Annotated in this window: 51 protein-coding genes (2 of these 51 running past the window's edge); 29 read left to right on the top strand and 22 right to left on the bottom strand. The window is 65.0% G+C overall.

Features of this window, described 5'->3' with window-relative positions:
• The 4 genes from HHL27_RS14780 to HHL27_RS14765 form a co-directional block, all read right to left on the bottom strand.
• Positions 1-262, bottom strand: the 5' end (the start) of a protein-coding gene (locus tag HHL27_RS14780; protein ID WP_338114915.1) for a DUF1552 domain-containing protein. Its footprint begins 1,076 nt before the window's first position; only the first 262 of its 1,338 coding nucleotides appear in the window; it begins with the start codon at positions 260-262; its stop codon lies beyond the left edge, outside the window.
• Positions 259-2,745: a DUF1592 domain-containing protein gene (locus HHL27_RS14775; RefSeq protein WP_240959827.1), complete on the bottom strand. Its 2,487-nt coding sequence runs from the start codon at positions 2,743-2,745 to the stop codon at positions 259-261. Before HHL27_RS14775 ends, HHL27_RS14780 begins: the two co-directional genes overlap by 4 nt.
• 166 nt (positions 2,746-2,911) lie before the next feature.
• Positions 2,912-4,060 (bottom strand): MFS transporter, encoded by a 1,149-nt coding sequence (locus HHL27_RS14770; RefSeq protein WP_169494210.1) that lies wholly within the window; start codon positions 4,058-4,060, stop codon positions 2,912-2,914.
• Positions 4,057-4,734, bottom strand: coding sequence for a TetR/AcrR family transcriptional regulator (locus HHL27_RS14765; RefSeq protein WP_169494209.1), 678 nt, complete (start codon positions 4,732-4,734; stop codon positions 4,057-4,059). The genes HHL27_RS14770 and HHL27_RS14765 overlap by 4 nt, the downstream gene beginning before the upstream one ends.
• Positions 4,735-4,878: 144 nt before the next feature.
• On the opposite strand from HHL27_RS14765, the gene HHL27_RS14760 reads away from it, so the two are divergent.
• The 6 genes from HHL27_RS14760 to HHL27_RS14735 all read left to right on the top strand — a co-directional run bounded on the left by HHL27_RS14760 (position 4,879) and on the right by HHL27_RS14735 (position 12,178).
• The gene (locus HHL27_RS14760; RefSeq protein WP_240959826.1) at positions 4,879-7,110 is read left to right on the top strand and encodes a TonB-dependent receptor; all 2,232 of its coding nucleotides are present in this window, start codon (positions 4,879-4,881) and stop codon (positions 7,108-7,110) included.
• 34 nt (positions 7,111-7,144) lie between these two features.
• Positions 7,145-8,413 (top strand): aminotransferase class III-fold pyridoxal phosphate-dependent enzyme, encoded by a 1,269-nt coding sequence (locus HHL27_RS14755; RefSeq protein WP_169494207.1) that lies wholly within the window; start codon positions 7,145-7,147, stop codon positions 8,411-8,413.
• A 10-nt stretch (positions 8,414-8,423) separates the two neighbouring features.
• Complete coding sequence (locus tag HHL27_RS14750) at positions 8,424-9,392, top strand: PfkB family carbohydrate kinase (RefSeq protein WP_206069634.1); 969 nt, start codon at positions 8,424-8,426, stop codon at positions 9,390-9,392.
• A complete protein-coding gene (locus HHL27_RS14745) occupies positions 9,385-10,035 on the top strand; it encodes a class II aldolase/adducin family protein (RefSeq protein ID WP_169494206.1) in 651 nt (216 codons plus the stop codon). The genes HHL27_RS14750 and HHL27_RS14745 overlap by 8 nt, the downstream gene beginning before the upstream one ends.
• 44 nt (positions 10,036-10,079) lie before the next feature.
• Positions 10,080-11,624, top strand: coding sequence for a N,N-dimethylformamidase beta subunit family domain-containing protein (locus HHL27_RS14740; protein WP_169494205.1), 1,545 nt, complete (start codon positions 10,080-10,082; stop codon positions 11,622-11,624).
• 296 nt (positions 11,625-11,920) lie between these two features.
• Positions 11,921-12,178, top strand: coding sequence for a hypothetical protein (locus tag HHL27_RS14735; protein ID WP_169494204.1), 258 nt, complete (start codon positions 11,921-11,923; stop codon positions 12,176-12,178).
• A gap of 84 nt (positions 12,179-12,262) precedes the next feature.
• Here HHL27_RS14735 and HHL27_RS14730 read toward each other — a convergent pair whose 3' ends face one another.
• The 3 genes from HHL27_RS14730 to thiC all read right to left on the bottom strand — a co-directional run bounded on the left by HHL27_RS14730 (position 12,263) and on the right by thiC (position 15,596).
• On the bottom strand, positions 12,263-12,733 hold the full coding sequence (locus tag HHL27_RS14730; protein ID WP_169494203.1) for a glycine zipper 2TM domain-containing protein: 471 nt from the start codon (positions 12,731-12,733) through the stop codon (positions 12,263-12,265).
• A gap of 94 nt (positions 12,734-12,827) precedes the next feature.
• On the bottom strand, positions 12,828-13,226 hold the full coding sequence (locus HHL27_RS14725; protein WP_169494202.1) for a nuclear transport factor 2 family protein: 399 nt from the start codon (positions 13,224-13,226) through the stop codon (positions 12,828-12,830).
• Between the two features lie 489 nt (positions 13,227-13,715).
• The gene (thiC, locus tag HHL27_RS14720) at positions 13,716-15,596 is read right to left on the bottom strand and encodes a phosphomethylpyrimidine synthase ThiC (RefSeq protein ID WP_169494201.1); all 1,881 of its coding nucleotides are present in this window, start codon (positions 15,594-15,596) and stop codon (positions 13,716-13,718) included.
• A 328-nt stretch (positions 15,597-15,924) separates the two neighbouring features.
• On the opposite strand from thiC, the gene HHL27_RS14715 reads away from it, so the two are divergent.
• The 4 genes from HHL27_RS14715 (at position 15,925) to HHL27_RS14700 (ending at position 21,981) form a co-directional block, all read left to right on the top strand.
• Positions 15,925-18,012 carry a TonB-dependent siderophore receptor gene (locus tag HHL27_RS14715; protein ID WP_169494200.1) on the top strand — a complete coding sequence of 696 codons (2,088 nt, stop codon included), beginning with the start codon at positions 15,925-15,927 and terminating at the stop codon, positions 18,010-18,012.
• The gene (locus HHL27_RS14710) at positions 18,012-19,277 is read left to right on the top strand and encodes a PepSY-associated TM helix domain-containing protein (protein WP_169494199.1); all 1,266 of its coding nucleotides are present in this window, start codon (positions 18,012-18,014) and stop codon (positions 19,275-19,277) included. Before HHL27_RS14715 ends, HHL27_RS14710 begins: the two co-directional genes overlap by 1 nt.
• A gap of 66 nt (positions 19,278-19,343) precedes the next feature.
• Complete coding sequence (locus HHL27_RS14705; protein ID WP_169494198.1) at positions 19,344-20,579, top strand: cytochrome P450; 1,236 nt, start codon at positions 19,344-19,346, stop codon at positions 20,577-20,579.
• Positions 20,580-20,613: 34 nt separating this feature from the next.
• A complete protein-coding gene (locus tag HHL27_RS14700; protein WP_169494197.1) occupies positions 20,614-21,981 on the top strand; it encodes a flavin-containing monooxygenase in 1,368 nt (455 codons plus the stop codon).
• A gap of 97 nt (positions 21,982-22,078) precedes the next feature.
• On the opposite strand, the gene HHL27_RS14695 is transcribed toward HHL27_RS14700, so the two are convergent.
• Together HHL27_RS14695 and HHL27_RS14690 are read right to left on the bottom strand one after the other, a co-directional pair.
• Positions 22,079-23,614 (bottom strand): flavin-containing monooxygenase, encoded by a 1,536-nt coding sequence (locus tag HHL27_RS14695; RefSeq protein ID WP_169494196.1) that lies wholly within the window; start codon positions 23,612-23,614, stop codon positions 22,079-22,081.
• Between the two features lie 140 nt (positions 23,615-23,754).
• Positions 23,755-24,357 (bottom strand): DUF2585 domain-containing protein, encoded by a 603-nt coding sequence (locus tag HHL27_RS14690; RefSeq protein ID WP_169494195.1) that lies wholly within the window; start codon positions 24,355-24,357, stop codon positions 23,755-23,757.
• 144 nt (positions 24,358-24,501) lie between these two features.
• Here HHL27_RS14690 and crtY point away from each other — a divergent pair, with 144 nt between their 5' ends.
• The 8 genes from crtY to HHL27_RS14650 all read left to right on the top strand — a co-directional run bounded on the left by crtY (position 24,502) and on the right by HHL27_RS14650 (position 31,988).
• Positions 24,502-25,701, top strand: coding sequence for a lycopene beta-cyclase CrtY (crtY, locus tag HHL27_RS14685; RefSeq protein WP_169494194.1), 1,200 nt, complete (start codon positions 24,502-24,504; stop codon positions 25,699-25,701).
• An 11-nt stretch (positions 25,702-25,712) separates the two neighbouring features.
• Complete coding sequence (locus tag HHL27_RS14680) at positions 25,713-27,191, top strand: phytoene desaturase (protein WP_169494193.1); 1,479 nt, start codon at positions 25,713-25,715, stop codon at positions 27,189-27,191.
• Positions 27,188-27,769, top strand: coding sequence for a TIGR00730 family Rossman fold protein (locus HHL27_RS14675; RefSeq protein WP_169494192.1), 582 nt, complete (start codon positions 27,188-27,190; stop codon positions 27,767-27,769). Before HHL27_RS14680 ends, HHL27_RS14675 begins: the two co-directional genes overlap by 4 nt.
• 11 nt (positions 27,770-27,780) lie before the next feature.
• Positions 27,781-28,755 (top strand): phytoene/squalene synthase family protein, encoded by a 975-nt coding sequence (locus HHL27_RS14670; protein WP_169494191.1) that lies wholly within the window; start codon positions 27,781-27,783, stop codon positions 28,753-28,755.
• Positions 28,756-28,802: 47 nt separating this feature from the next.
• Positions 28,803-29,900, top strand: a complete 1,098-nt coding sequence (gene hppD, locus HHL27_RS14665; RefSeq protein WP_169494190.1) for a 4-hydroxyphenylpyruvate dioxygenase — start codon at positions 28,803-28,805, stop codon at positions 29,898-29,900.
• The gene (locus HHL27_RS14660; protein ID WP_169494257.1) at positions 29,894-30,451 is read left to right on the top strand and encodes a VOC family protein; all 558 of its coding nucleotides are present in this window, start codon (positions 29,894-29,896) and stop codon (positions 30,449-30,451) included. The genes hppD and HHL27_RS14660 overlap by 7 nt, the downstream gene beginning before the upstream one ends.
• 65 nt (positions 30,452-30,516) lie before the next feature.
• Positions 30,517-31,242, top strand: a complete 726-nt coding sequence (locus HHL27_RS14655; protein ID WP_169494189.1) for a cytochrome b/b6 domain-containing protein — start codon at positions 30,517-30,519, stop codon at positions 31,240-31,242.
• Entirely contained in the window at positions 31,239-31,988 is a 750-nt protein-coding gene (locus tag HHL27_RS14650) for a molybdopterin-dependent oxidoreductase (RefSeq protein WP_169494188.1), read from the top strand. The genes HHL27_RS14655 and HHL27_RS14650 overlap by 4 nt, the downstream gene beginning before the upstream one ends.
• Before the next feature lie 15 nt (positions 31,989-32,003).
• Here the strand turns inward: HHL27_RS14650 and HHL27_RS14645 are convergent, their stop codons facing one another.
• The 5 genes from HHL27_RS14645 to pgi all read right to left on the bottom strand — a co-directional run bounded on the left by HHL27_RS14645 (position 32,004) and on the right by pgi (position 37,126).
• A complete protein-coding gene (locus tag HHL27_RS14645; protein WP_169494187.1) occupies positions 32,004-33,032 on the bottom strand; it encodes an SDR family oxidoreductase in 1,029 nt (342 codons plus the stop codon).
• Between the two features lie 13 nt (positions 33,033-33,045).
• Complete coding sequence (locus HHL27_RS14640; RefSeq protein WP_169494186.1) at positions 33,046-33,768, bottom strand: SDR family oxidoreductase; 723 nt, start codon at positions 33,766-33,768, stop codon at positions 33,046-33,048.
• A gap of 64 nt (positions 33,769-33,832) precedes the next feature.
• Positions 33,833-35,191, bottom strand: a complete 1,359-nt coding sequence (gene gorA, locus HHL27_RS14635) for a glutathione-disulfide reductase (protein ID WP_169494185.1) — start codon at positions 35,189-35,191, stop codon at positions 33,833-33,835.
• 77 nt (positions 35,192-35,268) lie between these two features.
• Entirely contained in the window at positions 35,269-35,601 is a 333-nt protein-coding gene (locus HHL27_RS14630) for a hypothetical protein (RefSeq protein WP_169494184.1), read from the bottom strand.
• Positions 35,602-35,605: 4 nt separating this feature from the next.
• On the bottom strand, positions 35,606-37,126 hold the full coding sequence (gene pgi / locus HHL27_RS14625) for a glucose-6-phosphate isomerase (RefSeq protein ID WP_169494183.1): 1,521 nt from the start codon (positions 37,124-37,126) through the stop codon (positions 35,606-35,608).
• Positions 37,127-37,284: 158 nt separating this feature from the next.
• On the opposite strand from pgi, the gene lepB reads away from it, so the two are divergent.
• The 6 genes from lepB to HHL27_RS14595 all read left to right on the top strand — a co-directional run bounded on the left by lepB (position 37,285) and on the right by HHL27_RS14595 (position 43,057).
• A complete protein-coding gene (gene lepB / locus HHL27_RS14620) occupies positions 37,285-38,166 on the top strand; it encodes a signal peptidase I (protein ID WP_169494182.1) in 882 nt (293 codons plus the stop codon).
• A gap of 20 nt (positions 38,167-38,186) precedes the next feature.
• Positions 38,187-38,852 (top strand): ribonuclease III, encoded by a 666-nt coding sequence (gene rnc, locus HHL27_RS14615; protein WP_420874068.1) that lies wholly within the window; start codon positions 38,187-38,189, stop codon positions 38,850-38,852.
• Positions 38,853-38,901: 49 nt separating this feature from the next.
• Entirely contained in the window at positions 38,902-39,795 is an 894-nt protein-coding gene (gene era, locus HHL27_RS14610) for a GTPase Era (protein WP_169494180.1), read from the top strand.
• The gene (locus HHL27_RS14605; RefSeq protein WP_169494179.1) at positions 39,795-40,628 is read left to right on the top strand and encodes an SGNH/GDSL hydrolase family protein; all 834 of its coding nucleotides are present in this window, start codon (positions 39,795-39,797) and stop codon (positions 40,626-40,628) included. The genes era and HHL27_RS14605 overlap by 1 nt, the downstream gene beginning before the upstream one ends.
• Before the next feature lie 50 nt (positions 40,629-40,678).
• Positions 40,679-41,443 (top strand): bestrophin-like domain, encoded by a 765-nt coding sequence (locus tag HHL27_RS14600; protein ID WP_169494178.1) that lies wholly within the window; start codon positions 40,679-40,681, stop codon positions 41,441-41,443.
• Positions 41,444-41,515: 72 nt separating this feature from the next.
• Positions 41,516-43,057: an ArnT family glycosyltransferase gene (locus tag HHL27_RS14595; protein ID WP_169494177.1), complete on the top strand. Its 1,542-nt coding sequence runs from the start codon at positions 41,516-41,518 to the stop codon at positions 43,055-43,057.
• Positions 43,058-43,086: 29 nt separating this feature from the next.
• Here HHL27_RS14595 and topA read toward each other — a convergent pair whose 3' ends face one another.
• The 4 genes from topA to plsY form a co-directional block, all read right to left on the bottom strand.
• A complete protein-coding gene (topA, locus tag HHL27_RS14590; protein WP_169494176.1) occupies positions 43,087-45,675 on the bottom strand; it encodes a type I DNA topoisomerase in 2,589 nt (862 codons plus the stop codon).
• Positions 45,676-45,741: 66 nt separating this feature from the next.
• A complete protein-coding gene (locus tag HHL27_RS14585) occupies positions 45,742-46,128 on the bottom strand; it encodes a hypothetical protein (protein WP_169494175.1) in 387 nt (128 codons plus the stop codon).
• Between the two features lie 28 nt (positions 46,129-46,156).
• Positions 46,157-47,269 (bottom strand): DNA-processing protein DprA, encoded by a 1,113-nt coding sequence (gene dprA, locus HHL27_RS14580; RefSeq protein ID WP_169494174.1) that lies wholly within the window; start codon positions 47,267-47,269, stop codon positions 46,157-46,159.
• A complete protein-coding gene (plsY, locus tag HHL27_RS14575) occupies positions 47,266-47,862 on the bottom strand; it encodes a glycerol-3-phosphate 1-O-acyltransferase PlsY (RefSeq protein ID WP_169494173.1) in 597 nt (198 codons plus the stop codon). The genes dprA and plsY overlap by 4 nt, the downstream gene beginning before the upstream one ends.
• 95 nt (positions 47,863-47,957) lie before the next feature.
• Here plsY and murI point away from each other — a divergent pair, with 95 nt between their 5' ends.
• The 3 genes from murI to hemA all read left to right on the top strand — a co-directional run bounded on the left by murI (position 47,958) and on the right by hemA (position 51,100).
• On the top strand, positions 47,958-48,797 hold the full coding sequence (murI, locus tag HHL27_RS14570; RefSeq protein WP_169494172.1) for a glutamate racemase: 840 nt from the start codon (positions 47,958-47,960) through the stop codon (positions 48,795-48,797).
• 12 nt (positions 48,798-48,809) lie between these two features.
• Positions 48,810-49,763 (top strand): MBL fold metallo-hydrolase, encoded by a 954-nt coding sequence (locus tag HHL27_RS14565; RefSeq protein ID WP_206069633.1) that lies wholly within the window; start codon positions 48,810-48,812, stop codon positions 49,761-49,763.
• A gap of 116 nt (positions 49,764-49,879) precedes the next feature.
• The gene (gene hemA / locus HHL27_RS14560; RefSeq protein ID WP_169494256.1) at positions 49,880-51,100 is read left to right on the top strand and encodes a 5-aminolevulinate synthase; all 1,221 of its coding nucleotides are present in this window, start codon (positions 49,880-49,882) and stop codon (positions 51,098-51,100) included.
• Positions 51,101-51,260: 160 nt separating this feature from the next.
• Here hemA and HHL27_RS14555 read toward each other — a convergent pair whose 3' ends face one another.
• The 4 genes from HHL27_RS14555 to HHL27_RS14540 form a co-directional block, all read right to left on the bottom strand.
• Positions 51,261-52,469, bottom strand: a complete 1,209-nt coding sequence (locus HHL27_RS14555; RefSeq protein ID WP_169494170.1) for a type III PLP-dependent enzyme — start codon at positions 52,467-52,469, stop codon at positions 51,261-51,263.
• 175 nt (positions 52,470-52,644) lie between these two features.
• A complete protein-coding gene (locus HHL27_RS14550) occupies positions 52,645-53,865 on the bottom strand; it encodes a serine hydrolase domain-containing protein (protein WP_169494169.1) in 1,221 nt (406 codons plus the stop codon).
• A gap of 42 nt (positions 53,866-53,907) precedes the next feature.
• On the bottom strand, positions 53,908-55,104 hold the full coding sequence (locus HHL27_RS14545; protein WP_169494255.1) for a carboxynorspermidine decarboxylase: 1,197 nt from the start codon (positions 55,102-55,104) through the stop codon (positions 53,908-53,910).
• Between the two features lie 4 nt (positions 55,105-55,108).
• On the bottom strand, positions 55,109-56,314 hold the full coding sequence (locus HHL27_RS14540; protein WP_169494168.1) for a saccharopine dehydrogenase family protein: 1,206 nt from the start codon (positions 56,312-56,314) through the stop codon (positions 55,109-55,111).
• 88 nt (positions 56,315-56,402) lie between these two features.
• On the opposite strand from HHL27_RS14540, the gene HHL27_RS14535 reads away from it, so the two are divergent.
• Positions 56,403-57,413 carry a threonine ammonia-lyase gene (locus tag HHL27_RS14535; protein ID WP_169494167.1) on the top strand — a complete coding sequence of 337 codons (1,011 nt, stop codon included), beginning with the start codon at positions 56,403-56,405 and terminating at the stop codon, positions 57,411-57,413.
• A 97-nt stretch (positions 57,414-57,510) separates the two neighbouring features.
• Positions 57,511-57,671: the 5' portion of a BtaA family protein gene (locus HHL27_RS14530; RefSeq protein ID WP_169494166.1), read on the top strand. The gene runs 1,075 nt beyond the window's last position; only the first 161 of its 1,236 coding nucleotides appear in the window; the start codon lies at positions 57,511-57,513; the stop codon falls past the right edge of the window.

Below are 57,671 nucleotides of genomic sequence, written 5' to 3'. Positions count from 1 at the left end.
ACACCACGACCATGCTGTCGCGATGCGGGGCGAGCGGCGCCAGCGTGGGTGGCAGCGCATAGTCGCGCCCCGTCGACGCCGGGCGATACGCGTCCATCGTCATGCCGTTGGGGGTATAGAACACCTGCAGCCGCTTCGGCCGCTGCGCCGTATCCGCCATGGCACTGTTCGGCAGCATCGCTTCGAGCAGCGGCAGCGCCATGGCCGTGCCGGCGCCGCGCAGGACGGTGCGGCGTGACAGGGGCTTGCGGATGATCCTCACTTCGCTCTCCTGCCCGATGCTGCACCCGGAGTGACGGCGACGACGCTCATCGCGGCCTTGCGCATGGTGAACCCCGGACTCGTCACGATCCCGCGCACGATGGTCTGCGCGCGATAGTCGTCGCGCGCCGCCTGCCGGGCGATGGCGCGCACCGCCGGCATGTCCTGCGGCCCCAGCCCGCGTGCCAGGGCATAGGTCATCAGCCGCTCGGTAAAAGCCTGCGCGAATTCGTCGCGCCGAGCCATCAGCACGTCGCGCAGGCCGCCGACGCCCGCGATGTTCGCGCCGGTCGGCAGCGTGGCGGTGTTGTCGATCGCCTGGCCGGCGTCGCTGGTGCGCCAGGCGCCCACCGCGTCGAAGTTTTCGAGCGCGAAGCCCAGCGGGTCCATCTTCATGTGGCAAGCGGCGCACGATGCGTTGGCGCGATGCAGTTCGAGCTGCTGGCGCGCGGTAAGCAAGCGGCCGTCATGCTCGGTCTTGAGCGCGGGAACGTCCGGCGGCGGCGGCGGCGGGGGCGATGCCAGCATGTTGTCGAGTATCCACTTGCCACGCTTCACCACAGAAGTGTGGTTGCCATACGACGTCACCGTCAGGATGCTCGCCTGCCCCAGCAGTCCGCCGCGCGGCGATGCCGGATCGAGCGCCACCTTGCGGAAGGCAGGGCCGCGCACGCCCGCAATCCCGTAGTGTTCGGCAAGCCGCTGGTTGAGGAACGTGTAGTCCGAGCGGATGAAATCGGTCACCGGCCGGTTGGCCGACAGCACGTTGGCGAAGAACATCCGCGTCTCCGTCGCCATCGCCTCGCGCAGGCGGTGATCGAATTGCGGGAACACCGTGATGTCGGGGCGCTGCTGGTCGAGATTGCGCAAGTAGAGCCACTGACCGGCGAAGTTGTCTGTCAGCGCGCCTGCCCTGGGATCGGCCAGCATCCGCGCGATCTCGCCATCGAGCACCGCGGGCGTGCGCAACCTGCCCTGCTCGGCGAGCGCAAGCAGGCGTTCATCGGGGATCGAGCTCCACAGGAACAGCGAAAGCCGCGTGGCAAGGTCTAAGTCCGAAACCGGGTAGGCCGCGCCCGCTGGCGTGCCCGGCGGCGGGCTTTCCACCACGAACAGGAAGCGCGGCGAGACCAGCAGCGCCTCGATCGCGGCCTCGATCCCGTGCCCGAAGTCCGACTGCTTGCGCTCTCCGTTATAGATGGCCAGCAGCGGCGCGACATCGGCCGGGCTGACCGGGCGTCGCCATGCGCGCCGCGCCAGCGTTGCGAGGATCTGCCGCGCGCACGGCTCTTCCTGCGCCACGGAGCGGGGCGTGCAGATGAAAATCGCCCGGCGCGAAGGCGTTTCGGCAAGGCCCTTGGCCTCGAAGGGACCGGCGACGTCCAGTTGCAGCAGATCGCGCGGGAAGTTGCGCTGCGAATAGCGCGAATGCATCCGCCACGATGGCACCATCAGCGTGCTCGCCCGCACGCCATCGACCCACACGTCGAGCGGCAGCAGCGCCGGCTTGTCGATCGGCAGCGGCACGTAGGACGTGTCGTTGCGCAGCGTCTGCACCGTCTCGTCGGGCCAGGTCTGGCGGCGGAACGCCATGCTGACCGTGTGCGGCCCGGCCTTCATCGGCACCCGCGCCACATAGCGGTCCTCGATCAGCCGGTCGCTTTCGTTGTTGGTGTTCGAATTGAGCCAGGCGGCGATGTCGTACTTGCCGTCGTAGCGCGCGTTATAGCGCACCGCGATCCCCCCGCGCGACGCGAGCGGCAGGTCCGCGCCCGCGCGCTCGTTGTAGGCGGGAATGCCCGAATTCATTACCGACCCGTCCTTCGCCACCTGGAACGTGGTGACGTAGTCGCGCTTGGCGGTCAGCCCGGTCGCCTGCCGCGCGACCTTTCCGGCAACGGCGACGTATCGCTCCATCAGCGTCGGCGAAACGCTCAACACATCGGCGATGTTGTCGAAGCCGAAGCCCGAATTGTCCGCCGGCAGCTCGCGCGCGAAATCGCCCTCTACGCCCAGCAGATCGCGCACCGCGTTGGCGTATTCGGCACGGTTGAGCCGCCGCAGCACGCTGCGCCCGGGATCGGGGTTCGCCGCGACGAAGCTTGCTCGGCTCGCATTGAGGAAATCGACGAAGGCGGCGCGCATTTGCGGATCGGGCTGGGGCTTGGAATGCGGCGGCATCTCGCCCGAGGCGACGCGGCGCAGGATCTTCTCCCACGCCTCGGCATTGCGGCCGGTGCGCAAGTCCTCGACCTTCAGATCGGCAACCGACAGCCCGGCGACATTGTCGACGTCGTTATGGCAGCGCGAACAGTATGTATCGAGCATGGGTTCGATCCGCGCGGCGGCGGCGGCCAGCATCGTGCCGTCGGTCTCTACCGCGCCCGCGCCGCGCGTGGCGACGAGGGCGGACGTCGCGGCGGTCAGCGCGCTTGCGAAAAGCAGCGCGCGACCAATAACTGCGCGGCGGACTGGCTTGATCAAAGAACTGCCCCGAACGGAAAGCCGGCGCGCATCCGCGCCTGTTACGACCCGGGTTCGGGGACTAGGACGGGGCAGCAGGAGCGTCCATTGCCATTAACACCACGTCGCGTCGCGATAATGTGCGCACTTGCAGCAAGACGCTCTCTAGAGCGCAGGCGCGCGCGGATCAGGCCGCTGCGCGCCGGTTCCCGGCCGTTGCCGCATAGACGATCAGCGACAGCAGGATGAAGATCCCGCCGCTGGAACACAGCGCGGCATCGACCGACCAGCGATCCACCAGCAGCGCCGCCGCCGAGGGAAGGAACGCCGCACCGCCCAGCTGGAACGCGGTGAGATAGAGCACGGCGCGGCGGGCTGGATCGATCTCGATCAGCCAGCCTGCGAAGAAGGGGGGCACGAACAGCCAGACGAAGCCGAAGCACACGCCCACCAGCACCAGCCCCGCGCTGCTTTCGCGCGCCAGGAAAAACCCGGCGATCAGCAACCCGGCGACAAGCGCGCCGCCGGCAATCGCCGTCCGGTAATGGACCCGCTCGCCCCAGCGCGCGGCAATGCTTGCCCCCGCGATCTGCGCGACCAGCGAAGAGGCGACGATCAGCCCCTCGAACTTTGCCGAATGCCCATACTTGGCGAGCCAAATGCCAAGATAGCTCCAGGTCGTGACGATTGCTCCCAGGAAGAGCCCCGAACAGCACAGCGCCACAAGGCTTGCAGGTGAAAGCGCGCCGCCGCTCTCGTCGGAAGCAACCGGCCGCATCGTCGATGGCACCGCCAGGGCCAGAAGCGCCGCGAGCACCGCCGCGCCGGCCAGCGCTGCGAACACATGATCCGCAGCAGACCCCGCGCCTTCGACATACGGCAGGGTAAAGGCGACAATAGCCTGCAGCAGCGTCTGCCCCGCCAGAAACAGCGCGCTTGCGCGCTCTACATGCGCGGACAGGGCAATCGCCACCAGCGCCGCCGCCACGAGCACGCCTTCGCACAGGCCGGCCGCGCCGCGCAGCAGCAGCAGCCAGGCGTCATGACCGCCCCCGATGCAGAGCAGGTCCACTGCGGCGAGACCGATTGCCGCAAGGATCGCCACGGCACGCGGATTAGCCCGCCGGAACAGCCAGACGCCGGCCAGTGAGCCGAGCGCGATCGCCAGCATCTCCACGGTGACGAGGTTGCCGATCTCCGCTTCGGAAATGCGGCGTTCGAGCACCAGCCCGCCGAGCAGCAGCGGCTGCAGCCCCAGCACCAGCAGCCCGACCGAGCCGATGGTCAGCGCCACGGTCAGCACGCCGCCGCCGATGCCGCGGACCGCACCCCTCATTCGGCGGCGTCCACCGGCGCGCGCCGCGTCAGGTATTCGGGCAGGAACGTGCGGGAATAGGCGATGCGCGCGCGTCGCGCCTGTTCCTCCATCGCGTCGGTAATCTGGCCATGGCGATGGACCGAAAGCGACCAGATAGCGTCGCTGATGACGATGACTTCCACCAGCCTGTCGCGCAGATCGGGGATTTCCGGCAGCACGAACAGCGCATCGAGCAGCTCGAGCATCCGGCCAGCGGTGACGTAATTGCTGTCGTGATCCTGGATGCCGATGTCGGGCGACCAGGCCGGCCCGCCCAACAGCACCTGCCGCGCCGCAGGATGGGCGTTGAACCAGCGCTGCGCCGATCGGAACTGCCGCGTCTGCAGGTCCTGCCAGCTTTCCACCTCGGTTGGCGGATCGGCCAGCACGGACTGCTCGAAGCGCGTCAGGTAGCGTTCGGCCAGCGCGCTGAAGACGAGCTGGGGTTCGGGAAAGAAGTGATAGATCGACGGCGGCGAGATGCCGACTTCGGCGGCAATCGCGTGAATGCTGAGCGCCGCGGTCGGCACCTTTTCCAGCAGGCGCTCGGCCCCGTCGAGGATCGCCTCGAAACGCGCCTTGCTGCGCTTCTGCGCCGGGCGGCGGATGTCGGCGCGGGTCGATCCCCGCTCTGCGGTGCGTCCTTCGGTCATGGTGCCACGATCTTACGGGACCGCGCGAAAATCAATCATCTGTCCGAAAAAATTATCTCGCCAATTTTCAAACTTGACACATTTCGAGATTCGGTCACTCCTAATGCGACAAATGTCGAAAACGGCAATGAGGGAATGACGATGATGCGCGTTGCTGCCCTGCTATCGGTTTCGTTGCTGGCTCTAACCCCTCTCGCCGCACAGGCGCAGGAAGCCGCTCCCCCTGAAGGCGCCCCCAAAAAAAGCGAGGGCCTCGGCGAAATCGTCGTCACCGCCCAGCGGCGTGCCCAGAACGTGCAGGATGTGCCGATCAGCATCGCGGCCATCAGCGGCGAGGCCCTGTCGCAGGCCGGCATCCGCGATCCGCGCGACCTGTCGCTGCTGGTTCCCGGGCTTTCCTCGCAGGCGGGCACGGCGGCCACCACCACATCGCTGTTCCTGCGCGGTGTCGGCATCGGCGATTTCAACTCGAACACCACCGGCGCGGTCGGCGTCTATGTTGACGACGTGTTCCTCGGCGCGAATGCCGGCAAGCTGTTCAACGTCTTCGACAGCGATGGCATCGAAGTGCTGAAAGGGCCGCAGGGCACGCTCTATGGCCGCAACACCACCGCAGGCGCGATCCGCTTCACATCGCGCAAGCCGACCGACACCTTCACCGCCAACGGTTCGGCCTCCTATGGCCGCTACAACGAGATCCAGCTCGAAGGCGGCATGGGCGGCCCGATCGCGGGCGATGTGCTCAAGGCCCGCGTTTCGGGCACCTATCTCAAACGTGATGGCTGGCTGCTCAACCGCGTGACCGGTCACAAGCTCAACGATCTCGACATGTGGGCGGGCCGCGCCATCGTCGATTTCACCCCGAACAGCGACGTGCTGGTCCGCGCCATCGTGCATGGCGGCCAGAACCGGGGCGGCGCGCGGCAATTCCAGCATCGCGGCCAGGGCGTCGATTTCGCCGGCAACCCCAACTTCAGCGCCAGCGGCGTGCCGCTCGACGGGCTCGGCTATGCCGATACCGACAACAACCTGAACGCAGGCGACTACGACGTCGAGGGCAAGGAACGGGTGGACGTGTTCGGTGCCTCGCTCACCGCCAGCGTCCAGTTCGACAAGGTCTCGCTCACGTCGATCAGCGCCTATGAACAAGTCCGCCGCAAGACGCTGGAGGATACCGACGCCAGCCCCAACAATGTCCTGACCGCCACGTACATCGACCGGCCGGACCAGTTCAGCCAGGAAATCCGCCTGCAATCGCGCGACAGCACCAAGGTCAACTGGATTGTCGGCGGCTACTACTTCCACGACAACCTCGTGACGAAAAGCTCGTACGACATCCTGCGCGTGTTCCGCGATCCCAACGACCTGCTGGGCACGTTCGATCCAGTCAACTCGATCGGCAACTTCGCCTTCCCCTACACGCAGAAGACCGAGAGCTGGGCTGCCTTCGCGCAGGCCGACGTCAAGCTCACCGACAAGCTGACCGTCACCGGCGGCTTGCGCTATTCAACCGACAAGATCGACTTCGATTTCCATTCGGCGTTCGACGACGTGATCTTCGTCCCCGTGCTCGATTTCACGGGGTCGAAGACGTTTCACGACCTGTCGTGGCGCGGTGCGGTGTCCTACCAGGCGAGCCGCGACGTGCTGCTCTATGCCAGCGCATCGAAGGGCTACAACAGCGGCGGTTTCGCGGGCGGGTCCTCGTCCGATCCGGCCCAGTTGAAGCCGTTCCGTTCGGAAAAGCTCTATGCCTACGAAGCCGGCTTCAAGAGCGAGCTGCTCGGCCGCACGCTGCGCTTCAACGCTGCCGGGTTCTACTATAATTACAAGGACCTGCAGGTCTTCGTGTTCGATACTTCGGGCACCATCCCGGTGCAGCGCAAGCTGAATGCCGGCAATGCCGAGATCTATGGCGTGGAAGCCGAACTGCAGGCGCAGCCGAGCCGCAACTTCAACGCCTTCGTCAACCTCAGCCTGCTGCACGCGCGCTACAAGACGTTCACCGCGTTGAGCGCGGCCGACTATTCGGGCAACCAGCTGGTCAACGCGCCGTCGGTCGCCGTGTCGGCCGGGTTCACCGTCACCCAACCCCTGCCCGGCGACAGTGCGCTGCGCCTGCGCATGGACGGCAGCTTCCAGTCCGAAACGTTCCTCGCGCCCGACAACCTCGCCAGCAACCGCGTCGCGCCCTATGCGCTCGCCAACGCGCGCCTCTCGTGGCTTTCCCGCGACGAGAAGCTGGAGCTGGCGCTGTGGGCCAAGAACATCACCAACACGCGCTTCACCACTTATGTCTCGCCGGTGATCACGATGGACGAGGTCAACTACAACGATCCGGCCACCTACGGCGTGCAGGTCTCGTTCAAGTTCTGATGTCCCCCTTCAACGATCGAAGAGCACCCCATCCATGAACCGCTCCGCTGACGAGGCGCTACGCGCCCGCGCCCTCAAGGTCATCCCCAACGGGATGTACGGCCACGAATCCACCCGCCTGCTGCCCGCGCTCTATCCGCAATTCTTCAGCAAGGCCGAAGGCGCCTATATCTGGGACGCGGATGGCAACCGCTATCTCGATTTCATGTGCGCCTACGGCCCCAGCCTGCTCGGCTATCGCGACGAACGCGTCGAAGCCGCCGCCCGCGCGCAAACGGCGCTGGGCGATACGCTGACCGGTCCCTCCCCCCTGCTGGTCGATCTGGCCGAAACGCTGGTCGAAATGGTCGATCACGCCGACTGGGCGATCTTCTGCAAGAACGGCACCGATGCCACGACCATGGCGATGAGCGTCGCCCGTGCGCAGACCGGGCGCAAGGTCGTGCTGCTCGCCGCCGGCGCCTACCACGGCGCGGCGCCGTGGTGCACCCCGATCCCGGCCGGCGTGGTGCCCGAAGATCGCGCGCACCTGCGCTATTACACCTACAACGACGTCGAAAGCCTGGAAAAGGCCGTGACCGAAGCGGGTGACGACCTTGCCGCGATCTTTGCCTCGCCCTTCAAGCACGATGCCTTCATCGATCAGGAACTGCCCGATCCGGCCTATGCCCGCCGCGCGCGCGAACTGTGCGATGCTGCCGGCGCCAAGCTGATCGTCGATGAAGTGCGTGCGGGCTTCCGCCTTGCGCGCGGCAGCAGCTGGACAAGCCTTGGCGTGCAGCCAGACCTGTCCGCCTGGGGCAAGTGCTTTGCCAACGGGCACCCGATTTCGGCCCTGCTGGGCAACGATTCCTGCCGCGATGGTGCGGGCCAGATCTACGCCACTGGATCGTTCTGGCTGTCCGCCGTGCCGATGGCGGCGGCCATCGAAACGCTGCGGATCATCCGCGAAACCGACTACCTCGAACACACCGTCCACCTCGGCAATCGCTGGCGCGAAGGGCTCGATGCGGCCGCAGCCCGCCACGGCTATGCCTTGCGCCAGAGCGGCCCGGTGCAGATGCCGCAGATCCTGTTCGCCGAAGATCCGGATTTCCGCACCGGTTATGCCTGGGGCGAGGAGATGCTCAAGCGCGGGGTCTATGTGCACCCTTGGCACAACATGTTCCTGTGCGCGGCGATGACCGATGCCGACATCGACTTCGCGCTCGAAGCGGCAGAGGCGGCGTTCGCCGCGCTCAAGGCCCGGCAGCCTTCGCTCGAACCACATCCGGTGCTCGTCGCCATGTTCGGCGCGCACTGAGAGGCGCATTGTGATCCCTGCCGCTTCGCGCCCGATCGACCTGATGGCGGTCGGCCTCACCACGCTCGATATCGCCGTTCATCCGGTCGCGTCGCTGCCGGGAGAGGAAGGCCAGATCGTCGAGCGCATCGCGCTGTCTCCAGCGGGGACGGCGGCGGGCACCGCCTATGTCGCGCAGCGTCTCGGGCTGCAGGCGGCCGTGGGCTCGGCCATCGGAATCGACCCGCAGGGCCAGCTGGTGCGCTCGATGCTCGAAGCCGAAGGGGTCGATACCACGCTGCTCGTCGATGACGTCGCGATGCCCACGTCGACGACCGTGCTGCCGATCAGGCCCAACGGCGACCGGCCGAACTGGCACATGCTCGGCGCCAGTCTGTTCGCACCGGTCACGCCCGCCGTGCTCGAAGCGCTCGACCGCACCGCGGCGGTGCACTGGGCGGCGGTGGGCTTTCCCGGTACCGCAGGGCAAGGCGCCGGGTTCCTGGCCGCGGCAAAGGCCAGGGGTGCGTTCGTCACCTGCGACCTGATCGCACCATCCCCCGCTGCCGCGCAGGACCTCGACGCGCTGCTGCCGCACGTCGACATCTTCATGCCCAGCCTGGCCGAAGTGGCGGTCCTGTTCGGCAAGACCGATGATCTGCGCGCCGCGGCCGATCACTTCATCGCCAAGGGAGCCGGCGCCTGCCTGTTCAAGCTCGGCGCGCGGGGTGCCGCGCTATTGACGCACGACAGCGTGATCGAAGTGCCGCCTTGGCGGATCGATCCGGTCGATACCACCAGCTGCGGCGATTCCGTCTGCGCGGGATTTCACGCCGCGCGGCATCGCGGGCTTTCGGATCGCGATGCGATGGCGTTCGCCTGCGCGACGGCCGCGCAGGTCGCCTCGGGCATCGGCACAACCGGAACACTTGCCAGCTATCAGGGCGTGGTCGATTTCATGGCCACCCACCAGACGGCCACGGACGCTTCCCATGGGTAACGAACAGGCGCTGCGGCAATCGATGGTCGATGTCATGCAGCAGATGGATGCGCGCGGCCTCAATCGCGGCACCTCGGGCAACGTTTCCATCCGCGTCGATGGCGGCATGCTGGTTACGCCCTCGGGCGTCGTCCCCGGCCGGCTGACGGCGGAGCAGATGGTCTTCGTCGACAATGCAGGCAACTGGGACGATCAGGGGCCGCGCCCCTCATCCGAGTGGCGGATGCATCTCGGCCTCTATCTCGCGCGCGGCGAGGTTGGCGCGGTGGTCCACTGCCATTCGCGCCACGCCACCATCCTGGCCTGCGCGGGGCGAGAGATACCCTCGGTCCACTACATGGTCGCGGTCGCGGGCGGGGCAAAAGTGCCGCTTGCCCCCTATGCCACCTTCGGTTCCGAAGAGCTCGCCCATGCAATTGCCGCCACGCTCGATGGCTATCGCGCCTGCCTGATGACCAACCACGGCCAGATCGCCGTCGGCCGCACGATCCACCAGGCGCTCGCCGTGGCTGACGAGGTGGAGGAACAGGCCGCCGTCTATTGCGGCACACTCGCCATCGGCGGGCCGCTGTTGCTGGATGACGCCGAAATGGCGCGGATCGGCCAGGCTTTCATGCGATACGGACAGCAGAAACAAGGCTGATCCGCTTAACCGGATACGCGCGGCCAATCGAACGGGAGCTCTCGATGATCGCCTTCTATACCGACCGTCTCAGTGCCTGCCCGGGCGAACCGGTGCAGATCTTCGCCAGCGACGACAGTGGCGGGCCATGCACGCTCGAAATCGCCCGCGTCGGTGCGGATCGCCGGGTGTTCGACACGGTCGCGGGCATCGCACCGGGCCATCATCCGACGCCCGACAATGCCGATACCGCCGGCTGCGACTGGCCGCTGGCGCATACTTTCACCATCGGCAGCGACTGGCCGACCGGTTACTACGATCTGGCGCTGACCAATGCCGCGGGCGAACGCTGGCACCATTTCGTCTGTGTCCGCCCGGCGCGGGGCGAAAAGACGGCGAAGGCCCTGCTCGTCCTCGCCACCAACACCTACCACGCCTACAACTACTGGGGCGGGCGCTCTGCCTATTGCGACGTCGGCGCGCTGATGAGCGGGCGCAAGCGCCTGCCCGATGCGATGGCGGGGGCGATCGGCGTGCTTTCGACCCGACGCCCCTTCCCCCAGGCGATCATCGCTGCGCCGGACGATGTGCCCCGCCTTGCCAACCTTCGCCCCCGGGGTTTCGGCGAACGTCCCTGGGCTTCCGACCCGACATGGCGGCTGCGAGCGCAAATGACGCCCTACGATGGCTCGGCGGGCTTCCTCAACAAGTGGGAGCACCGCTTCGTTGAGTGGGCCGAGAGCGAAGGCATCGCGCTGGATTACGCCACCGATCGCGACATCGAATGCGAACCGGCAATGCTGGATGGCTACGCCGCCGTCATGGTCGTCGGGCACAGCGAATACTGGACCGCCGGCCAGCGCGACGCGATCGAGGCTTACGTCGATGGCGGCGGCAACTTCGCCATATTTTCGGGCAACACCGCTTTCTGGAAGGTCCGCTTCGACGACGGCGGCGCCAGCTTCATCTGCCACAAGTGGCGCGGTTTCGAAGACGATCCCGCCGCCAGCGCCGATGCAGCGCAAGGCACGCACCTGTGGTCGCACAACGCCTTCGCACGGCCCGAAGCGGCCATCACCGGGCTCACTTTCCTGTTCGGCGGCTACCATCGGCTGGGCCTGTGCGCGGCGCGCGGCCAGGGCGGATACACGGTCTACGACAGCTTACACTGGTCGCTTGCGGGCACCGATCTCTACTATGGGGACCTGATCGCGCCGGAACTGCCGCTGCTGGGCTACGAGAACGACGGGTGCCGCTTCACCTTCGGCAGCGACGGGGTGCCACGCGCGGTTCCGACGCTGGGCGTGCCGGAAAACCTGGAGATCGTCGCCATCGCGCCCTGTGCCTTCGGGGAGGAGCCGGGCAGCCCCTACCCCCCGATCATTCCGCCCGAAAACCTCGACATCATCGCCCGCGACGTATTCGGCGATCCCGCCTATGCCACCAGTCCCGGGATCATTCGCGGCCACGCGGTGATGGCCTCGTTCAGGCGGGGGCGCGGCGAAGTGTTCAACTGCGGCACCACCGAATGGGCCCATGCCCTCGCCGCCCGCGACCCGTTCGTCACCCGCATCACCCGCAATGTGCTGAGCCGCTTCGGCATCGACTGACGGCCCGGGGATTCGCGGCGCCTTCCCGTCACGGATCGACATTGCGCCGGCGGCTGCTCTGTGCAGGTGCAAAACCAGTCAAGGCAAAGGGTTAATACGAATTTAAGAAGATGTCCCATTCTCCTTTTGGGACCCCCAAAGATCTCGAATTTCAATACTTTGACTGCTGCTCAGCGCCTTTTCATCATGAACAGGTTGTAAAAAGGCGCTTGCATTTGCCACCATAGTGGTGGGAGATGAGAACTGCGAGGCAGCGTTACGTTGCGCTGCATCAGAAAAACATGGGGACTTATTCGATGATCACAAAGGCTCTTCGCCATGGCCTGTCGGCCGTGCTCGCCGCCACGCTCGTTCTTCCGGGCGTTGCCTCCGCTGCCGAGACCCGTTCGGGCAACGCTCTCCCGGCGAAGACGGCACTGACCCGCACCAAGGCTCCGGTGCGCGGCGTGCGCAGCAACGCGCTGCAGCTGATCCCGATCATCGCGATCGTGGCCGGCATCGCCACGGTGACCTGGGTGGTCGTCGACAACTGCAACAACGACAGCCCGGGCTGATCCAGCTTTCATCCAGTCCCGCGAGGAAGGCCCCCCGACAGCAGTCGAGGGGCCTTTTTCTTGGTGTCCGGCCAGCCTGCGGGCTTAGCGGCAGCGTACGTTCGACCGGCCGCTATCGGCCGCAGCACCCACGGCCGCGCCACCGATCGCGCCGATGATCGCGCCGAGCGGCTTGCTGTCGCCCTGGGCGATCAACGCGCCCGCCGTGGCGCCAGCCAAACCACCGACGATCAGGCCGGTCGACCCGTCCGAACGGCGGCAATAGTAACGGCCATCGTTGCCGCGGTACACGCGATCGTTGTAGCTGAGATAGCGTTCGCGATAGCGCGGGCTCTGGCGGTAGTAACGGTCAGCGTAATAACCGCCGTAGTTCGGATCGGGATTGTTGTAGTCGTACCGGCCGTAGCGGTCGTAGTAGCCGCGATCGTAATAGCCCCAATCGCCGGCGTAGCCGTCGCTGGCGTAGCCGGGGCGATCACCGTAGCCATAGGTATCGGTGCAGGCCGACGTCAGCGACGCGGCGGCGAGGGCGGAAAGCAAGAGGGCCTTCTTCATGGCGCCTGCTCCTTCTTTTCAGGGTTAGGGCGCAACGCCGCGCCCGGTGCGTCACGGCAATGGTTGTGCGCGCACGCGGTTCCCGAAAACGATACTAACGCAAGGTCACGAAGATTTCGGCGATCAGCCGCCAGGCGCCGTCCGTCTGCCGCCACTTGGCACTGTAGACCCCGCCCGCGACAAGCGTCCCCTGCCCTTCGATCGTGCCTTCCCAGATCCCCTGTTCCAGCGCGATCGGTTCGATAGTGGAGGCCGTGACCGATTGCGTGGTGCGGACATAGACGGTGCGCGGCCGCGCGGAAAATTCGCGTTTCCAGGCTATCAGCTGTGCCTGCCGCCCGGCAACGACGCCGCTGTCGCTGCCGGTGATGAGCACCACGTCGCGGGCGAGCAGAGGACCGATCGCGCCTAGATCGGCTTCGGCAAGGGCACGGTTGAAAGCGGCCCGGGCGGAGCGGACGGCGAATTCGGCAGCGGGATTCGATGGGGTCATGCGGCTCTTCCTAAATCGGCCAAGTTGACGAAGTTGACAGACTTCAGAGATGAAATGCACGAACCGGCCCATGCGGCCTCCCTCGCCAAACAAAAGTGCGCGATTTCAGGGAGAAGCGACGCGTTCATAGCGTGCTCTTACCCGAAAGGGGCACTGTAGGACAGGGCGGGACGCGTTGTGGATACAGGTTGCATATGCATGCCGTGTCAAACGGGGATCGGGATGGTGCAACGCGTCTTGCATAGCCCGCGTGCGCTACCAAATTGTCGGGCAAAGTTGCATAGCCGAAGCGGCTGCTAAATCGGTCAGGCCCCGGTCATAGCGATGTCACGCCGATGCCGCGCTACGGGGCACGCGCCGGCCGGCCTCCACGCTTCGCAACGAGACGCAGGACAGCGCAACGTAGCGCGACGGCAGGCCAAAAAAGAGGCGGCCGCTTCACCTTTGGAAGCGGCCGCCTGGATTTCAGACAATCGGGGCGGTGGCCGGTCAGTCGTGCTCGCGCCCGCCGGCGCCGATGTAGAGTTCGCGGCCCATCTCGTCGTACTTCGCGCTCATCGCCTTCATGCCCTCTTCGGCCTCGGCCTCGCTGGCGACGAAGCTTTCGACGGGTGCGTTCTGCTTGGCGGCGAATTCGCGGACTTCCTGGCTGATCTTCATCGAGCAGAACTTCGGCCCGCACATCGAGCAGAAGTGCGCAGACTTGGCGCCTTCAGCGGGAAGCGTCTGGTCGTGGTACTGTTCGGCGGTGTCGGGATCGAGCGACAGGTTGAACTGGTCGCGCCAGCGGAATTCGAAGCGCGCCTTGCTCAGCGCATCGTCGCGCACCTGCGCCGCAGGGTGCCCCTTGGCGAGGTCCGCCGCGTGGGCGGCCAGCTTGTAGGTGACCACGCCGACCTTCACGTCATCGCGATCGGGCAGGCCGAGGTGTTCCTTGGGCGTGACGTAGCAGAGCATCGCCGTGCCGTACCAACCGATCTGTGCCGCGCCGATGCCGCTGGTGATGTGGTCGTAGCCCGGTGCGATGTCGGTGACGAGCGGCCCGAGCGTGTAGAACGGCGCTTCGCCGCACGCTTCGAGCTGCTTGGTCATGTTCTCGCGGATCTTGTGCATCGGCACGTGGCCGGGGCCTTCGATCATCACCTGAACGTCTTCCTTCCAGGCGCGCTTGGTCAGTTCACCCAAGGTGTAGAGCTCGGCGAACTGGGCTTCGTCGTTGGCGTCGTAGATCGATCCGGGGCGCAGCCCGTCGCCCAGCGAATAGGCGACGTCGTAGGCCTTCATGATCTCGGTGATTTCGTCGAAACGTTCGTAGAGGAACGATTCCTTGTGATGCGCCAGGCACCACTTGGCCATGATCGAGCCGCCACGGCTGACGATGCCAGTCATGCGCTTTGCGGCGAGCGGGATGTAGGGCAGGCGCACGCCGGCGTGGATGGTGAAGTAATCGACGCCCTGTTCGGCCTGTTCGATCAGCGTATCGCGGAAGATTTCCCAGGTGAGATCCTCGGCGATGCCGCCGACCTTTTCGAGCGCCTGGTAGATAGGGACGGTGCCGATCGGCACGGGGCTGTTGCGCAGGATCCATTCGCGCGTGTCGTGGATGTTGCGTCCAGTAGACAGGTCCATCACGGTGTCCGCACCCCAGCGGATCGACCACACCATCTTGTCGACTTCGGATGCGACGTCTGACGCGACGGCCGAGTTGCCGATGTTGGCGTTGATCTTCACGAGGAAGTTGCGGCCGATCGCCATCGGTTCGGATTCGGGGTGGTTGATGTTGCTGGGAATGATCGCCCGGCCGCGCGCCACTTCGTCCCGCACGAATTCGGCAGTGACGTAGTCGGGGATCGAAGCGCCCCAATCCTGGCCATCGCGGACCAGCGCCTCCTTGAGCTGCTTGCGGCCGAGATTTTCACGGATGGCGACGTATTCCATCTCGGGTGTGATGATGCTCTGGCGCGCGTAGTGCATCTGGCTGACGTTGCCGCCCGCCTTTGCCCGCAGCGGGCGCTTCACGACGTTCGGGAACGCCGGCACGCCGGCCGAGCGATCCGGGCCTTTCAGCCCGTTGTCTTCGGGCTTCACCGCGCGGCCGTCGTAATCTTCGACGTCACCGCGTGCGAGGATCCAGTCGCGGCGGAGTTGCGGCAGGCCGGCGGAGATGTCGATGGTCGCGTTCGTGTCGGTGTAGGGACCCGACGTATCGTAGACGCGCACGGGCGGTTCGCCGCTCGACGGTTCGAGCGAGATTTCGCGCATGGCGACGGTGAGGCCGGGGAAGCGCGCGCTTTCCACGTGGATCTTGCGGCTGCCGCGGATCGGCCCGGTGGTAACGCCGATTTCCAGCCTGGAGTTGATGTCGGCCATGCGCGTGTCCTCTCAAGAGGCGGACGGACCGAGCGCGGGTTGAAGCCGGCCCTTCCCTCCGCCCGTGCTAACGGGTTCAGGTTCGACGGGTCGGGCTGCGTGACCAGCCCCTCTCAGCCGTTCGTTCCGCGCGATCGCTCAACGATGAGCGCCCGCCCGGACCCCACTGGCTCCCCGGGGTATGACGCCTTTTAGGCTTGTGAGCGGGCGGGAGCAACCGCCTAGAAAGGTGAGGTATGAATAGAGTTAATGCGAATGATTCCTAATTGCATTGACTCTTGAGAATCGCTCGCATTAAAGGCGGCCCATCATCGACGGGAGTTCAAACGTGCAGTTTCGCCAAAGCCTTCTTGCCACCGCCGCCGCCTCTGCCCTGGCCCTGGGATCTGCCAGCGCCCACGCCGAAGAGGCGAGCGAGGCCGAGCGCATCACCGTGATCGGAAGGGCTGGCGAGCAGGTTCCGTCGGGGGCAACGGGGCTTCCGCTTTCGGTGTTTGATACGCCGCAGGCGGTCACGGTAGTGGACCGCGCGGCGCTCGACACCTTCGGCCTCGATGAGACCAACGAGGTGCTCCGCTATGTCACCGGCGTGAACGTCGAGCAGGCCGAGACCGACCGGACGTATTACAACGCGCGCGGCTTCGATATCAGCGAGGCGATGGTCGACGGCATCGCGATCCCGAATTTCTGGGGCCCAACGATCGGCGCGGTCGATACGGTGGCGTGGGATTCGATCGAGGTGATCCGCGGCGCGAACGCGATGATGGCGGGCGTCGGCAACCCTTCGGGCACGATCAACTATCACCGCCGCCATCCGACCGGCGAGCGCCATGTCTCCACTGAGCTCTCCGCAGGATCGTGGGGCAAGGTGCGCGGCGAGTTCGATCTCGACACGCCGATCACCAAAGACGGGCGCTGGGCGATCCGGGTGACCGGCGCAGTGCAGAACGCGGATTCGTACCTGCGCGATTATCGCTCGAAGCGGTCGGTGGTACAGGCCGTGCTCGACGGGCAGATCACCGATACGCTCAAGCTCTCGGCCGGTTATACCCGCCAGACCGGCACGTCGCGCGGGGTGCTGTGGGGGGCGCTGCCGCTGCAGGATGCCGCTGGCAACCAGCTGGAGTGGGACACCGGCGCTTCCACGACGCAGGACTGGACCTACTGGAAGCGGACCGACCAGACCGCCTATGGCGAGCTTTCGTGGGAATTCGCGCCGGGCTGGACCGCGCGCCAGCACGTGACCCGGCGCGTATCCGACGAACCTTCGCGGTTGTTCTATGTCTATGGCGCGCCCGATGCGGAGACCGGCGCGGGGCTCTATGGCTATCCCGGCGGCTACCTTTCGACCGCGCGAGGCTGGATCTCGGACAGTTCGGTACGCGGCACGTTCCGCCTGCTGGGGCGCGAGCAGGCGATCAGCCTCGGCGCGCAGTATACCGAGGCGACGTTCGGCTACCTCAGCTATCCCGTGCCGACGACCGATCCGGCCTGGGGTGCGCTGCCGGGCGACGTCAACAGCTGGAACGGCACCGAAGTCCCCCACCCCGCGTTCGGCGATGCCGTGGTCAGCGCGCGGATCAAGGACCGCCAGTGGCGCCTGCGCGCAGCGACCGACCTGTCGCTGGCCGAGCGGCTCAACCTGGTGCTGGGGGTCAATTACCTGAACGTGCGGACCGACGGGTTCACTTTCGGCGTGAGCGCGCAGCGGCGCGAAAGCGGGGCCAATCCGTTCGTGGGGGTGACCTGGGGCGTGGTGCCGGGCGTGAACCTCTATGCCAGCTATAGCGGGATCTTCTCGCCGCAGAAGGAAATCTCGACCGCGCTCACTCCGCTGGGATCGGCGAAGGGCAAGAGCTGGGAGGGCGGCGTGAAGGCGCAGACCGCGGACAAGGCGCTGTTCGGCTCGATCGCGGTGTTCCGCTCGGAGCAGTCGAACCTTGCCGAAGCGGCCGGGTTCGACACCACGCTCGGCCAGACGCTCTATCGCGGGATCGACGTGCGCAGTACTGGCGTGGAAGCGGAAATCGGCGGCAACATCACCTCGAACCTCAGCGTGCAGGGCGGCGTGACCCACCTTTCGATCAAGGACAAGACAGGCAATGCCGCGCGGACTTATGTGCCGCGCACCACGGCGAACCTTCTGGTGCGCTGGAGCCCGGTGGAGAAGGTGCACCTGGGCGCAGGGCTGCGCTGGCAGGACGACGTCTATATCACCAACGCGCTCGGCACGATCCGGCAGCCGTCCTATGCCACGGTGCAGCTGCAGGCAGGCTATGACCTGACCGAGAACGTGGCGTTCAACGTCAACGTGGCCAATGCGACCAACCACAAGCATCTGACCAGCCTGTACTGGGACCAGGCGTTCTACGCCGCGCCGCGTAGCGTGCTGGGTTCGGTGCGGCTGTCGTTCTGATGGCCGGGCTGCCGGGGCGCCCGTTCTGGGTCATCGCGCATCGCTGGGCCGGGCTGTCGCTGGCGCTGTTCCTGGCCGTGGCGGGCCTTACGGGCGCTCTGATGCCGTGGATCGAGGAGCTGGAGGCGCTGACTGCGCCCGAGCTGCACCTGTCGCAGACACCTGGCGCCCCCGATCCGCTGGCGATCCGGGCGCAGGTGCTGCAGCGCTATCCCGGAGCGGCGGTCGATTTCCTGCCGTTGACGGTGGAGCCGGGGCATTCGTTGCGGCTGCACCTGCACTGGATGGACCCCGCGAGCGGGCTGGAGCGCGAACATGGGCCAGGCGTGCCCGATTGGGACGACCTGTTTCTCGACCCGGTGACGGGCAAGGAACTGGGTCGGCGCGAATGGGGCGATATCGGCCAGGGCGCAAAGAACCTGATGCCGTTCGTCTATCGCCTGCACTACACGCTGGCAGCGGGCACGGCCGGGCTGCTGGTGATGGGCGTTGCGGCGATCGTGTGGACGATCGACTGCTTCGTCGGGTTCTTCCTCACCCTGCCGCCCCGCGCACCGGGGGCGCCGTTCTGGAAGCGCTGGCGGCCGAGCTGGCAGGTGCGGCGGGGCAAAAGCGCCTACAAGCTGAACTTCGACCTGCACCGCGCGAGCGGGCTGTGGCTCTGGCCGCTGCTGCTGGTGTTCGCGTGGTCGAGCGTGTCTTTCAACCTGCCGCAGGTGCACGCGCCGGTGATGAAGCTGTTCGGCGCCGAGGACGCGCGCGAGGTGTTCGTGCGCAACGCCCTGCCCGCGCCGCGCAACGCACCGAGGCTGGACTTCACGGCCGCGACGGCGCGGGGCGAAGCACTGGCGCGTGATCTGGCGAAAGAGCATGGCCTCGCCCTGCGCAGCGAAGGGGAGCGGTGGATCTGGCACGTGCCGACGAGCGGGCTCTACGTCTATGGCTTCACCACCAGCGCCGACATCGGCGAGCACGGCGGCGGCACCCGCATCGCCTTCGACAGCGACAGCGGCGCGGTGCACGGCGTCGAACTGCCGAGCGGGGCCAATGGTGCCAACACCTTCACCAACTGGCTGACCGCGCTGCACATGGCGCAAGTGTTCGGCCTGCCTTATCGCGTGTTCGTGAGCGTGCTGGGGCTGGCTGTGACGATGCTGTCGGTAACGGGCGTGGTGATCTGGATGAAGAAGCGATCGGCACGGGCCGGACGGCGCCTGAAGACGGAGGCGCGGCCCCGGCTCTCCCCAAAGCGCGCTGGACTTTAATTGCTTGATTAACGATACTCCCGGTCAAGGCCGACCAGAATCGATCCGGCCACGGGAGAATTTGTCATGGCATCCGCTCCGTCCGCGCGGGACAAGGCGCTCAATCCGTATGACGTCAGCGTCAACGCGTTGTATACCGAGGACAAATGGCGCGAGCCCTTCGCCTGGCTGCGCGCCAACATGCCGGTCAGCCTGCGCGAGGAGAGCCCGTTTGGCGCCTACTGGTCGGTCGTGACCCACGACCTGATCCAGAAGGTCGAACTCGATACCGAGACTTATTCCTCGTCGTGGGATCGCGGCAACATCACGATTGCCGACAACGTCAACGACAACCCCTTTCCCAACTTCATCGCCATGGACCCGCCGGTCCACACCGCCCAGCGCAAGGTCATCGCGCCGGCCTTCGGCCCCAGCCAGATGGTTAAGCTGGAAAAGCTGGTGCGCGAACGCGTGACGCAGCTGCTCGACGCGTTGCCGGTGGGCGAGACGTTCGACTGGGTCGACAGCGTATCGATCCCGATGACGCTGGGCATGCTGCTGATCCTGTTCGACATGCCGTTCGAGGAATGGCCCGACATCAAGCGCTGGTCCGACTGGGGCAGCGGCGTTTCGGAAGACAACCTCAACGACGATTATCGCGCCGAATTCCTGGTCCAGATGGGCCAGATGCTGGAACGCTTCGACCGCGAGTTGGAAGCGCGCCGCAAGGAAGCGCCGCGCGACGACCTGCTGAGCCGGATGGTCCATTCCGAGGCGATGGGCAACCTGACCCCGCCCGAACGCATCGCCAACATCGCCCTGCTGATCGTAGGCGGCAACGACACCACCCGCAATTCGATGAGCGGGCTGGTCGAAGCGCTGCACAAGTATCCCGACCAGCTCGAAAAGCTGCGCGCCGACCCGAAGCTTGCGGTCAATGCCGCGCAGGAGATCATCCGCTGGCAATCGCCGGTGACCCACATGCGCCGGACCACCACGCGCGACACCGAACTTGCCGGGCAGCTGATCCCGGAAGGTTCGAAGGTGGTGCTGTGGTACATTTCGGGCAACCGTGACGAGACGGTCTTCAAAGACGCCGAACGCTTCGACGTGACCCGCGAAAATGCTCGCCGCCATGTCGCCTTCGGGCACGGCATCCACCGCTGCGTGGGCGCGCGCCTGGCCGAAGTGCAGATCACCGCGCTGATCGAGGAGATCGTCGCGCGGCGCTGGCGGATCGTGCCGCAGGCCGCGCCAACGCGCTTGGCCAGCCCCTTCCTCCACGGCTTCACCGCCATGCCGGTGAAGATCGAGATCGACTGACAACCAGCCATAACGTTACGGGAGATTTGCGGCCATGAGCCTGCCGAAAGTGTGCATCATCGGCGCCGGGTGTTCCGGCTTCACCACCGCCAAGCGGCTCAAGGACTATGGCATTCCGTTCGACATCTACGAAGCGTCTGACGACATCGGCGGCAACTGGTACTACAACAACCCCAACGGGGTTTCGTCCTGCTACCAGAGCCTGCACATCGACACCTCGAAGTGGCGGCTGGCGTTCGAGGACTATCCCGTGCCCGCCGACTGGCCGGACTATCCCCATCACGCGCAGCTGCTGCAGTACTTCCACGACTACGTGGACCATTTCGGCCTGCGCCCGTCGATCCGCTTCAATACCAGGGTGGAGAAGGCAAAGCGGCTTTCGGGCGGCGGTTGGGAGGTAACCCTGTCGACCGGAGAGACGTTACGTTACGACGCGCTGGTGGTGGCGAATGGCCATCACTGGGCGGCGCGCATTCCCGAATATCCCGGCCAATTCGACGGCGCGCAGATCCATTCGCACCATTACCGCACCCCGTTCGAGCCGGTGAACTGCATCGGCAAGAAGGTGCTGGTCGTCGGCCTTGGCAACAGCGCGATGGATATCGCGAGCGAACTTTCGCAGCGGCCGATGGCGAAGCGCCTCTACGTTTCGGCGCGGCGCGGCGTGTGGATCTTCCCCAAGTACTATCGCGGGCAGCCGCTCGACAAGAACCCCGCTCCGGCGTGGATGCCCAAGGGCCTTCGCCAGTGGCTGGGTTCGCGGATGATCAAGAAGCTCGTCGGCCGGATGAGCGACTATGGCCTGCCCGAGCCAGAGATCGAACCGTTCGAAAGCCACGGCACCGTTTCCGGTGAATTCCTGCTCCGCGCGGGATCGGGCGACATCGTGATGCGCCCCGGCATCGAGCGGCTGGATGGCAATGGGGTGGTATTCACCGACGGCACGCGCGAAGAGATCGACGTAATCGTCTGGGCCACGGGCTATGACATCAAATTCCCGTTCTTCGACGAGCCTTCGTTCTGCGCCGATTCCGACAACCGACCGCCCGCGCTGTACAAGCGGATCATGAAGCCCGAGGTGCCGGACCTGTTCTACATGGGGCTGGCACAGCCGCTGCCGACGCTGGTCAACTTTGCGGAGCAGCAGTCAAAGCTGGTCGCAGCCTACCTCGCGGGGCAATACGCGCCGCCGCCCGCCGACGAGATGCACCAGGTGATCAAGGCGGACGAGGAATTCTACACCGGCAGCTATTACCAGGCGCGCCGGCACACCATCCAGCTGGACTTCGATCACTACGTCCGCGCGCTCAAGAAGGAACTGGAACGCGGCGCGAAGCGGGCGGCGGCCAAGGGCAATGCCCTGCCCGTCCCCGCAAGGGCTACGCTGGCGGAAGCGGCCTGACGAGCGCAGCCCCTTCCCGCAGCGGAAGGGGCCAGGCGCCACGAAAAAGGGGGCGAGCCTTGCGGCCCGCCCCCTTTTCAGCGTCGTAACGTGACGGTTATTCGGCTGCTTCGAGCACCTCGGCCGCGGCGGGCTGGTTGTCGTACCAGAATTCGGGTCCATCGAGGTCGATCGCCGGAATCGCGTCCTTTTCGGCCCAGTAGTTCTGGTTGTGGCGCCATACTTCGTTGTCGCCGCGCTTGGGCAGCTTGTCGAGATCGCGGATCAGGTAGTTCGGGTTGAAGTTCTCGGTCTCGATCCAGGGGAGGATTTCCATGTCCTTGTCCTCTGGCCGCAGTTTCACCTCGATCTTGCGGGCGCCGCGTTCGTCCATGTGCTTGAGCATGCGGCACACGAAATCGCCCAGCATGTCGACGCGCAGGGTCCACGAGGCGCGGAAGTAGCCGAACACCCACAGCATGTTGGGCACGCCGGTGAACATCATGCCGCGATACGTAACGGTATCGCCCCAGTTGACCTTCTGGCCATCGACCTCGAACGGGATGTCGCCCAGGACCTTCAGGTTGAAGCCGGTGCAGGCGACGATGATGTCGCCATCCACCGCCTCGCCCGAGCTGACGACAAGGCCGGTTTCGGTGAAGTGGTCGATCGTGTCCGTGACCATCGACACCTTGCCCTGCGCGGCTAGCTGGAACAGGTCGGCATCGGGGCAGAACGCCAGGCGCTGCTGCCACGGGCGGTACTTGGGCGTGAAGTGCGGTTCGAACTGGAAATCCTCGCCGACATAGGCGCGGACCAGCGCGCGCAGTTCCTCGACGACGACGTCGGGCTCCTCGACGCAACGCTTATCCATCACCGCCTGGTCATGCATCACCTGCATGCGGACGATGCGGTGGATGGTCGGTTCGTCCACCCCGATCTCGCGCAGCCGGTCGGCCAGCTCGTTCTGGTTGGGATGGCAGAAGAAGTAGGTGGGCGAACGCTGCACCACGGTGACCTGCGCCGCCTTTTCCGCAAAGGCGGGGACGACGGTAGCGGCCGTGGCGCCCGAGCCGATCACGACGATGCGCTTGCCCGTGTAATCGATGTTCGGGTCCCACAGCTGGGCGTGGATGAACTGGCCCTTGTAGGCACCGAGGTTCTTCGCCGTCCATTCGGGCGGAATGTACGGCGTTTCATGGTCGTAATAGCCCTGACACATCCACAGCAGCGTGGCGGTGAAGACGTGGGTCTTGCCGTCTTCGGTCCGTGCCGTAACGGTCCACAGGTTGCGCTCGCTCGACCAGGAACAGCCGGTAATCGTGTGGCCATAGCGGATGTGCTGGTCGATGCCGTTTTCCTCGATCACTTCGCCCATGTAGTCGAGGATCGCCTGTGCGCTGGCGATCGGCGCGTCGGTCCACGGCTTGAAGCGGTAACCGAAAGTGTAGAGATCGGAGTCGGAACGGACGCCCGGGTACTTGTGGGTTTCCCACGTGCCACCGAAGGTGTGCATCCTTTCGAGCACGGCGTAGGTCTTGCCGGGGCACTGATCCTGCAGGTGGTAGGCCGAACCGATCCCGGAAATGCCGGCGCCGACGATCAGCACGTCGAAATGCTGGGCCCTTTCACCTGATGCGTCCGCTTGTGCCATGTCGCTCTCTCCACTCGATTATCGCTTGATAGCGTCGTTCTGCCGTCTTCCGCGGCTAGGACGCCTTGACCAATATCAAATCGAAACCGGATTCGGCAGGGCTTTTCGTTGATCGACTAAAAAAGGCCGGATGAACCGTTTCAGGCCGCCGCCTGCCAGTGGCGCACCGCTTCGATCGGCCAGGCCAGCATCAGCACGTTGAGCGTAAGATTGTCGCGGATCATGGCGAGCGTGAACAGCTCGAAGGCAAGCGCGACTGCCACGGTGACGCGGGCGGGCACCTGGGCGGCGAACAGGAAGCCCAGCACCATGCAGGCGATGTCGGACGCCGAATTGAGCACGCTGTCGCCGCTGTAGCCGTAGCTCACCGTTACGGCACGGTAGCGATCGATGACGATCGGCGAGTTTTCCAGCAGTTCCCACCCACCTTCGATGGCGACGGCACAGGCCAGCACCCAGCGCGGGCTGATGAAGCGGCCAAGGCCGCTCCGGCGCCAGAGCAGGTGCGCCGCGCCGTAGAAAAGCATGCCGTGGATCAGGTGGCTGAAGCTGTACCAATCGGATAGTTGCTGGCTGTTCTCGGCCGATTGCACCTGCCCTGCCCACAGATGGATCCTGCCGCAGGGGCAGATCGGCGGGCGATGCATCGCGAGCAGGATCGCGACGACCAGCAGAGCGACCACCAAAGCGGCGATCGCGCCCCGCCGGTCGGGTCGTAACGTTGCGGTGCTCCCGGCGATCATGCGCGTGCCTCCCCCAGATCGCGGGGAGGTTTGCCTTGCCCGGCGCCCCGCTGCAAGCACGCGCCCTGCCCTTTGGTGTCCGCGCGGGGCCTTGCGACAACGCTGCGGTTGCGCGTGGATCGGCTTGCCCCTAACGCCGGAAGCATGAGTGCGCGGCATTGTGACATCGCCATCCTCGGCGGAGGCCTTGCCGGCGGCCTGATCGCGCTGGCGCTGGCCCGCCATCGGCCGGACCTTTCGCTGTTGCTGGTCGAGCAGGACGCGCGGCTTGGCGGCAATCACGTGTGGTCGTTCTTCGGCAGCGACGTCGGCAAGGCGGGGCGCGAGCTGCTCGGCCCCGCGGTGGCGGCAGCCTGGGCGGGGTACGAGGTGCGCTTTCCGGCTTTCGAGCGCACGCTCGGCACGAGCTATTACGCGATGACCTCGGACCGGTTCGACCGGACCATCCGCGCCGCCCTGCCGGCGCAAGCGATCCTGTCGGAAGCGCGGGTGCTGGCAACGAGCGCAACGAGCGCGACGCTGACAGATGGGCAGCGGATCGAGGCACGCGCGGTGATCGACGCGCGTGGTATCCGCAATCTTGGCCATCTGACAGGTGGTTGGCAGAAGTTTCTGGGACAACGCCTGAAGTTGAAAGCGCCGCACGGGATCGAACGGCCGGTGATCATGGACGCGACGGTCGAGCAGCTCGATGGCTACCGGTTCGTCTATGTCCTGCCGTTCAGCGAGGACGAAGTCTTCGTCGAAGACACCTACTATTCCGACAGCGCGACGATCGACCGGGACGCACTTGCCGGGCGCATCGCCGAATATGCCCGGCGGCGCGGCTGGAGTGTGGACAGCGTGGTGCACGAAGAACAGGGCGTGCTGCCCGTGGTCTCGGGCGGCGATTTCGACGCATTCTGGCGATCGACCGGCAAGGATACCGCCCGCGCCGGCACCCGCGCGGGACTGTTCCATGCCGTGACCAGCTATTCGGTGCCCGATGCCGTGCGCTATGCCATGGCGATCGCACGGCGCGCCGACTGCAGCGGGGATGAACTCGCCAAGTATTCCGAGCAATATGCTCGAAAGCACTGGAAGAAGTCGATTTTCCTGCGGCAGCTGACCGCCATGCTGTTCGGCGCTGCCGCACCGATGGATCGCTACAGGGTGCTGGAACGCTTCTACCGGCTGGACGAGCGGCTGGTCGAACGGTTCTACGCCGGGCGCACCACGCTGCGCGACAAGATCCGCATTCTTTCCGGCAAGCCCCCCGTCCCCGTCCTTGCCGCGATGCGCGTGCTCGGCGGGTTCGGGGAAAAGCCCCAGGCGCTCTCGCTCGCCGGTACACGGACCAAATGAAGGGACCAACGATGAAGAAGGCCTGCGTGATCGGTGCAGGGTTCGGCGGGCTTGCGCTCGCCATCCGGCTGCAGTCCGCCGGGATCGAGACCACGGTGGTCGAAGCCCGCGACAAGCCGGGCGGACGCGCCTATTTCTGGGAACGCGACGGCTTCACCTTCGATGCCGGCCCCACCGTCATCACCGATCCGCCGTGCCTGCAGGAGCTGTGGGCGCTCAAGGGCCACAGGATGGAGGACGACATCGAACTGATGCCGGTGATGCCGTTCTACCGGCTGAACTGGGCGGACGGGACGAACTTCGACTACTCGAACGACGAAACCGGCCTGCGCAACGAGATTGCCAAAATTAATCCACGCGACGTAGCAGGTTACGACGCGTTCCTCGATTATTCGGCAGGAGTCTTCGAGGAAGGGTACGTCAAGCTCGGCTCGGTGCCGTTCCTCGATTTCGCCAGCATGATCAAGGCCGCCCCCGCGCTCGCCAAGTACCAGGCGTGGCGCTCGGTCTATTCGATGGTGTCCAAGTACATCGAGAGCGAAAAGCTTCGCGAGGCGTTCAGCTTCCACACGCTGCTGGTCGGCGGCAACCCGATGAAGACAAGTTCGATCTACGCGCTGATCCACAAGCTGGAAAAGGATGGCGGGGTGTGGTGGGCCAAGGGCGGCACCAACCGCTTGATCGATGCGATGGTTCGCCACTTCGAGCGGCTCGGCGGTACGGTGCGGCTCGGCGATGCGGTGACGAAGATCCATTCGCTGGGTAACCGCGTGACGGGCCTCGAGACCAGGAGCGGCTGGCAGGGCAGCTTCGACGCGATCGCATCAAACGGCGATCTGATGCACACCTATCGCGACCTGCTCGAAGGCAACACGCATGCGGCACGACAGGCGAAGTCTCTGAAGCGCAAGAAGTTTTCGCCCAGCCTGTTCGTCGTGCACTTCGGTATCGAGGGCACCTGGCCGGGCATCCCGCACCACATGATCCTGTTCGGCCCGCGCTACAAGGGCCTGCTCGACGACATCTACAGCCACGGCGTGCTGCCCGAGGACTTCTCGATCTACCTGCACCATCCAACGGTGACCGATCCGTCGATGGCGCCCGAAGGCATGAGCACGTTCTATGCGCTGGTGCCCGTTGCCAACATGGGCAAGCTGCCGGTGGATTGGGACGAAATCGGCCCGATGCTGGAAAAGCGCATCCTGGACGAGGTGGGCCGCCGGCTGATCCCAGACATCCACAGCCGTATCGTAACGAAGTTCCACTACGCACCCAGCGACTTCGCCACCGACCTTTCGGCGCACCTGGGCAGCGCTTTCAGCCTTGAGCCACTGCTGACGCAGAGCGCGTGGTTCCGGGCGCACAACCGCGACGACCAGATCCCGAACCTGTACCTGGTGGGTGCGGGAACCCATCCGGGCGCCGGGATTCCTGGTGTCGTCGGCAGCGCCAAGGCGACAGCCAAGATCATGCTAGAGGACCTCTTGTGAAACGCATCGCCGTCTATTGCGGCTCCGCCTCGCCCGCCGATCCGCGTTACGTTGCGCTGGCGCGCGAGGTGGGCCAGACGCTCGCCACGCGCGGGATCGGCGTGGTTTATGGCGGCGGCAGGCTGGGATTGATGGGCGCTGTCGCCGCTGGCGCGCTGGAAGCCGGTGGCGAGGTTATCGGGGTGATCCCCGAAGCGCTGGCCAATGCCGAAGTCGCCAACCACGATTGCACCGAACTGCACGTGGTGGCCAACATGCACCAGCGCAAGCAGGCGTTCACCGACCTTTCGGACGGATTCCTGACCCTGCCCGGCGGGGTCGGTACGATGGACGAGTTGTGGGAGGCAGTCAGCTGGGCGCAGCTCGGCTATCACGCCAAGCCGGTTGGTCTGCTGAACGCCTTCGGCTTCTATGACGATTTGCTGGCATTCAACCGCCGGATGATCGACGTGGGCTTCGTGCGCGAGGCCCATGTGGGCATCCTGATCGCCGAGCCCGAGATCGACGTGCTGCTTGCCCGCATGGCGGCGCACAAGCCGCACCGGCCGATCTTTGCGATGACGCCAGACGACCTGTAACGTCGGCGCAGATGGAAGATCGAAGTACCCTTGTCGCCGCAGCGCGCGATTCGATCCGCAAGGGCTCGAAAAGCTTCGCCGCGGCCAGCGCGCTGTTCGACCGGGAGACGCGCGAGCGGGTCTGGCTGCTCTACGCCTGGTGCCGGCGCTGCGACGACCTGATCGACGATCAGGATCATGGCGGCGCGCTGGGAAGCGCCGTCGGCGTTACGGAACGGCTGGCAGCGGTGCGCGACAGGACCGCGCTGGCCTTTGCCGGCAAGCCCAGCGGGGACCCGGCGTTCGATGCACTCGGCCTCGTCGCGCGCGAGACCGGGCTGACGCTCGAAATGGCGGGTGCGGTGATCGACGGCTTTGCTCTCGACGCCGCCGACTGGCAGCCGCGCAGCGAAGCCGACCTGATGCGATACTGCTGGCACGTCGCCGGCGCGGTGGGCGTGATGATGGCGGTGGTGATGGGCGTATCGCCCGCGGACGAGGACACGCTCGACCGCGCCTGCGACCTTGGGCTTGCCTTCCAGCTGGCCAACATTTCGCGCGATCTGGCCGAGGACGATGCGGCCCAGCGCTGTTACGTACCGCTGGAATGGCTTGCCGAAGTGGACATTCCGCCCGGCGAACAGATGAAGCCGATGCACCGTAGGGCGATGGCCAAGTTGGCCCAGCGGATGTGCCGCATGGCCCACGCGCACGAGTGTTCGGCCCGGATCGGCGCCGGGCGCCTGCAGCCGCGCCAGCGCTGGGCGATCCTTGCCGCGGCGGGCATTTATGGCGAGATCGCGCGCGAGGTGGAGCGACGCGGCACGAGCGCGTGGGACAGCCGCACCGTCGTGAGTAACGGCCGCAAGCTGCAGTGGATCGCGCGGGCCGGCTTGCGGGCGCTGCGCCCGGTTCCGCGATCGTGCCACAAGGGTGCCGATGCCCGGCGCCACACCCGGAGCGACCTGATTGCCTATGCCAGCAAACAGGGCGTGCCGCTTCCTTGACCCACCCTCGCCCATTGGTTACATTGGAAACCAACTGGAGAGATGCGATGGCTGACCTGTTCGACAATCCGCTGGGGCTCGACGGTTTCGAGTTCGTGGAATTCTGCGCACCGCAGCCCGGCATGCTTGAACCGGTCTTTGCCGCCATGGGCTTCACGCTGGTTGCCCGTCATCGCTCCAAGGCCGTCACGTTATGGCGGCAGGGCGGCATCAACCTGATTGCCAACTACGAACCGAAAAGCCCGGCAGCCTGGTTCGCCGCCGAGCATGGCGCTTCGGCCTGCGGCATGGGATTTCGGGTCCGCGATGCCCGCGCCGCCTATGAACAGGCGCTGGAACGCGGGGCCGAACCGGTCGAGGTCCGTACCGGACCGATGGAACTGCGTCTCCCCGCGATCCGGGGCATCGGCGGCTCGATCATCTACCTGATCGACCGTTACGATACGGGCGCGGGCGAACTGTCGATCTATGACATCGACTTCGTGTGGGAGCCGGGCGTGGACCGCCACCCCGTTGGCGCGGGCCTGCAGATCATCGACCATCTGACCCACAACCTTTACGGTGGGCGCATGGCGCACTGGGCGGCATTCTACGAGCGGATCTTCAACTTCCGCGAGATCCGCTATTTCGACATCAAGGGCGAATATACCGGGCTTACCAGTCGCGCGATGACGGCGCCCGACGGCAAGATCCGGATTCCGCTGAACGAAGAAGGAAAAGCGGGCGGCGGGCAAATCGAGGAATACCTGCGCGCCTATAACGGCGAGGGTATCCAGCACATTGCCTTTGCCTGCGACGATCTTCTCGCCACCTGGGACAAACTCGCCGCGTCTGGCGCGCCGTTCGCGCCCGCGCCGCCCGCAACTTATTACGAGATGCTGGAAGAGCGACTGCCGGGCCATGGCGAGCCGGTCGACGAACTGCAGAAGCGCGGCATCCTGCTCGACGGATCGACCGAGGCAGGCGATCCCCGGCTGCTGCTGCAGATCTTCTCGCAGACGATGATCGGCCCGGTCTTCTTCGAGTTCATTCAGAGGAAACGCGACGAAGGCTTTGGCGAAGGTAACTTTACTGCGCTGTTCAAGTCGATGGAAGCCGACCAGATTCGCCGCGGCGCGCTCAATGTAGAGGAGCCGGCATCGTGACGGCAGACCATCCCGTGCAGCTCGGCGGCATCCATCACGCCGCCTATCGCTGCCGCGACGCGAAGGAGACGGTCGAGTGGTACGAGCGCATGCTGGGCATGCGCTACGTGACGGCATTCGCCGAGGACCACGTACCCTCGACCGGGGCCTATGATCCCTACATGCACGTGTTCCTCGACGCCGGGAACGGCAACGTGCTCGCCTTCTTCGAACTCCCGCAGCAGCCCGAGATGGGGCGCGATCCGAACACGCCCGCCTGGGTGCAGCACCTTGCCTTCCGCGTGGCGGACATGGATGCTCTGCTGGCGGCCAAGGCGCATCTCGAGGCGCATGGCGTCGACGTGCTGGGACCGACGCACCACGGGGTGTTCCAGTCGATCTACTTTTTCGATCCCAACGGCCACCGGGTGGAGCTGGCCACGGATATCGGCACCGAGGAACAGTATGCCGAGTTGGCGCGCGTCGCCGGGCCGATGCTGGACGAATGGTCGCAGACCAAGAAGGCGCCGCGCCACGCGGACTGGCTGCACGCACACGCCGGCAAGGCCTGAGCTTTCGGGCTAGGCCGCTCGGCCGTTACGTGGCATCTTCCGCCCCGGACGACGGGAGACAGGCGATGGACGGCAAGCTGGTCTATCGAACGAATCTGCCGGTGCGGATCTGGCACTGGTTCAATGCCTTGAGCGTGTTCGTCATGCTGATGAGCGGGATGATGATCCTCAACGCCCATCCGCGACTCTACTGGGGCAAGTATGGCGCGAACCCGGACAAGGCCTGGCTCGAACTGCCGAAATTCCCCGGCTACGACGATCCATTCCCGCCGTTAGTCACGATCCCCAGCAGCTATGACCTCGCCGCGGCGCGGCAGTGGCACTTCTTCTTCGCGTGGGTGCTGGCGATCGGCATCGTGCTGTTTCTGGTCTATGCGCTGCTATCGCGCCACCTGACGCGGGACTTGTGGCTCAAGCGCGAGGAACGTTCGTTTGGCCACTTGTGGCACGACATCAAGGAACACGCCCGGCTGCGCTTTCCCACCGGCGAGGCGGCGCGCGGCTATAACCCGCTGCAGAAGATCGCCTACCTCGGTGTCGTGCTGGTGTTGATCCCGCTGGTGATCCTGACCGGCCTGACCATGAGCCCGGCGATGAATGCCGCCTTCCCCTTCCTGCTCGACCTGTTCGGCGGGCGGCAGTCTGCGCGCTCGATCCACTTCCTTTGCGCCGCAGGCCTTGCGCTGTTCATCGCGGTGCACCTGCTGATGGTCCTGCTCGCCGGGCCGATCAACGAACTGCGCTCGATGTTGACGGGCTGGTATCGCCTGCCAGAGGAGAAGCGGCCATGACGATCGTCACCCGCCGCAATGCGCTGGTCGGCGGCGCCGGGCTGATGCTGGCGGGGTGCGATCGCATCGTCGCCTCGCCCACGGTCAGGAAGGTGCTGACGCTGGGCGAAAAGGCCACGATGAGCGGGCAGCGTCTCGTAACGGACCGCACCGCGCTGGCGCCCGAGTTCTCCGCAACCGATCTTTCGCCCAACTTCTGCGTTAACGGCACCACCGCCCCCGGCGACGCGGCCTATCAGGCGCACGTGGCACGCGGCTTTGCCGACTGGCGCCTCGTCGTGGATGGAATGGTGGCGCGCCCGCTTTCGCTCAGCCTGGCGCAACTGCAGGCGATGCCGGCGCGCACGCAGATCACCCGCCACGATTGCGTCGAGGGCTGGAGCGCGATCGGCGAATGGACCGGGGTGCCGCTGATGCTGCTGCTCAAGGCGGCGGCGTTATCGTCGAACGCCCGTTACGTGGTGTTCCACTGCGCCGACGATTACCACGGCACGCCCTATTACGAGAGCATCGACCTGGTCGAGGCGTTCCATCCCCAGACGATCCTGGCGCACCACATGAACCGACAACCGCTGTCGGTCGGCCACGGCGCGCCGTTGCGGCTGCGGGTCGAGCGGCAGCTGGGCTACAAGCAGGCGAAGTACGTCATGCGCGTGCAGGCGGTGGCCAGCCTTGCCGGCATCCACGGCGGTGGTGGCGGCTACTGGGAAGACCGTAAGGGCTACCAGTGGTATGCCGGGATCTGAAGTCCCGGCGTAACGTCACACCTTCACGATCTTGAGGTCGATCAGGCTGCGCGCCGTGTCGACGATGGTCTCCTCGACCGGGTGCAGCGTCCAGCCGACGCGCTGCTGGGCATGCGCGGACGTGCCTGCGCGGACTTTGCCGAGTTCGCCGGCGATCTGCTTGAGCGATGGGCTGAACAGAGCCCCGATCTTGACCACGAAGTCCGGCAACCGCCGGGTGGGCACCTTGCGCGCCTCGTGCCCCAAGCGGCGTTTCAGGACCGCGGCGATCTCCGCAAAGGTCAGAAACGGGCCGGTGGCGAGGAAGCGTTCGCCGTTGAGGCCCGGCTGGTTCAGCGCGCGCACGTGCAGGTCCGCAACGTCACGCACGTCGACGATGCCGAAACCGACGTCGGGAAGCGCGGGGATCGCGCCTTCGAGCAGCTGCTTGACCAGTTCGATCGAGGTCGAAAGGTCGCCGTTGGTCACCGGCCCCAGTACGGCGACCGGATTGACCGAAACGTACTCCATCCCTTCGCCCTCCGCGGCGATCCAGTCGCGCGCGGCGCGTTCGGCGACGGTCTTGCTGCGCATGTAGGGGGCGACATTGGGGTTCGAGAGGTCGGTCCAGTCAGCCTCGGTGAAGACCTGGCCCGCAACGTAACGCCCGGCCGGGTGCCCGTAGCCGACTGCGGCGAACGAGGACGTCTGGACGAAGCGCTTCACGCCCGCCTTCTTCGCCGCGCACAGGGCCCGCAGGGCACCATCACGGGCCGGGCCGACGAGTTCCTCGGGATCCTTCGGGACATGCAGCGGGAACGGCGAGGCGACATGTGCAACATGCGTACACCCGGCGGCCGCATCGTCCCACCCGGCGTCCGAAGTCAGGTCCGCGGCGAAAAACCGCAGCGTTTCCTTGGTTCCGCCCAGGACCAGCCGCAATTCGGCTTCGCGCGACAGGCTGCGCACGGTGGTGTGGACGGTCCAGCCGGCATCGAGCAGCTGGCGGATCAGGAAGCCGGCGATGTAGCCGCTGCCTCCGGTGACGAGCACGGTCTGGGTCATTGTCGGACTCCCTTCAGAAGGCGAGCATGATGCGGCGTGCGAGCGCCGGCGAGAGCGAATAGACGCGGCGCAGGAACTTCACCTGCCCGACGTTGGCTTCATCGGCGTTACGTTCCATCGCCCGCACGATCTCGGCAGCGCAGGCCTCGGGCGCGAGCTTCTTCATGGCGAGGTCCGCGGTCATCGCCGTTTCGACCACCGGTGGCAGGACCTCGAGCACGTGAATGCGTGTGGCCTCAAGTTGCTTGCGCAAGGACATGGTGTAGCTGCGCAAGGCGGCTTTGGTGGCGCAATAGATCGCGCTGGCGGTGTTGGGTGCGATGGCGAGGCCAGAGGTAACATTGACGATCATCGCTTCGGGACGGGCCTTGAGCGGTTCGATCAGCCCAGCGATCAGCCGGATCGGGGCATGGACGTTGAGCTGCAGCGTGCGTTCGTCAGCCTGCGCATCGGGTGTCGCGACCCGATAGTCGTGCGGCGTGCCCATACCGGCGTTGTTGACGAGGACGTCGATAGGGCGTCCGGCCACCGCAGCGAGCAGGCCAGTGACGCCTTCGGAGGTGGCGAGATCGGCGGCAAGGACCTCGAAGCCCTCGGCCTGCGCCGCCGCGATCCGTTCGGGCGTGCGTCCCGTAACGACAACCTGCGCGCCTTTTTCGCGCAATTGCCGCGCGAGGCGCAGCCCAATTCCGTCGGTGCCGCCAGTCAGCAGCACGAGTTTTCCGTTGAGATCCAAGCGACCGTCTCCCCCACAAGTGTCGTTGCGAGGGAGACTAACATATAGGTTGCAATGCGCAACCTTATTTGAGGAGGACCAGTTCCTCGGCCATGGAAGGATGCAGGGCGACCGTATCGTCAAACGCGGCCTTGGTCAGCCCGGCCTTTACCGCCACGGCGGCCGCCTGGAGGATTTCGGGCGCCTCAGGACCGATCATGTGGATGCCGAGCACCTTGTCGGTGTTGGCATCGACGACCATCTTGTACAGGCCGCGCTCAGGCCGGTGCCCGAAGACGTTCTTCATCGGGCGGAAGTCCGAGGAATAGACCTTCACGTTGCCGTACCGATTGCGGGCCTGGCCCTCAGTAAGCCCTACGGCCGCAAGTGGCGGCTGCGAGAACACTGCGCTCGGGATGCAGTCGTAGTCGACCTTGCGCTCGATCCCGCCGAACACGCGGTCGGCAAACGCCTGGCCTTCGCGGATGGCGACGGGGGTGAGCTGGACGCGGTCCGTTACGTCACCCACCGCATAGATGCTGTCGCAGCTGGTGCGGTTGTGCTCGTCGACCTTGATCTCGCCGCGCTCGCCAAGCTCCACCCCGGCGTTTTCCAGGCCCAGCCCTTCGACCTTGGGCTTGCGGCCGGTGGCAACGAGGATCACGTCCGCGACGATCGGATCGGGCTGGTTCTTCAGGTAGGCTTCCATGCAGCCGTCCTCGCGCTTCACAACCTTTTCGAACGGGCAGTTGAACTTGTATTCGATGCCGCGTGCCATGGTGATCTGGAGCAGGCGGTCGCGCAGCGTTTCGTCATAGCCGCGCAGGAGCGTCTCGCTTCGGTTGACGACCGTTACGTGACTGCCGAGCGCATTGAAAATCCCCGCGAATTCGAGCGCGATGTAGCCAGCGCCGGCAATAATGACCTTGCGCGGCAGTTCGGGCAGATGGAACACCTCGTTCGACGTGATGCAGTGCTCGGCACCCTCGAAGGTGGGGGTGACGGGCCAGGCGCCGGTGGCGACAAGGATGTATTTCGCCGTGATCTCGCGCCCGCTGTCGGCCAGTTTCACCGAATGCGGGCCGGTGATAGTCGCGCGTTCGAGGAAGCGTTCGACCTTGTTGTTCTCGAGCGTGGAGGTGTACGCGGCGTTGAGCCGGTCGACGTCCTTATTCACCGCATCGCGCAGCGTGGGCCAGTCGAAGTTCATCTTATCGACCGTCCAGCCATAGTTGGCCGCGTCCTGCAGTTCTTCGGCGAAGTGCGAGCCGTAGACCAGCAGCTTCTTGGGCACGCAGCCACGGATCACGCAGGTGCCGCCGACGCGATACTCCTCCGCCACCGCCACGCGTGCGCCGTGCGAGGAAGCGATGCGGCTTGCCCGTACCCCGCCCGAACCCGCGCCGATGACGAAAAGATCGTAGTCGTATTCCTGCTCGGCCATGCAATCCTCCAGTACGTGCGCATATTGTGGGCGCACGTTGCGTTGCCAAGAGCCCCAAAGGCCGATGGCGCCCTGATTCAGCGCTTCTTCTTGGCGATCGTCGCGGTGAAATCGGGGTCCTTGTTCGCCACCCAGTCGACGAACTTGCGCACCGTCGGGTTGGCGAGCAGCTGATCGACGTCCAATCCGGCGCGCTGCAGCTCGGAATTGGTGAAGTTGGCGATCAGGGTCTGCTGGCAGATCCCGTGCATCGGCACGACATCGCGCCCGCCCCGGCTTTTGGGTACGGGGTGGTGCCAGACGATCGTGCTTCCCGTCGGCCGGCCACAGAGCCAGCAGGGCACCGGCGGCGGCGCTTCCTGCTCGGGCTCGTCGTCCGCGTAAGGATCGTATTTGTTCTTGCGGGCCATAACGTTACGCGCCGATGCCGGCTGCGGCGAGCAGCGCCTCGGTCGAAGGATCGAAGCCCTCGCCTCCGCCCGCATCGATCTGCTTGGCGATCGCCTTGCCCAGTTCGACGCCGAACTGGTCGAACGGATTGATTCCCAGCAGCATCGCCGAAACGAAGGTGCGATGCTCGTGGAACGCGATCAGCGCCCCCAGCGTGCCCGGCGTGAGGTCGTCGCACAGGATCGTGGCCGAAGGACGGTTCCCCGGATAGGCCCGCGCGCCATCGTCCGAAGCCTTGCCCGCCATCAGCGCGGCCCCTTGGGCGAAGCAGTTCGACAGCAAAATCTGGTGGTGGAGCGGGTCGAGATCGTGGCCGGGCACCTTCACCGCGAGGAAATCGACCGGGATCAGGTGCGTGCCCTGATGCAGCAGCTGGAACACCGCGTGCTGGGCATCGGTGCCGACGCCGCCCCAGGTGATCGGCGCGGACGGCCGGGTGAGCGGTTCACCTTGTGCCGTAACGCGCTTGCCGTTCGATTCCATCTCGAGCTGCTGGAGATAGTCGGGCAGCAGTGCAAGCCGTTCGTCATAAGCGAAGACCGCGCGGGTCTGGCGACCCTTGGCCTGCGTGTAATAGAGATCAGCAAAGGCCGCGCGCACGACGACGTTGGCATCGTACGGCGCCTCGATGAAGTGCGTGTCGATCGCCGCGGCGCCATCGAGGAATTCGGCGAAGGCATCCCAGCCCAGCGCCAGTGCGACCGGAAATCCTATCGACGACCACAGGGAGTAGCGACCGCCCACCGTCTCGCTGAAGGGCAGGACACGGGTCTCGTCGACGCCCCATTCAACCGCCTTGTCCGGGCTGGCCGTCAGCGCGACGACGCGGCCGTAGGGATCGGAGACTCCACCTTGGCGCAGCCAGTCGAGCGCCGAGTTCGCGTTGGTCATGGTTTCGGTGGTGGTGAAGGTCTTCGACGCCACCGCCACCATGGTCGTGGCGGGATCGCACTGCTTCATCGCCGCTTCAAGCGCGCAGCCGTCGATGTTGGAGACGACGTGGATGGCGACTTTCGCCTCGTCACGGGCAAGCGCGTCGATCGCGAGCGCCGGGCCAAGCGCCGATCCGCCGATGCCGATGTGGATCAGGCTCTTGACCTCTCCCAGCAGGCCTTCGTGGATCGCTTCGACAAGGCCCTTCATCCGGGCGTGAAGCGCCTCGGCCTCGACCACCGCAGTGGGCGCGCCAATGCCGCGCTCGGCGCTGTGCTGGGCGGCTCGGCCTTCGGTGTTGTTGATCGCCTCGCCCGCGAACAGCGCATCGCGCTTGCCATCGAGGTCCATTGCACCCGCGATACGGCCGAGGACATCCTCAACGGCCGGGGTCAGGTGGGTCTTGCTCCAATCGAAGCGAATCGGGCCGCCGGGAATTTCCAGCTCCGAACAGTAGCGGGCAAGCCGGTCCTGCCCCTCGAAGAGCGCGGAAAGGCTTGGCGTTTCGAGGCTTTCGAGCTCGCTCCAGAGCGCTTGTGCCGGGTCCGCCATTCGTCTGATCCTTTCGCAACTGCGATATGCACCGCCTCAATGCCCGCTTGAGCTTCGTCCGCCAAGCACTGCTGTTGGTCGATCGTCCCTGTGCGAAATCGTATTTTGCCAGCACTCGAAGCGCGAAATCCCGCTTGACGTAGGCAAGGCCCCTCCACATGACCGCGACGATGACCGATCAGCCCGAAAATGCCCCCGTCGAAGGGATCGCCGCACCGGCACAGCCGCAAGGCGGCTCAAAAACCCCGAAAACGCGGAACGAGAAGAAGGAGGACAGCTTTCCCGTCTTCCTGATCAAGCTGGTGCTGGTGGTCGCGATCTTCCGCAGCTTCATCTTCTCGCCGTTCAACATCCCGTCCGAATCGATGTTGCCACGGCTTGAGAACGGGGATTATCTGCTCGCTGCCAAGTGGCCATTTGGCTATTCGAGCTACTCCCTGCCGTTCAGCGCGCCGCTGCTGCCCAAGCGCATCTTCGCCAGCCAGCCCAATCGCGGCGACGTGGTGATCTTCAAGGCGCCTCCCGGCAACGACGTCGACTACATCAAGCGCGTGATCGGCCTGCCGGGCGACACGATCCAGATGATCGGCGGCGTGCTCAACATCAACGGCAAGCCGGTGAAGAAGGAAAAGATCGCGGACTTCGTGATCCCGGTTTCGGCCAACACCAACTGCGTCGCCCCCGAATTCGAGGCGCTGGAGCAGGACGGTTCGGCCAGTTGCCACTATCCGCAGTTCCGCGAGACGCTGCCCGAGGGCAAGAGCTACAACGTGCTCGACCTCGGCTATCGCCCGCAGGACGATACGCCGCCCGTCGTGGTGCCTGCAGGCCACCTGTTCCTGATGGGCGATAACCGCGACAATTCGATGGACAGCCGTTTTCCGGCGGTCGAAGGCGCAGGGATCGGCATGGTGCCGCAGGACAACCTGGTCGGTCGTGCAACGATCGTGATGTGGTCGACCGACGGCAGTGCCAACTGGTTCCTGCCGTGGACCTGGTTCACCGCCGCGCGCTGGAACCGGATCGGGGGCACATTCTGAGCAAGGCCCCTGCCCCCGTCCTGACCGACGAGACGGCGCAATTCCTAACCGACCTGACCGGCGCGCCGCTGCAGAACGGTGCGCTGTGGCATGCCGCGCTAACGCACGGTTCGCTGGGCGAAGCTTCGGATTACCAGCGGCTCGAATTCCTGGGCGATCGCGTCCTCGGCCTTGTCATCGCGGATTGGCTTTATGAGACCACCGGGGCTGCCGAGGGCAAGCTGTCGCAGCGGCTCAACGCGCTGGTGGCCCGCGAAACCTGCGCCGACGTAGCGCGCGCCCTTTCCGTCCCGCCCCACATCCGCATGGGCAAGCAGGCGCGTGACGATGGCGGCGCCAACAGCGACAATATCCTTGGCGACGTGATGGAAGCGCTGATCGGCGCGCTCTTCCTCGAACGCGGGTTCGATGCGGCGCGGGCGTTCGTGCGCAAGGCCTGGACCAAGCCGATGGCCGGCGGCACGGGGCAGCGCAAGCACCCCAAGGCGGCGCTGCAGGAATGGGCCGCAGGCAATCGGCGCAAGCCGCCGGTCTACACGCTGGCGAGCCGGGATGGCCCGGACCATGCCGCCGTGTTCACCGTCCGCGTCAGCGTCGGCGGCGTTGGCGAAGCGGAAGCCCGCGGTTCGAGCAAGCAGGAGGCCGAGACGGCCGCCGCGCGGATGTTCATGGAGCGCTTCGGCTGATATAGTCGGGCGCACAGCAAGTCCTCTAAAAGAACGGAATACACGTAACGTGACGGAAAAGTGCGGCCTCGTCGCCGTGATCGGTGCCCCGAATGCGGGCAAGTCGACGCTCGTGAACGCGCTCGTCGGCCAGAAGGTCGCGATCGTCTCGGCCAAGGCCCAGACCACGCGTGCCCGCCTGATGGGCATCGCGCTCGAAGGTGAAACCCAGATCATCCTTGCCGACACGCCCGGCCTGTTCGAGCCCAAGAGGCGGCTCGACCGGGCCATGGTCAACGCGGTTTGGGAAGGCGCGGCCGAGGCCGACGCGATCCTGCTGGTGGTCGATGCCCGAAAGAAGAAGCGCGATTATCTCGAACCGATCCTGTCGAGCCTGAAAGACCGCCCCGAGCGCAAGATCCTCGTGCTCAACAAGGTGGATGCAACGCCCAAGGAACCGTTGCTGGTTGCGGCGGAAGAGCTGGTGCCGCTGGGCAATTTCGACGAAGTGTTCTTCGTTTCGGCGCTGACCAACGACGGCGTGGCGGAACTCAAGACGCGGCTCGCTTCGCTGATGCCGGAAGGTGCCTGGCATTACCCCGAAGACCAGGTGTCCGACGCTTCCGAACGCCTGCTGGCGGCCGAGATCACGCGCGAGCAGATCTATCGCCAGTTGCACGACGAACTGCCCTACGACAGCGCGGTGCGGCCCGAGAGCTATACCCATCGCAACGACGGGTCGGTCGAGATCCACCAGCAGATCGTGATCGCCCGCGACAGCCAGCGCGGGATCGTGCTCGGCAAGGGTGGTTCAAAGCTCAAGTCGATCGGTGAGGCCGCGCGCAAGGAACTGGCTGACCTGCTGGGCCAGAAGGTGCATCTCTTCCTTCACGTGAAGGTCGAGGAAAACTGGGCCGAGAGCAAGGAAATCTACGAAGAGATCGGGCTGGATTGGGTCAAGTGATGCGCAGGGCTCTGTTGCTAGCGAGCTTGCTCGTTACCTCCACGGCCATGGCACGTCCTTCGCCCCTGCATTCCGGTGACCGTTATGTGGCGCTCGGCAGTTCCTACGCGGCAGGGCCAGGCCTTGGCGCGGTGGAAGACGGTGCGCCGCAACGCTGCGGGCACGGGGCAGCGAGCTATTCGCGCGTGCTTGCGAGGATGCTGTCGCTCAACCTGGTCGATGCCAGTTGCAGTGGTTCGACCACCGAACACATCCTTGGGCCGTGGAACGAGATCCCTCCACAGATCGATGCCGTGACTGCGGACACCAAGCTCGTCACGATCACCTCCGGCGGCAATGATGTGGCTTTCGTGACCAATCTTGGCGCAGCGGCCTGTGCGACCATGCCCGTGGACACGCGCCCCACTCGGTGTCCAACCCGCCACACCGTGTCGGAGGCAGACTGGCAGGGCGTGGAGGCACGTTTGCACAAGATTGCACAAGAAGTCCGTCGTCGCGCGCCCGAGGCAAAGCTCGTGTTCGTCGATTACGTTACGGTCGTGGGACGCAAGGCAGGCTGCGCCAGCCTTCCCGGTAGCGCGGACGAGCTTGCCGCCAGCAAGGCGACAGCGCAGCGGCTCGCCGCGTTGACCGCCAAGGTGGCCCGGCGTGAGCACGCGGTATTGATCAGAGCCTCGAAGCTGACTGCCTATCATGCGCCATGCGATGCGCAGCCGTGGAGCGCGGGATTGACGCCGCCTCCAACCGATCAAGGCGTGCCGCTGCACCCCGGTCCGCTGGCACACACCGCCATCGCCCGGGCCATCGCAGCCACTCTTTCCCGGGGGAATTGACGCTCGCGGCGGGGTGCCGCATTTCCTCTGTCGGGAGGCATGGGGAAATGATGGACGATGCGCCTTTGATGCTGGTCGGATCTGGCCTGCTGCTCGCCATGATCGGCAGCTATGGCCTGGGCTCCGTGCTTCATGGCGTGCTGTTGCGGGGGCGTCCGGACACGTCGACGAACGACGAAAGCTACGTCCTGTCAGGCGTTTTCGGGCTGCTGGCGTTGCTGATGGCCTTCGGTTTCAGCCTCGCCATTGGCCGTTACGAAACGCGCCGCGAGTTGGTGACCAGCGAAGCCAACGCGATCAGCACGATGGCAAGCCGGCTGAGCCTGCTCGATGAAGCACAGCGAGCCGCACTGCTGACACCGCTGGCGACCTATGCCCGGGCGCGCGCGCAATCGGGGCTGATCGACGACGATACGCGGTGGGAAAAGGCGGCGCGTGAGGCTGCCCTGCAGTGCGACGGGTTCGGCAAGCGACTGTTCGCGACGCTGCGATCAATGCCACCCGACACGCGCGGGCCATCGCTGACGCAGGCCTACAATGATATGTGCGACGTCGCCACGGCGCGCCATGCGGCGCGCAAGGCGCGGCTTCCCGCCGAAGTGCTGCTCCTTCTGGCGCTCTACTGCTGTGCCGGCGCGACGATGCTCGGCTACACTCTTGCCGGCACCGGCAAGCGGCATCTGCTGGCCTCCGCGATCTTCTTCGCGCTGCTGTCGAGCGCCTTCGTGACCATCCTCGATCTCGACCGACCGCGCGGTGGCGCCATCCTCGTGCCGCAGGAGGAGCTCGAGACTGTCGCACGTTCCATCGCATAGCCGCGAAGGGATAAGCCAGATCCGACGTTAGTTGTCCCGGAAGCCGCGTACGACGGCCGATGGAGCGACTTGATGTCAGATCACCACCGCAGCGCTGCTGCGGTTCTGCGCCTTGCCCCTGCGGAAAGCGTTACCCCTCCCCTTTCGCTGCCATCCTCGATCCGGACGGGCGCGGTGCCCTGGACGCTCGTTTCGGCGGCCCTTTATCTCGGCGTCGCACTGGCCGTCCACTTCGTCCAGCTCGGCAACCCTGTCCTGCATGTAGACGAAGAATTCTACCTGCTGGTCGCGCACCACATGCGCGAGGGCGCGGTGCCGTTCATCGACATCTGGGATCGCAAGCCGCCAGGCCTGTTTCTGCTCTACCGCCTGTTCCTCCTGTTCCCCGGCGACGGGGTGCTGACATACCAGCTGTGCGGGATAGCCGCCTGTTCCGGCACCGCTTTGGTGATCGAGCGTCTGGCGCAGCAGATCGCAGGTCCCGCTTCGGCAAGGCTCGCCGGGCTTGCCTACGTGCTGTTCATGCCGGTTTTCTGCTACGGCATCGGGCAGGCGCCGGTTTTCTACAACCTGCTCGTCGCGCTGGCGGCCGTCTACACATTGCAGGCCTGGCGATCGCAGTCTTCAACGCCGCTGCTGATCAACGGCGCCAAGGCCATGGCGCTGATCGGCCTTGCCATCCAGATCAAGTACACGGTCGTGTTCGAAGGCGCTGGGTTCGGTTTGGCGCTGCTTCTGCGCGGCCATGCGATGCGGATGCCCACCGAGCGCCTGCTGCGGCACGGGCTTGCTTGGTGCAGCCTTGCCCTTGCGCCAACGCTCGCCGTCTTTGCCGCCTATGCCGCCTTCGGCCATGCCGAGCTGTTCCTGCAGAGCAACGTGTTCTCGATCATGCTGCGGCGCGCCGACGGCATGGCTTCGTGGAACCGCCTGGCAAGCGAGATGCTTGCGCTGACGCCATTCTGGATCGCACTCGGCATAGCGGCCCGGACGCAAGTGGCCGACAGCGATGCGCTGAAGCTGCTGCGCTGGTGGGGGGCCTTATCCTTCGCTGCGTTCCTGGCGTTCGGATCGTGGTACGATCATTACTTAACGCCGGTTTTGGTCCCGCTCTGCGTGCTGGCGGCGCCCTCCTTGTCGCTGGCGAGCGTGCGCGGACGCCGCTGGTCGATCGCGATGCTGGGCTTCGGCCTGATCGCCTGCGTCGTGGTGATCGTGGACAACATCCGCCGCCATGGCACGCGCGAACAGGCCGAAACCATCGCCACCGCGATCGATGGCGAGCTTCGTGGCGGCTGCGCATTCGTGTTTGACGGGGAGCCGGCCTTCTACCGCATGGCCAACAGCTGCCTGCCGAGCCGCTACGCTTTCCCTAACCATCTCAACACCTGGACCGAAGCCAAGGCGCTCGACGTCGACCCCAATCTGGAGGTTGCACGGATCATGATGACGCAGCCCGACGTGGTGGTCACGGCGGAATGGTGGCCTTTCTACCTGCCGAACTGGGAGACGCGGGCCATCGTCACCGATTTCCTGCAGCGTGGCTACGAGCGCTACGCCAGCGTCAGGATGGGGACCCATCAATATGGATTGTGGCGGCGCCGGCGGACGTAACGTGACGCCCGCCGCGCTCTAACACGCCCCTAGTCTTCCTTGCTCTTCGTCTTTGCCGGAGCCTTTGCTTTCGCTGCCGCCTTCTTCTTGGGCGCAGCCTTCTTTTCGGCGCCATCCTTGGCCACAGCCTTCTTGGCGGGCGCTTTCTTCTTGCCCTTCGCAGGTCCCTTGGCGGCGCGCGCGTCGATCAGCGCAATCGCTTCTTCGGGCGTGAGTGCCTCGGGCTGCTTGTCGCGCGGCAGGGTCGCATTGGTCGTGCCGTCGGTCACGTAAGGCCCATAGCGCCCCGCCATCAGCTTGATTTCGCCGCCGGAAGTGGGATGCGGGCCGAAAAGCTTGAGCGGCTCGGCTGCGGCACCGCGGGCCGGGCGACCGCCCGCCGCCGCCTCGGCCAGCTTGACGACGGCGGCATTCATGCCCGTTTCGAACACCTCGGCGGTCGATTTCAGCCGCGCATACTTGCCATCATGGGCGAGGTAAGGCCCGTAACGCCCGATGCTGGCGGTGATCGGCTTTCCGCTTTCAGGATGCGGACCAATCTCGCGCGGCAACGACAGAAGCTTCAGCGCCCATTCCAGGTCCAGTTCACCGATGTCCTTGGGAATGGAGGCGCGCTTGGCCTCCTTGCCTTCGCCAAGCTGGATGTAAGGGCCAAAACGTCCGGCGCGCCGCGTGACCTCGAGCCCGCTTTCCGGATCCTTGCCAAGGCCCGCGTCTTCTCCCCCGTCCTCGGCGCCGCCGGGCTGGGCAAACTTGCGCGTGAACTTGCATTCCGGATAGTTCGAACAGGCGACAAAAGCGCCATATTTTCCGCCACGGAGTGCAAGGCGCCCCTCCTGGCACTTGGGGCACAGGCGCGGATCGCTGCCGTCGGCCTTGGGCGGGAACAGATAGTCTTCGAGGAACGTGTCGAGTTCGGCGGTCACCTCGCTCGGCTTCTTCTCCATCACTTCGTCGGACTTCGGCTTGAAGTCGCGCCAGAACGCTTCGAGCACCTTCTTCCAGGCGGCACGCCCGCCCGAAACGTCGTCCAGTTCGTCCTCCATCCCGGCGGTGAACTGGTAGGCGACGTAGCGATCGAAGAAGCGTTCGAGGAAGGCCGTCAGCAGCCGCCCGCTCTCTTCGGCGAAGAAGCGGTTCTTCTCGGTGCGGACATAGTTCCGGTCCTTGAGCACCTGCAGCGTAGCGGCGTAAGTCGACGGGCGACCGATGCCGAGCTCTTCGAGCCGCTTGACGAGGCTTGCTTCCGAATAGCGCGGCGGCGGCTGGGTGAAGTGCTGGCTCGCCTCGACACCGCGCTTCGCCGGCGTGTCACCTGCGGCCATCGCAGGCAGCAGGCCGCTCTCGTCATCATCGGCATCCGCCTTCTGGTCACGCCCTTCCTCGTAGACTGCGAGGAAGCCGGGAAACTTGACGACCTGGCCGGTGGCGCGCAGCTCGTGCTTGCCGGTGCCCTCGCGCAAAGTGACGGTGGTCCGCTCGAGGCTGGCCGAAGCCATCTGGCTCGCCATGGCGCGCTTGTAGATCAGGTCATAGAGCCGTGCCTCGTCCCCCGCACCGTGCCGGTCCTTGCCGAAATCGGTCGGGCGGATAGCTTCATGTGCTTCCTGAGCATTTTTGGCCTTCGTCTCGTAATGACGGGGCTTTTCGGGGAGGTAATGCCCGTCATAGCGATCGCTGATCGCCTTGCGCGCGGCCGAGATCGCGCTCGGGTCCATCTGCACGCCGTCGGTTCGCATGTAGGTGATGGCGCCAGCTTCATACAGCGTCTGAGCCACGCGCATGGTATGGCTGGCGGAAAAACCGAGCTTGCGCGCCGCCTCCTGCTGGAGAGTCGAGGTGGTGAACGGCGGCGACGGATTGCGGCGGGTCGGACGGGTCTCGACATCCTCGACTCGGAACGTCGCGGCCTCGACCACCGCCTTGGCGCGCAAGGCGATGCCTTCTTCACCAAGCGAAAGCCTTTCCAGCTTTTGCCCCTCGAACTTCACAAGCCGTGCGAGGAACTCGGTCCCTCCCTTCTCCATCTTTGCGACGACCGACCAGTACTCCTGCGCGGTGAAGGCCTCGATCTCTCGCTCGCGCTCGACGATCAGGCGCAGCGCCACCGACTGCACACGTCCGGCCGACTTGGCGCCAGGCAGCTTGCGCCACAGCACGGGCGAAAGCGTGAAGCCGAAAAGGTAATCGAGCGCGCGCCGTGCGAGATAGGCATCGATCAGATCCTGATCGAGCTCACGCGGCTTCTTCATCGCATCTGTCACCGCCTGCTTGGTGATCGCGTTGAACGTGACCCGCTCGACTTCTTTCGGGAGTGCGCGACGTTTTCCAAGCAACTCCTTGACGTGCCAAGAAATAGCCTCGCCTTCACGATCAGGGTCGGTGGCGAGGATCAGGCGGTCTGCCTGCTTGGCCGCATCGGTGATCGCCTTCACCCGGGCCTGCTTGTCGCCATAGAGTTCCCAGTCCATCGCGAAGTCCTCGTCCGGGCGGACCGAGCCGTCCTTGACGGGAAGATCACGGATATGACCGTAGGATGCGAGGACCTGGAAACCGGGGCCGAGATACTTCTCGATGGTCTTGGCCTTGGCCGGGGATTCAACGATGACAAGCTGCATGGCGATGAAACTATAACCCTTACACGTATGCGTACGCGCGAGGGTGGGGACCGTGAGCCCTTCCCGTCAACCCGTCTCGTCGATACCCGGCAATGCCGGCGTCACCCGACGGGCGACCACGAACAGGATGGCAAGCAACAGATCGACTGACGCAAAGAAGGCGACAATCGGCAGCACGCGACCTTGCGCGAACAGAACAAGCGCAGGCACGCCGAACACCAGCTTCTCGAAGATCGCCGGGAGCATGAGCGCGCGGTAGCGAACCGGATTTCCGCCAATGATCCAGAACACGGCCTGGAACACGAGCGCGCATCCCACGAAGCCGAGATAAGTTTCAGCCCCCAGCACGGGGAGCGGCACGAGATAGAGTGGCGGCAGGACGATGAAGCCCCAGATCGCCGCACCCCGGAAGATTCTGCGCGCCAGTCGCGTCTGCCCCGCCGCTGCTTCCATGCTGCCTCCCCTCGATATGCGCATCAAGTCACGAAACCGATACGCGGCCACCCGCGTGCCGAACCAACCGGCCAGCCAGTTCCAGCTCGATCAGCGCCATCTGAACCGCACCAGCGCTTGCCCCGCTTTGCCGGACGACTTCGTCCACCGCGACGGGGGCCGCACTCAAGAGGCCGGCGATATCGGCGCTTTCGATCTCCTCGACCTCGGCAAACGGCAAGGATGCCTCTTCGCGGAAGGTCGAGCGTGGCTTGCCGGTGAAGCCGAGCAGCAGTTCCACCACGTCTTCGGGCGTCTGCACAAGCACCGCACCTTCGCGGATCAACTGGTTGCAGCCCTGCGAACGGCTGTCGAGCGGCGAGCCTGGGATGGCCATGACCTCCCGCCCAGCTTCGGCGGCGAGCCGCGCTGTGATCAGCGAGCCTGACTTCGGGGCCGCTTCGACCACCAGCGTACCTGTGGCCAAACCCGCGATGATCCGGTTGCGCCATGGGAAGTGCCGAGCGAGCGGCTCGGTGCCGGGCGGCATTTCGGCTATGAGCAGGCCACGCGTCGCCACCTCTTCCTGCAAGGCCGTGTTCTCGGGCGGATAGGTGATGTCGAGCCCGCTCGCGATCACGCCCACCGTTCCGCCCCCTTGCGCCATTCCGGCAAGGGCACCGGTATGGGCGGCGCTGTCGATGCCGCGGGCAAGACCGGAAACCACCGCATAGCCCGCCTCGGCAAGGGCGGTCGCAAACTGGCGGGCAAGCTTTACGGCGCCGGCAGTGGCATTGCGGGCCCCGACGATCGCAACCGAGGGCCGATCCAACAAGGCACCATCGCCCCGCACGGTCAGGATCGGCGGCGGGCTTTCGAGTTCGCACAGCGCCGCGGGGTAGCCCGGCATGTCGTGGAACAGATAGCGCGCGCCGAGCCTGCGGACCGCGGCAATCTCGTCCTCAATCTTGGTGACGGCCGCCGGCTGATAGGGCTTACCGCCGCGACCGATCAGGTCAGGCAATGCCGCAAGGGCTTCGGCCGCTGTGCCGAAGCGGCGAAGCAGCTGGGCGTAGCTGACAGGGCCTACGTTGGGCGAGCGGAGCAGGCGGATGCGGGCGAAGGCTTCGTCGCGCGTCAAGACCGCTCCCTCACCGCTCATCCGCGATCGGCCGACTTGCTGCCGCCGATCTTCGGCTCGGTTCCTGCCCTCAGACGGGCGATGTTGGCGCGGTGGAGGAAAACCACGAGCAGGGCGATCGCCGCAAGCACCAGCGCATACTCCTGGTATCCCAACACTGCCGCGGCGATCGGCGCTGCAATCGCCGCGCTGAGCCCGCCCACCGAGGAAATGCGCGTGATGGCGAGCATCCCGAGCCAGACGACCGCATAGGCGAGCCCGATCGGCCATGCGAGGCCGAGGGAGACGCCCATCGTCGTCGCAACGCCCTTGCCGCCCTTGAACTTCAGCCATAGCGGGAAGCAATGCCCCAGCACCGCGCCAAGCGCGGCCAAAGCCTCGTCCCCGGGCCAGAAGCGGCGCGCCAGTTCCACGGCAAGAAGCCCCTTGCCCATGTCGAGCAGCAAGGTCGCCGCAGCAATGCCCTTGCGCCCGGTACGCAGCACGTTTGTTGCGCCGATATTGCCCGAGCCGATGGCGCGAAGATCGCCTGCTCCGGTAAGGCCGGTGAGGATGAGGCCGAACGGCACAGAGCCGAGGAAGTAGCCGAGAGCGAGAGCAAAAACCTGTTCCACCCCGGCCTCATATCGTCGCTGATCAACAAAAGGGAGAGGGCGCCTTTCCTTTTTGCCGACAGTGCCGATAGAACGACGCGATGAGCGCAGGAATCATGGATCGAGTTGCATCCGAAATGGCGGTTGCCGCCCCGCCGGGCGTCGATCCGACGGCCCCGCTGCTGCTGTTCGATTCGGGTGTCGGCGGGCTTAGCGTCCTTGCCAAGGTGCGCGCGCTGCTGCCCGATGCACCGGTGATCTACGTCGCCGACAACGCCGGCCTGCCCTATGGGGACAAGAACGAAGCGCAGATCGCAGCGCGGGTTTCGGGCCTGCTAGGCAGGATGACGGAGCGGTTTCGTCCGCGTCTGGTCTGCATCGCCTGCAACACGGCCTCAACAATCGCGCTCGCTTCTGTGCGCGAAGTTTTGGAAGTTCCGATCGTCGGCACCGTCCCCGCGATCAAGCCCGCAGCGGCGATGACACAAACCGGCGTGATCGGGCTGCTCGGCACGGCAGCAACCATCCGCCAAGGCTATGTCGACAGGCTGGAGGCAGAATTTGCGGCAGACAAGGTGCTGCTTCGGCACGGCGCGCCCGAATTGGTCGCAGCAGCCGAGCGAAAGCTGCGCGGCGAACATGTCGACAAGGATGTCTACCGACGGGCCGCCGCCGCGTTACGCACCATGCCCGGCGGCGATCGGATCGATACCGTTGTGCTTGCATGCACGCATTTCCCGCTCGTCGCCGAGGAGCTGGGTGAGGCATTCGGCAGCGACGTTCGCTTTATTGACGGATCGGACGGCATCGCTCGCCGGATCGCTTTCCTGACCCAGGGCCAGGGGTGGCAGAGGCAGGGCGACGATATTGCCATGTTCACCCGCGACGAACCGGAACTGGCGCGGCTGAAACCGGCGCTCGAAGCGCAACGGCTTTTGCGCAGCGCGATCTTCTGAAGCACGGGCGAGGTGGGATTGTTCTCCCGGATTTTCATCGCGATCATCGTAATCGTGGCGGTTCCTTATTACTGGCTCCTGCTCGACGCGCGGACGGGAAGCGTTCCGGCGAGGCCAATCGACATTGCCGCAATACGCAAGCTGGCCGACCAGATTCCTGGGCAACGACCAGTTTCGATCGAGTACGCGCCACTGGCGGTGCGGCGCATGCCGGGAACTTTGCTTGTGGCAGGCGGTGGTCTGCAGACGCACACGGTGGCGAAGGATGCCTACCGCCTCGTCACCCCGGGGGGCGACACGGTGATCGACGTCGGACCGACGCGGGCCCAGGCGGCTGACGTCAACTTCGACCAGTTCGACGACCGTGCAAGGAGCGCCGTCGATCGTTGGATGCGCGATGCCAAGCGGATCTTGTTCACGCACGAACATCCGGATTTCGTGGGGGCGTTCATTGCATCCGATGCGTTCGATTCCCTCGCTCCGAAGGTCATCGTCAGTCGCCGTCAGGCCGACGTTATGGAACACATGCGCTCAGGCGTGGCGAGCGGCGGAACGCAGATCGTGTCCTCAGACCAGGCAGAGGCAATCGCGCCCGGCATCGTCTTCATCCCGGCGCCCGGCCATTCAGTGGGCTCGCAGTTCATCTACGTGAAGCTTGCGAGTGGCCGCGAATACCTGTTTGTCGGCGATACCGCGACCATGCAGCGCAACGTCAGCTGGATACGCCCCCGTTCGCGACTCGCTTCGAGCTGGCAGGGCGGCGAAGATCGCGATGCGGTGATCGGGCATCTCAAGGGCCTTGCACAACTGGCGACCGCAGCGCCCGGCGTAACGATCGTCTACGGCGGTGATGTCTCTTGGCTTCAGACGCGCAGGGGCGGTCCCGGCTTCACTTCGGCGTTCCGCTACGGTTCGCAGGATTCATCGGAAAGTAACGAGGAAACCGAACAATCTTCCCTCAAATGACGCTGGCATTGAGTTTTCAACAGGCGTAAGAGCCCCGGCATACGCCGAGGGAGGGCCTCAGGGATCAGGCGCCTTCTTTGGAGACAGCAGTCTCCATGCAGCAGAGGAGCGGCGGGGTGAATTACGATCAGGTTTTTGATTCCGCCATCGAGCGTCTGCATTCCGAGGGCCGGTACCGCGTCTTTATCGACATTTTGCGAAACAAGGGCGCCTATCCAAACGCCCGCTGCTTTGCAGGCCACAACGGTCCCAAGCCGATCACCGTGTGGTGTTCGAACGACTACCTCGCGATGGGCCAACACCCCAAGGTGATTGCCGCCATGGAAGAGGCGCTGCACGATGTCGGCGCAGGCTCTGGCGGCACGCGCAACATCGGCGGCAACACGCACTACCATATCCAGCTCGAACAGGAGCTGGCCGACCTGCATGGCAAGGACGGCGCGTTGCTGTTCACTTCGGGCTATGTGTCGAACGATGCCACGCTCTCAACACTCGCCAAGATCCTGCCGGGCTGCGTGATCTTTTCGGACGAGCTGAACCATGCCTCGATGATTGCGGGGATCCGCAATTCGGGTGCCGAAAAGCGCGTGTTCCGTCACAACGATGTCGAACATCTTGAGCAGCTGCTGGCCGAAACCGACCCTGCGCTGCCCAAGCTGATTGCTTTCGAGAGCGTCTATTCGATGGACGGCGACGTCGCCCCGATCCACGCGATCTGCGACCTTGCCGAAAAGTACAACGCGCTAACCTACATCGATGAGGTTCATGCGGTCGGCATGTATGGTCCGCGCGGTGGGGGCATTACCGACCGCGACGAAGCCGCGCACCGCATCGATATCATCGAAGGGACGCTTGGCAAGGCATTCGGCGTGATGGGCGGCTACATCGCAGCCGACACCCGCATCATTGACGTAATCCGCTCCTATGCGCCGGGCTTCATCTTCACCACCTCGCTTTCGCCAGTGCTCGTCGCAGGCGTCCTTGCGAGCGTCCGTCACCTCAAGGCGTCGAGCGTCGAGCGCGAAGGCCAGCAGGCTGCCGCAGCGCGTCTCAAGGAGCTATTCCGTGACGCAGGTCTGCCGGTGATGCCATCGACGACGCACATCGTCCCGCTGATGGTCGGCGATCCGGTGCGCGCCAAGAAAGTCAGCGACATCCTGCTCGCGGAATATGGCGTCTATGTTCAGCCGATCAATTTCCCGACGGTGCCGCGCGGGACCGAGCGTCTGCGTTTTACACCGGGACCGCAGCACACCGAAGCGATGATGGTCGAACTGACCAAGGCGCTGCTCGAAATCTGGGAGCGGCTCGAACTGGAAATGAAGAAGGCTGCCTGAGCCACTGATCCCAAGCGATTTCTAAAGGGCCTCTCCTGACGGAGGGGCCCTTTTTCATGGCGCGACAGGCTGGCCGGCCTGCCTCAGGATCAAGTTGCCCGGCAAAGAAAAAGGCCCGACCTTTCGGCCGGGCCTTCGATCTTGTTCCCAGCAGCCTCGCTCAGCGCAGCGAGACAACATTGTCCGATACGCGAGGATCGCGGCGGTCGCCACGATACTGGCTGGCCATCGGCTCGTCCGACACGGTGTAGACCTGCGTTGCATCGAAGCCGTTGAACGCGGTCTTCATTGCAGCGCCATAGGCGCCGAGCATGCCGATCTCGATGTAGTCGCCCGACTTGATGTCGGACGGCAGTTCGAACGGGCCATCCATATGGTCCATGTCGTCGCAGGTCGGGCCCCAGAACGAGAAGCCTTCGACTTCGTCCGACACGCCATCGCGCAGCAGGCGGACCGGGAAGCGCCAACCCACATGCGCTGCGTCGAACAGCGCGCCATAAGCGCCGTCGTTGATGTACAGCTCTTCACCGCGGCGCTTTTCCACGCGCACGATCATCGAGTTGTACTCGGCGCACAGCGCGCGGCCCGGCTCGCACCACAGCTCTGCCGAATAGGACACCGGCAGCGATTCGTAGGTGCGGTCGATCACGCCGAAGTAATCTTCGAGTGGCGGCGGCTCCATGCCCGGATAGATCGACGGGAACCCACCGCCGACGTCGATGATGTCGACGGTGACCGAGGCATCGACGATCGCGGCGCGAACGCGTTCAAGGGCCTGCACATAGGCATGCGGCGTCATCGCCTGGCTGCCGACGTGGAAGCAGATGCCCAGCGAGTCCGCCACCTGTCGCGTGGCCTGAAGCAATTCGGCGGCTTGCGTCAGGTCGCAACCGAACTTGCTGGCAAGGCTGAGCTCGGAATACTCCGACGAAACGCGCAGACGCACGCACAGCGTCAGATCCTCGGGCGGGACGCCATCGTTCGCTTCAGTCGTCGCCGCCGTGATCTTCTCAAGCTCTTCAAGCGAATCCAGGCTGAAAACGCGCACGCCGTGCACGCCATAGGCTTCACGGATTGCGCTGGGCGTCTTGACCGGATGCATGAAGCACAGCGTCGCCTGCGGCAGCGTGCCGCGCACCAGGCGCACCTCGGCGATCGACGCGACGTCGTAATGCGTCACGCCTGCGTCCCACAGGACCTTGAGCAGATCTGCCGACGGATTCGCCTTTACCGCATAGAGCGAGCGGCCCGGAAAGTTCTCGACAAAGAACTTCGCGGCCCGCGCCGCGGCATGCGGGCGGTTGAGAATGGCGGGTTGGTCGGGCGCGAAGGTGCGCGCTACAGCCAGTGCGTCAGGATGGATGTGCAACTCAAGGGACCCCCAAACGGACTTGTTGAACGAAGCTGCCTTGCGGTTTGGAAGTCCCCATGGGGCAGCGAGAGCGGGCTAAATAGGACCCTCGCGCTGAACATCAAGTGAAAAAAAGGGCGACTCAGAATTCGGTCACAAAAATGAAACACCGCAACGCCGAGCCGCGGATTTCTCAGGGTTTGAGGTGCGCGGCAAGCGCAGCCCAAGCAGGCAGCGACCAGGGATCATTCGCCCCGTTCGCGGCCGTCGGGTGCGAGGCGAATCGTGCGACGACCATTTCGGCCGCTGGATCGATCCACAGGGTCTGTCCATGGATGCCGCGCGCACTGAACGCGCCATTACGATTGTGGCTATGCCACCACTGGCTTCCATAGCTCCAGCCACCGAGCTGCGGATATCGAACCGGGTCGAACTTCGCAGGATCACCGCCGCCACGGATCGCATCGATCGCGCCCTGGGGCAGCTTTCCCGTGCGGATCGCCTCGCCGAACTTGGCAAGATCCTCCAGCCGCAGATTGAGTCCTCCACCGGCAAAAGGCGTGCCGATCTCATCGACGATCAGATCGCCATCGCCCAGCATGCCGCACGGTTGCCAAATCCGCTCGGAAAGCACGGTCGCGAAGGGCTTGTCCTCCACCCGGGCGATGATCCATGCCAGCACCTCGGTATTGATCGTGCGATAAGTGAACTTCGCGCCATGAGCCGAGCCGTCGCCGCGTATGCCGGCAAGGAAGCTGCAAAGGTCGCGAGGACCGGCATAGCCTTCCGGCCGAGGCGTCAGCCCGAGCGCAGCGCTGTAGGCGCCTATGCCTGAAGACGGGTCGCCATAATCCTCGGAAAAATCGAGCGCGGTGGTCATGTCGAGCACGTGCGCGACGGTGGCATTGCCATAGCCGCTTTGCGCAAGCTCCGGCAGGATCGACGACACCGAATTCGAAGGATCGAGCCGCCCTTCGTCGATCAGCAGCCTTGCGATCGTGCCGACAAAGCTCTTGGTCACCGAGAAAGCGATATGCCGGGTTTCAGGGCCGGTTACACCGAACCAGCGTTCGAAGACCACCTCGCCGCGATGGACGACCATTATGCCGTCGGTGAAGCCCTCGACGAGCGACTCTTCGAAGCGGATCGGGTCGGCCTGTCCGGTCGGGACGAAGCGCACTTCGGCGACATCCGCCCGTGTGGCACGCGGAAGCGGGCTCCCCTTCCCGGAAGCCGCGATGCGCACGGTGGGCAGGAATTGCCGCATGTTCGAATAGGACCACCGGATCATCGGAAAGCGCATGTGATCCGCCCTCGATGGCACTATCCGGCGCTCAGGCGGCGGTGGATTGCCTTTCATCCAGCCCATCAGCGCCGGATCGCTGCTGCGTCCGTCGAGCAGTTCCTGCGGCATCCTTGCTCTCCTGTCCTTATCGTTCTCGGACAGGAGGATGCCTCAGGAAAGCCGATCGCGGAAGTCCTGATAGGAGAAGCTGCGCACGCGTTCCAACGCATCGGCCTCGCTGTCCCACAGCCAGATCGACGGCAGCGGGACGCCGTTGAAGGTGGTCGTCTTGACCATCGAGTAGTGCGCCTGGTCGAGGAAGGCGAAGCGCGCACCGGGCTCACAAGGCACAGGCAGGCGGTAGTCACCGATCACGTCGCCTGCGAGGCAGGAGGGTCCGCCGAGGCGCACCGGCGCATCGCCCTGACCGTCCTCGTATTCATCGATGGGCAGTTCGCCGAGCATCGCCGGGCGATAGGGCGCCTCGATCACGTCGGGCATGTGGCATGTGGCCGAGATGTCGGTGATGGCGAGCGGCATACCGTTCCAGTGCGTGTCGAGCACGGTGCCGACAAGAATCCCGGCATCAAGCGCGACAGCTTCGCCAGGCTCAAGATAGATCTGGCAGCCGGTCTCTTCCTTGACCCTCTTCAGAAACTCGATGAGGTCTTCGCGCTGGTAGTCGGCGCGGGTGACATGATGCCCGCCACCGAAGTTCAACCATTCAAGTTGGGGAAAGAACCGCTCGATCCGCGGCCTTAGTGATTCCCAGGTTCGCTGGAGCGGTTCGAAGTCCTGCTCACACAGCGTATGAAAATGGAGGCCAGTGACCCCTTCCAGATGCTCATCTCGAAGTTGGTCGACCGGGAAACCCAAGCGCGAATGCGGCGCACAAGGATCGTAACGCGGCACTTCACCTTCCGCATGCAACGGATTGATCCGCAGAGCGATATCGAACAATTCACCTTGCGCCCGCGCCGCCTCGATCTGCGGCCGGAAACGGGCGTGCTGCCCGGGCGAATTGAAAATTACGTGATCGGACAGGCGCAGGATCTCGGGCAAATCCTCCGCCTTGTAGGCTGCGCAATAGGTCGCAATCTCACCTTGGTAGTGTTCTGCGGCGAGCAACGCTTCCCACAGGCCCGACGTACACACCCCGTCCAGGTATTCAGCTACGACCGGTGCCACGCGCCACATGCTGAAGGCCTTGAGCGCGGCCAATACCTTTATGCCGGCAGAGTCACGGATGTCGGCCAGCACCTTGAGATTTGACCTGAGCTTCTGGACGTCGACGACGAAGGCCGGGCTATCCACCCGCGACAAGTCGAACTGCGCAAACGCGCCCGGATCGCCGGCCCTCGTTTCCATCGGATCAGAACTCCAGCGGCCCGGCAAGTTCCTTCACCTGCCAAGGCAGGCCATGCTTGTTGAGCATGTCCATGTAGGGATCGGGATCGAACTGTTCGATGTTGAACACGCCCTCACCCTTCCAGATGCCCTGCACCATCAGCGCCGCGCCGATCATCGCGGGGACGCCAGTGGTGTAGCTCACCGCCTGGTTGCCAGTCTCGCGATAGGCATCCTCGTGGTCGCAGATATTGTAGATGTAGAAGGTCTTTTCTTCACCATCCTTCAGACCGGTGGCGATGTCGCCGATGTTTGTCTTGCCCTTGGTAGTCGGGCCGAGCGAGGCCGGTTCGGGCAGCACGGCCTTGAGGAACTGGAGCGGGATGATCTCCTTGCCCTCGTAGATCACCGGGTCGATCCGCGTCATACCCACGTTCTGCAGCACGGTCAGGTGCGTGATGTAGGCATCGCCGAAGGTCATCCAGAAGCGGATGCGCTCGATCTCGGGCAAGTGATGCGCGAGGCTTTCCAATTCCTCGTGGTACATCAGGTACATGTTCTTGGGGCCCACCGCCTCGAAATCAAACTGGTGGCGAATCGTCAGCGCCGGGGTTTCCACCCATTCGCCATTCAGCCAGTGCCGCGCCGGCGCGGTTACTTCGCGAATGTTGATCTCCGGGTTGAAGTTGGTGGCGAAATGCTGGCCATGGTCGCCGCCGTTGCAATCGAGGATGTCGAGCGTGCGGATCGTGTCGAGCTTGTGCTTCTTCAGCCAGGTAGCGAAAACACTGGTAACACCCGGATCGAACCCAGATCCCAGCAGGGCCATGAGGCCCGCTTCCTTGAACTTGTCCTGATAGGCCCACTGCCACTTGTATTCGAACTTGGCCTCGTCGATCGGCTCGTAGTTCGCGGTGTCCATGTAGTTGACGCCAGCGGCAAGGCAGGCGTCCATGATGTGGAGGTCCTGATATGGCAGCGCCAGATTCACGACCAGCACCGGCTTGACCTCGTTGAGCAGCGCGGTGGTCGCGGCGACGTCGTCCGCGTCGATCTGGTAAGTCGCGACGTCGCGTCCGGTACGTTCCTTTACAGAAACAGCGATGGCGTCGCACTTTGACTTGGTGCGGCTGGCGAGCGCGATTTCGCTGAAGATGTCCGGGTTCATCGCCATCTTGTGAACGGCAACCGAGCCGACGCCGCCGGCGCCGATGACGAGGACCTTGGCCATGAGAAACTCCTGGTCGAAACATGAAAGGTGGTCGCGCATATCCACATCGGGGCGCGACAGGCATGGCGTGCGCCTTTAGGCTAAAGGCATGACAAACCCAAGTCCCCACGAACCGACAGACCAACTGCCGCTGCCAGAACGCGAGCCGACCCGTGAAGGCGTTCTTCGGGCAGACGCAAAGATCGGCCAACTCCTTCCTGAAACTCCCTTGGTAGAGCTTGATCTGCCAGCAGGTGGATCGGTGCTGTGCAAGGTTGAAAGCCTGCAGCCGGTCGGCGCTTTCAAGATCCGCGGCGCCTGGCACCGTCTTTCGGACCTGAGCGAGAGAGAGCGGGCGCGGGGTGTGATCGCCGTATCGAGCGGAAACCACGCACAAGGCGTCGCATGGGCAGCGGCCAGGCTGGGAATTGCTGCCACGATCGTGATGCCCTCCAATGCACCGGAGGTGAAGCTTGCTGCGACACGCGCGTTGGGAGCGGACATCGTGCTTTACGATCGCATGCGCGAATCGCGGGACGCCATTGCGCGCGATATCTGCAATGAGCGGGGCGCGGTTCTGGTCCACGCCTACGGCGATCCATGGGTCATCGAGGGACAAGGCACGGCAGGCATCGAGATTGCTCGCCAAATGTCCGCTCGCGGGCTGGGGTCACCGACGCGCATCGTTTGCCCTTGCGGGGGCGGTGGACTCGCATCCGGTCTCGCATTGGCGTGCCCGGATGCGCAGATCGTGCCGGTCGAACCCGAAGGTTGGGACGACGTCACCCGCAGCCTTGCAGCCGGTCGAATCCTGGCGCTCGGCTCCGCTCCTCCGCCAACGGCATGCGATGCCTTGCAGACGCCCTACACATTTCCCGTCAACTTCGCGGTCATGGCGGCGCATGGCATGGTTGGCGTGACCGTCAGCGAGGCCGAAATTCGCCGGGCACAGCGCCTTGCCTTCGCACGGCTGAGACTGGTCATCGAACCGGGTGGAGCCGCCGCACTCGCCGCCATCTTGGCCGGAAAGGTGCCGCACGATCACGGTACGGTGGTCGTGCTTTCAGGCGGGAACGTCGACCCTGCCGCCTTTGCACAAGTGCTGGTGGGGTCTGACTGAAACGAAGACTTGCCACAATATCGCAACGCGACGGTCGTAGCCGGCGCGGCGGAAGGGTGTTCCCGCCCGACGCTCGTGCAAGACCGGAGCCACGCCTATGCAGATCAGCACGCCCCAATTTGCCGCCGAAACGCAGAAAAAGGTTGAAAGTGCCGTCGTGCGCAAGGGCGCCGGCATGGGCACGCGCCTTCTGGACCAGGCTTTCACCTTTGCGTTCCGCGGCTTGGTCTATGCCCAGATCTGGGAAGATCCGGCCGT

The sequence above is a fragment of the Novosphingobium olei genome, from assembly GCF_012927405.1.
Classification (GTDB): domain Bacteria; phylum Pseudomonadota; class Alphaproteobacteria; order Sphingomonadales; family Sphingomonadaceae; genus Novosphingobium; species Novosphingobium olei.
Note: the sequence above shows the minus strand (reverse complement) of the source record. Positions and strands in the feature narration are given on the sequence as shown.

What these genes read in the sequence shown, in the direction of transcription:
- HHL27_RS14770 (WP_169494210.1), bottom strand. Translation starts at nt 4,060, where the DNA reads ATGAGGGGTGCGGTCCGCGGCATCGGCGGCGGCGTGCTGACCGTGGCG.
- HHL27_RS14765 (WP_169494209.1), bottom strand. Translation starts at nt 4,734, where the DNA reads ATGACCGAAGGACGCACCGCAGAGCGGGGATCGACCCGCGCCGACATC.
- HHL27_RS14760 (WP_240959826.1), top strand. Translation starts at nt 4,879, where the DNA reads ATGCGCGTTGCTGCCCTGCTATCGGTTTCGTTGCTGGCTCTAACCCCT.
- HHL27_RS14755 (WP_169494207.1), top strand. Translation starts at nt 7,145, where the DNA reads ATGAACCGCTCCGCTGACGAGGCGCTACGCGCCCGCGCCCTCAAGGTC.
- HHL27_RS14745 (WP_169494206.1), top strand. Translation starts at nt 9,385, where the DNA reads ATGGGTAACGAACAGGCGCTGCGGCAATCGATGGTCGATGTCATGCAG.
- HHL27_RS14740 (WP_169494205.1), top strand. Translation starts at nt 10,080, where the DNA reads ATGATCGCCTTCTATACCGACCGTCTCAGTGCCTGCCCGGGCGAACCG.
- HHL27_RS14735 (WP_169494204.1), top strand. Translation starts at nt 11,921, where the DNA reads ATGATCACAAAGGCTCTTCGCCATGGCCTGTCGGCCGTGCTCGCCGCC.
- HHL27_RS14730 (WP_169494203.1), bottom strand. Translation starts at nt 12,733, where the DNA reads ATGAAGAAGGCCCTCTTGCTTTCCGCCCTCGCCGCCGCGTCGCTGACG.
- HHL27_RS14725 (WP_169494202.1), bottom strand. Translation starts at nt 13,226, where the DNA reads ATGACCCCATCGAATCCCGCTGCCGAATTCGCCGTCCGCTCCGCCCGG.
- thiC (WP_169494201.1), bottom strand. Translation starts at nt 15,596, where the DNA reads ATGGCCGACATCAACTCCAGGCTGGAAATCGGCGTTACCACCGGGCCG.
- HHL27_RS14710 (WP_169494199.1), top strand. Translation starts at nt 18,012, where the DNA reads ATGGCCGGGCTGCCGGGGCGCCCGTTCTGGGTCATCGCGCATCGCTGG.
- HHL27_RS14705 (WP_169494198.1), top strand. Translation starts at nt 19,344, where the DNA reads ATGGCATCCGCTCCGTCCGCGCGGGACAAGGCGCTCAATCCGTATGAC.
- HHL27_RS14700 (WP_169494197.1), top strand. Translation starts at nt 20,614, where the DNA reads ATGAGCCTGCCGAAAGTGTGCATCATCGGCGCCGGGTGTTCCGGCTTC.
- HHL27_RS14695 (WP_169494196.1), bottom strand. Translation starts at nt 23,614, where the DNA reads ATGGCACAAGCGGACGCATCAGGTGAAAGGGCCCAGCATTTCGACGTG.
- HHL27_RS14690 (WP_169494195.1), bottom strand. Translation starts at nt 24,357, where the DNA reads ATGATCGCCGGGAGCACCGCAACGTTACGACCCGACCGGCGGGGCGCG.
- crtY (WP_169494194.1), top strand. Translation starts at nt 24,502, where the DNA reads ATGAGTGCGCGGCATTGTGACATCGCCATCCTCGGCGGAGGCCTTGCC.
- HHL27_RS14680 (WP_169494193.1), top strand. Translation starts at nt 25,713, where the DNA reads ATGAAGAAGGCCTGCGTGATCGGTGCAGGGTTCGGCGGGCTTGCGCTC.
- HHL27_RS14670 (WP_169494191.1), top strand. Translation starts at nt 27,781, where the DNA reads ATGGAAGATCGAAGTACCCTTGTCGCCGCAGCGCGCGATTCGATCCGC.
- hppD (WP_169494190.1), top strand. Translation starts at nt 28,803, where the DNA reads ATGGCTGACCTGTTCGACAATCCGCTGGGGCTCGACGGTTTCGAGTTC.
- HHL27_RS14655 (WP_169494189.1), top strand. Translation starts at nt 30,517, where the DNA reads ATGGACGGCAAGCTGGTCTATCGAACGAATCTGCCGGTGCGGATCTGG.
- HHL27_RS14650 (WP_169494188.1), top strand. Translation starts at nt 31,239, where the DNA reads ATGACGATCGTCACCCGCCGCAATGCGCTGGTCGGCGGCGCCGGGCTG.
- HHL27_RS14645 (WP_169494187.1), bottom strand. Translation starts at nt 33,032, where the DNA reads ATGACCCAGACCGTGCTCGTCACCGGAGGCAGCGGCTACATCGCCGGC.
- gorA (WP_169494185.1), bottom strand. Translation starts at nt 35,191, where the DNA reads ATGGCCGAGCAGGAATACGACTACGATCTTTTCGTCATCGGCGCGGGT.
- HHL27_RS14630 (WP_169494184.1), bottom strand. Translation starts at nt 35,601, where the DNA reads ATGGCCCGCAAGAACAAATACGATCCTTACGCGGACGACGAGCCCGAG.
- pgi (WP_169494183.1), bottom strand. Translation starts at nt 37,126, where the DNA reads ATGGCGGACCCGGCACAAGCGCTCTGGAGCGAGCTCGAAAGCCTCGAA.
- lepB (WP_169494182.1), top strand. Translation starts at nt 37,285, where the DNA reads ATGACCGCGACGATGACCGATCAGCCCGAAAATGCCCCCGTCGAAGGG.
- HHL27_RS14605 (WP_169494179.1), top strand. Translation starts at nt 39,795, where the DNA reads ATGCGCAGGGCTCTGTTGCTAGCGAGCTTGCTCGTTACCTCCACGGCC.
- HHL27_RS14600 (WP_169494178.1), top strand. Translation starts at nt 40,679, where the DNA reads ATGGACGATGCGCCTTTGATGCTGGTCGGATCTGGCCTGCTGCTCGCC.
- HHL27_RS14595 (WP_169494177.1), top strand. Translation starts at nt 41,516, where the DNA reads ATGTCAGATCACCACCGCAGCGCTGCTGCGGTTCTGCGCCTTGCCCCT.
- topA (WP_169494176.1), bottom strand. Translation starts at nt 45,675, where the DNA reads ATGCAGCTTGTCATCGTTGAATCCCCGGCCAAGGCCAAGACCATCGAG.
- HHL27_RS14585 (WP_169494175.1), bottom strand. Translation starts at nt 46,128, where the DNA reads ATGGAAGCAGCGGCGGGGCAGACGCGACTGGCGCGCAGAATCTTCCGG.
- dprA (WP_169494174.1), bottom strand. Translation starts at nt 47,269, where the DNA reads ATGAGCGGTGAGGGAGCGGTCTTGACGCGCGACGAAGCCTTCGCCCGC.
- murI (WP_169494172.1), top strand. Translation starts at nt 47,958, where the DNA reads ATGGATCGAGTTGCATCCGAAATGGCGGTTGCCGCCCCGCCGGGCGTC.
- HHL27_RS14550 (WP_169494169.1), bottom strand. Translation starts at nt 53,865, where the DNA reads ATGCCGCAGGAACTGCTCGACGGACGCAGCAGCGATCCGGCGCTGATG.
- HHL27_RS14545 (WP_169494255.1), bottom strand. Translation starts at nt 55,104, where the DNA reads ATGGAAACGAGGGCCGGCGATCCGGGCGCGTTTGCGCAGTTCGACTTG.
- HHL27_RS14540 (WP_169494168.1), bottom strand. Translation starts at nt 56,314, where the DNA reads ATGGCCAAGGTCCTCGTCATCGGCGCCGGCGGCGTCGGCTCGGTTGCC.
- HHL27_RS14535 (WP_169494167.1), top strand. Translation starts at nt 56,403, where the DNA reads ATGACAAACCCAAGTCCCCACGAACCGACAGACCAACTGCCGCTGCCA.